Here is a 49463-nt window from a genome sequence, read left to right as displayed (position 1 = left end):
GCCGTCGCCGCCCGCCGGGACGCGCTCGCGCCGTCGCTCCGCCGCAAGGACGGCACCGGCGGCGCTCCGCCGCGGTGGCGGCCTCGCGCGCGGCGCTGAACGCCTCCTCCGCCGCGGCCTGTTCGCGGCGCGCGGCCTGGAACCGCTCCTCCAGCTCCGAGTCGTCCGCGTCCAGGCCGTCGACCTGCGCGCGCAGTTCCTCGTACTCGCCCTGCGCGGACTCCGCCCGGTCGCGGGCCTCGTCGCGGGCGGCGGCGAGGCGGCCGATCTCGGCCTCGGCGGAGGCGGCCTTGGAGCGGGCGGCGTTGACCTGGGCGTGCAGCCGGGCCAGGCCCTCACGGCGGTCGGCGATGGCGCGGGCGGCGGTCCTGAGCCGGGCCTCCTCCTCGGCGAGCCGGCGCTCCAGCTCGGCGCGGTGGTCGACGGTGTCGTCCAGGGCGCGCTGGGCCGCGTCCAGCGCCTCGGACAGCTCGGCCTCCTGCTCGCGGATGCGGGCGGCCTCGCGTTCCATGTCCTCCGGGTCCCGGCCGCGCCGCTCCTCGGCGGGCTGGGACGTGGCGTGCCGGTGCCGCTGCTCGGCGAGGCCGATCGTGCCGCGTACGCGTTCGGCGAGCTGGGACAGCGCGTACCAGGTGGCCTGCGCGTCGGTCAGCCGCGGCGACAGGGCGCGTACCTGCTCCTCCAGGCGGGCCTCGCGCTGGACGGCGGCGGCCAGTTCCGTCTCGACGGCGTCGCGGCGCTCCTTGAGCGCGGCCTCGTCGGCGACCTCGGCGCTCAGCGCCTCCCGCAGCGTGACCAGGTCGTCGGCGAGCAGCCGCAGCCGGGCGTCGCGCAGGTCGGCCTGGATGACGGCGGCACGGCGGGCGACCTGGGCCTGGCGGCCGAGCGGTTTGAGCTGGCGGCGCAGCTCACCGGTGAGGTCCGTCACACGGGCGAGATTGGCCTGCATCGCGTCCAGTTTCCGCAGCGCCTTCTCCTTGCGCTTGCGGTGCTTGAGCACACCCGCGGCCTCCTCGATGAAGGCGCGGCGGCCCATCGGGTCGGCGTGCAGTACGGAGTCGAGCTGGCCCTGGCCGACGATGACGTGCATCTCGCGGCCGATACCGGAGTCGGAGAGAAGTTCCTGGATGTCCAGCAGGCGGCAGGTGTCGCCGTTGAGCTGGTACTCGCTGCCGCCGTTGCGGAACATGATCCGCGTGATGGTGACCTCGGCGTACTCGATCGGCAGGACGCCGTCGCTGTTGTCGATGGTCAGGGACACCTCGGCGCGGCCCAGCGGGGGGCGGCCCGTGGTGCCGGCGAAGATGACGTCCTCCATCTTGCCGCCGCGCAGCGACTTGGCCCCCTGCTCGCCCATGACCCAGGACAGCGCGTCCACCACATTGGACTTGCCGGACCCGTTGGGGCCGACGACGCAGGTGATTCCGGGTTCGAAGCGCAGGGTCGTCGCCGAGGCGAACGACTTGAAACCGCGCAGCGTGAGGCTCTTGAGATGCACGCCGGTCGACTCTACTAGCCGTCCTCGGTTTCACCGAGGAAGGCGCAGGGCACATCATGCGTTAAGAAGCGACGTCCAGGCGGGGAGCGGGTGGGGAGCAGGGCGAGGGGACAGCGCGCGGAATGACGAAAGGGACGCCGAAGCGTCCCTCGCGGATTCTGCAGATTCTCAGGCGGTGTCCGGGGACACCTGTCCGGGCCGGGGACCGGTTCAGGCGAGCACGGGCTCCGCGCGAGATACGTCGATGCTGCTGAGCAGCGACTCTTCGTGCGATGCGACAGTCAGAGCGTCGTTCTCGGCCTGCATCCGGACAAGCTCGGATTCCAGATCCTGAACGCGCTGCTGGAGCCTTCGCATCTCGGCGAGAAGTCGCGGGTCGGGACCGCCGACGTAACCGAGAAGCGCCTTTGCCATGATGGATGGTCCTCCACGCTGAGTGACCGACCGAATGCGGTTTGGGTCGTGGGTGAGGGTTGCTCGCCCGCGCAGGGTGAGTGCCGTGACCGCCGCTGAACAATCCTGGAGCCACGATGCGCGGGGCTTCCAGAGTCTCACCAAATAACGGGACGGTCAACACGATCACAGCCCAGTCGTCGGGTCCGCCTCAGAAAACACGGCGCTGACGGCGCCGCGGGCTGCCCGCGTGGCATAGGGATCATGCTCGATGGGGGCAGCCTGACACGGCGATCGTCGTATGGCAACCAAATTGCTCAGCGGATCTCGAAACCTTCGTATCCGCCCCGCGGCCGGCCCCAGATCTCGGTCACTCCGTCGACCCGTCCGGGCGTGTCCCCGCGGCGCAGCCACTCCAGCAACCGCTCGCACTGTTCGCGCGTGCCCTCGGCCACGACCTGGACCCGGCCGTCGCCCAGATTGCCCGCGTAGCCGACGAGGCCGCCCAGTTCCAGGGCGGTGGCCCGGGTCCACCACCGGAAGCCGACGCCCTGGACGCGGCCGCGCACCCACGCGGTGAGCCGGACATCTTCGTTCATGTCCGCACGCTATCCCGCCAGTTGGATCAGCAGCACATCGGCGGGCGGCGTCATTCGCTACAGTCACCCGACAACGGGGTCACCCGTTCGGGTTAATCCGCCGAATCGGGCCGCCAGAACCGAGCCGACCAGAGGAGCGCGAAGGATGGGCCGTCACAGCCGTCATGCGCAACCGGCAGCGCCGGAGACGGGACCCCGCTCGCACCGCGGGCGCCGTAAGCACCACCCGGTCCGTACCGGACTGCTCGCCACGTCGGCCGCGATGGCCGTGGGCGCGGTCGCCGCGTCCTCCGGGATGCTCAGCGGCCTCACCGCCGGTCTCGACTACCGCCAGGGCGACGCGGGCCACACGCAGGCCGACGGCCCGGCGGACCCGTCGCGCGACGGCAGCGACATGCCCTCGCCGCTGGGCGACAGCACGGTGCCGACCCCCGGGCAGACCACCGGCTCCCCCGGTACCCCGTCCTCCGGTACGCCGTCGAAGCCGGGCACGATGCGGTCGAACACGGCGACGCCGTCCCGTACGGCCACCAGCCCGGCCGCCGCCCCCACGCCGACCCGTACGACGGCCGCGCCCACCACCCCGGTGCCGACCACCACCGCGGCCCGCACCCAGCCGCCCACGACCGCCGCCCCGGCCTCCGCCGACGCCGTCACGGCGGCCCGCGCGGCGATCCTCTCCCTGGTCAACACCCAGCGGGCGAGCGCGGGCTGCTCGCCGCTCACCGCCAGTTCCTCCCTCGACGGCCTCGCGCAGGCGTTCAGCGAGGACATGGCCGCCCGCGGCTTCTTCGACCACACCGACCCCGACGGCAAGACCCCGTGGGACCGCGCCAAGGCCCTGGGCATCACCAACCTCGGCGGCGAGAACATCGCCCGCGGCCAGGCCACCGCCCAGGCCGTCATGGACGCCTGGATGAACAGCCCCGGCCACCGCGCCAACATCCTCAACTGCGACTACAAAACCCTCGGCGTCGGCATCCACTACGGCAGCGGCGGCCCCTGGTGGACCCAGGACTTCGGCTTCTGAGGCCGCTGGAGCCGTCGCGGCCTGTGGAGCCGTGGGAGCCGTGGGAGCCGGAGCCGCCCTGGCCAGGGCGCTAACCGGGGGATCGCGCACCCCTGAGGTGAGCGCTGTGCGGGGGTACGCTGGGCGTATGGCAGACAGCGACCGGACGGCGGAGTGCGCCGGGGCCACCGTGAAGGACGACGGCGGGCTCGCCTTCGACGTCTTCGCGCGCTCCTGCCCGTCGCGCGGGACGCTGGAGCACGTCACCGGGCGGTGGGGCGGCCTGACGCTGGGCGCGCTCTACGAGGACACGCTGCGGTTCAACGCGCTGCGCCGCCGCGTGGACGGGGTCAGCGAGAAGATGCTGTCGCAGACGCTGCACGCGCTGGAGCGCGACGGCCTGGTCGTCAGGGACGCGCGGCCGACGAATCCGCCGCACGTCGAATACCGGCTCACCCCGCTCGGCCGGGACACCGCCGCGCGCCTGCTGTCACTGATCGCGCTGGTCGAGGGCCGGATGCCGGAGGTGCTGGCCGCGCGCGAGCGCTACGACGCGGAGCGCGGCACCGGCTGACAGCGCGGGCAGAAGTAGCTCGACCTGTTCATCCACGGCCGGCGCCTGATCGGTGTGCCGCAGCGGCGGCACGGCTCGTCCTCACGGCCGTACGCGTCCAGCGACCGGTCGAAGTAGCCCGATTCACCGTTCACATTGACGTACAGGCTGTCGAAGCTGGTGCCGCCCGCGGCGAGCGCGTCGCCCATCACCTCGCGGATGTGCGTGACCAGCTCCGCCGTACGCGGCCTGGTCATCGACGCCGTCGGCCGCTCGTAGTGCAGCCGCGTGCGCCACAGCGCCTCGTCGGCGTAGATGTTGCCGACCCCGCTGATCAGCGACTGGTCGAGCAGCGCCCGCTTGATCGTGGTGCGCTTGCGGCGCAGCGCCGTGTGGAAGGCGTCCTCGTCGAAGGCGTCGTCCAGCGGGTCGCGCGCGATGTGCGCCAGGACCGCCGGGAGGCCGTCCGCCGCGCCCGGCACCGCCTCGTGCACGGACAGCCCGCCGAAGGTGCGCTGGTCGACGAAGCGCAGTTCGGTGCCGAGGGTGTCCTGGAAACGGATACGGATCCGCAGGTGGGTCTCGGCCGCCGCGGTTTGCGGCTGCACCAGAAGCTGACCGCTCATCCCCAGGTGGGCCATGAGCGACAGGTCCTCGGTGACCGGCAGCCACAGATACTTGCCCCTGCGGTGCGCCTCGCCCATCGCCGCGCCCTTGAGCCGCGCCGCGAAGTCCTCGGGCCCGGCCACGTGCCGCCGTACGGCCCGCGGATGGAAAACGGTGGCCGTCTCGACGGTGCGGCCCGAGACCCAGCGCGAGAGTCCGCGCCGGACGACCTCCACCTCCGGCAGCTCCGGCATGACATCCCCTCATGGTCCACGCGGGTGCGTGTGCCCCTGCCACGGGCGCGGGGAACCGCGCGGCAGGCCCCCCACGGCCGGTGGTCGGGAGACGACCGGCCCGCCCCGCCGGGGCCGGTGGTGACCTGCGGCCGCGTCGCGGCCGATCGCGCGGTTCCCGCGCCCCTTCGGGGCTCAGCTCGCCGCTGAGGCGGCGGCTTCGCGGATGGAGCGCCAGGCGGACTCCGCCGCCTGCTGCTCGGCTTCCTTCTTGCTGCGGCCGGTGCCGGTGCCGTACTCGACGCCACTGACGCGGGCGGCAGCCGTGAAGGTCTTCTCGTGGTCGGGTCCTGATTCGGTGACCACGTACTCGGGAACGCCGAGCCCTTCGGCTGCGGTGAGTTCCTGGAGGCTGGTCTTCCAGTCCAGTCCCGCACCGAGGTTGGAGGACTGCTCGATGAGCGGGTCGAAGAGCCGGTGCACCAGCTCGGAGGCCGCTTCGAGCCCCTGGTCGAGATAGACCGCGCCGATGACGGCTTCCAGGGTGTCCGCGAGGATGGATGCCTTGTCCCGGCCGCCGGTGCCCTCTTCGCCCCGGCCCAGGCGGATGAACGCGCCGAGGTCGAGCCCGCGGCTCACGCCCGCCAGGGCACGCGAGTTGACCACCGCGGCCCGCAGCTTGGCCAGTTGGCCCTCGGGCAGGTCGGGGTGGGTGCGGTAGAGGGTGTCGGTGACCACCAGGCCGAGCACGGAGTCCCCGAGGAACTCCAGCCGCTCGTTGGTGGGCAGCCCGCCGTTCTCGTACGCGTACGAGCGGTGGGTCAGCGCACGCACCAGAAGGGCGGGCTCGAGGGTGTACCCGAGCCGCCCTTCCAGAAGCGTGGGGGACGAGGCTTTGTCCGCCGTGGCCGACTGTGGCGCTGAGGCGTCTGACATGGAGCCTGTCACCTGCCGATCAGACGTCGATGACCTGACGGCGGTTGTACGTGCCGCAGCTCGGGCACGCGATGTGCTGGAGCTTCGGCTCGTGGCAGCGCTCGCACGCCACCAGGCTCACGGGCGCAGCCTTCCACTGCGAACGGCGGTGGCGCGTGTTGCTGCGCGACATCTTCCGCTTCGGAACAGCCACGGCTACTTCTCCTGGTTCTCGTCGGCACCATGGTCGGTACCGAAACTCTGGTTGAGATCCTTCAAGGCCGCCCACCGGATGTCGGTGACCTCGTGGTGGTGGTCCGGGTCGTCCGCGAGGCGAACTCCGCATTCGGAGCACAGCCCTTCGCAGTCCTCCCGGCACACCGGCTGCAACGGCAGTGCGAGCACCACCGCGTCGCGCAGTACGGGTTCGAGGTCGAAGAGATCGTCCTCGAGTTCCAGCGCGTCCTCGTCCTCGGCGTCGTCACCGGCTTCGTCCTTGCGGGCGGTCCTGGTGTCGGCGTCGGGGTAGGAGAACATCTCCTGGAATTCCGCGTCCAGCTCACGCTCGACGGGCTCCAGACACCTTACGCACTCCCCCGTGACCGGCGCATGGGCGGTGCCGGTGACCAGCACACCCTCCATGACCGACTCCAGGCGGAGCTCCAGCTCGACCGTGGCGCCCTCCGGCACCCCGATGACATCGACGAGGCCGAGGTCCTTGGGGGCCGGCACCGAGCGGGAGACCTTCCTCATCGCACCAGGACGCCGGCCCAGCTCGTGTGTGTCGAACACGAGTGGGTTGCGGTGGTCGAGGCGGGTGTTCAGGGCTTCCTGCTTTCATCGGTACGGCCTGCCCCGCGGCCCTCGCGGGCGACCCTTGCGGGCGGGCAGGCCAAAGCGCCGGGAATTCACACGGCTGGAAGTGACAGGATACTGGACCACCCCGCCCGCACCCAAACGGAGCCTGTCCGGGGCCGCCGGCAGGCTCCCGCGGGCGTCCTCAGCGGCCCTGCTCCAGCTCTCTCAGCCGGTTGAGGTCGATCAGTCCGGTGTCGAAGAAGCTGGTCTCGTCCAGCGCCGCGGGCTGCTGCCCCTGCGGCTGCTGCTGCGGATAGCCCTGCTGCTGGTACGGGATCTGCTGGTCGTACTGCTGCTGCTCGTAGCCGTAGCCGGCCGCCGGGTCCTGCTGGTACGCGGGCTGCTGCTGGCCGTACGGGTCCTGGGCCTGGGTGCCGTAGTCGACGTAGGCGCCGGAGTCGGCGGCGGCCTGCTGGTACTCGGGCCGGTAGCCGCTGTCGCCCTGGTAGCCGCCCTGCTGGTACGCGGTGTCCTGCTGCGAATAGCCGTAGCCGGGAGCCGCCGCGGCGGCGGCCTGCTGCGGGGCCGGGTCGTAGCCGTACTGCGCCAGGTCGGCCTGCTCGGGGGCGGTGGGCGCGGCCAGGCCCGCCATGTAGTCGGCGTCGCTCTGCCGCTGCCCGCCGTGCTCGCCGTCGCCGTCCGCGGCGTCCTGCGCGGCCATCTGCGCGGCGAGGTCGTCGATCGGATTGTGGCCGGTGAGCTTCAGGCGCCCGCGGCCGACGGCCTCCAGGGTCTTGCTCAGGACGGCCTCGAAGGCGCCCAGCTTGGCGTCCACGTACTCGTCGGCGCGGCGGCGCAGGGTCTCCGGGTCGGCGCTGCGCTCGGGGGCGTCCGCGTCCTCCTCGGCCTGGTCGTAACCCTGGTCGTAGCCGTTGGGGTCGTGGCCGAGCAGCTTCTCCCGGCCGCGGTCGACCGAGCCGATGGTCTTGGTGAGGACCACTTCGAAGTTGGCGAGCTTGCTGTCGACGTAGTCGTCGGCCTCGGCGCGGATCTCGGCGGCCTCGCGGCGCGCCTCGGCGACGATCCGCTCCGCCTCGTCCTGCGACTGGCGGGCCACCTGGGTGTCGGAGACCAGCGATCCGCGTTCGGCGTGGGCCGATTCGATGATCCGCTGGGCTTCGGCTCGGGCCTCCCCGACCATCGTCTCCCGGTCGCCGAGCAGTGCCTGCGCCTGGGAGAGGGAGTCGGGAAGCGCGGCGGCGACCTCGTCGAGCATGGCGAGCAGCTCGGCACGGTTCACCACGCAGGAGGCCGACATCGGCATCGACCGGGCGTTAGCCACGGTGGCCGCGATCTCATCGAGCTTCTTCTGGACGTCCACGGGGGAGAGCCTAGCGCTGTCGGAGTTTGGGCTTGAGCGCGTCGAGGACGACGGACGGCACCAAGTGGGAGATGTCGCCGCCCCATTGGGCGACTTCCTTGACCAGACTCGAGGACAGGAAGCTGTAGGCGGGGTTGGTGGGGACGAAGAGGGTCTCGACACCGGTGAGGCCGATGTTCATCTGGGCCATCTGCAACTCGTAGTCGAAGTCGCTGACCGCGCGCAGGCCCTTCACGATGGCCGGGATCTCGCGCTGCTTGCAGAAGTCCACCAGCAGGCCGTGGAACGACTCGACCTTGACGTTGCCCAGGTCGCCCGTGACCTCCTCGATCAGCGCGATGCGCTCCTCGATGGTGAACAGGCCCTGCTTGGACTGGTTGATCATCACGGCGACGTACACGGTGTCGTACAGCCGTGAGGCGCGGGCGATGATGTCGAGGTGTCCGTTGGTGATGGGGTCGAAGGACCCCGGACAGACGGCGCGGCGCAAGAGTGGTTCCTCGCTCTCCGTACGGCGGGTGCTACGGCTCATGGTGCGGGTTCATGTCGACTCCGCGGGCTCATGACCCGGCGGTGACCCGGGCGGCGCGACCGTACCAAAGCGTCGCTTCGCCGTACCGCCGGGACCGCAGGCCCGTGAAACCCGGGGGCCAGCCGAATTCGCCGCCCCGGGTCCTGCGCTCCACGGTGACCAGCGCTTCCTCCGTCAGCCAGTCATTGGCCAGGAGTGTGAGCAGGATCTCCCGCAGTTCGCCGTCCTCGACGTCGTACGGCGGGTCGAGGAAGACCACGTCGTACGGCCGCGGCGCCGGTCCCGCGACGATCTTCTCCGCGCGTCCCGAGCGCACCTCGGCGCCGGGCAGTTTCAGCGCCGCCACGTTCTCCCTGATCACTCGCGCCGCCCTGGGCTCGGCCTCGGCCAGCAGGACGTGTTCGGCGCCGCGCGAGAGCGCTTCGAGGCCGACCGCGCCGGAGCCCGCGTAGAGGTCGAGCACCCTGGCCCCCTCCAGCGTGCCGCGCAGCGACTGAAGGGTGGAGAACAGCCCCTCCTTGGCGCGGTCGGACGTCGGCCTGGTGCCGTCGCCCGGCGGTACGGCGAGGCGCCGCCCCCCGGCGGCGCCGGCGATCACGCGGGTCATGGAACTCACTTCCGGTGCGGGGACCTGGTCCGACGCGCCCCACGATACGGGCCCCGGCCCGGCTACCCCTTTTCCAGATACTCCTCGCGGTCCGCGTCCAGCAGGCTGTCCAGGGCGCTGCGGAGATCGGGGTGCGCGGTGAGTTCGGGATCGGCGGTCACGACCGCGGTGGCCTCCTCGCGGGCGGCCTCGATGACGTCGCGGTCGTCCATGACGGTGAGCACCCGCAGCGAGGAGCGGCTGCCGGACTGGGCCTGGCCGAGGACGTCGCCCTCGCGGCGCTGCTGGAGGTCGATCTCGGAGAGTTCGAAGCCGTCCAGCGTCCCGGCCACCGCGTCCAGGCGCATCCGGGCCGGGGTCGCCTCGGGCGCCTCGGAGACCAGCAGGCACAGGCCGGGCGCGGAGCCGCGGCCGACCCGGCCGCGCAGCTGGTGGAGTTGCGAGACGCCGAAGCGGTCGGCGTCCATGATCACCATGGCGGTGGCGTTCGGCACGTTCACCCCGACCTCGATGACCGTGGTGGCGACCAGGACGTCCACCTCGCCCGCGGTGAAGCGGCGCATCACGTCGTCCTTGGCGTCCGACTGCATCCGGCCGTGCAGCACCTCGACGCGCAGCCCGCGCAGGGCCCCCTGGGCGATCTGCTCGGCGACGTCCAGCACCGCCAGCGGCGGCCTGCGCTCGTCGTCGTCGGGCCCCGGCTCCTTGTCCTTCTTGGCCGCCTTGGCCTTGCCGCTCCCCTTGCCCTCCTCCTCGTCGCCGATCCGCGGGCACACCACGTACGCCTGGTGGCCGCCCTCGACCTCCTCCCGTACCCGCTCCCAGGCCCGGCTGAGGAAGTGGGGCTTCTCGGCCGCCGGTACGACATGGGTGGCGATCGGCGAGCGCCCGGCGGGCAGTTGGTCCAGTACGGACGTCTCCAGGTCGCCGAAGACCGTCATGGCGACGGTCCGCGGGATCGGGGTGGCCGTCATCACCAGCAGGTGCGGCGGCTGGGCGGCCTTGGCGCGCAGCGCGTCCCGCTGCTCCACGCCGAAGCGGTGCTGTTCGTCGACCACGACCAGGCCCAGGTCGTGGAACTTCACCTTGTCCTCGATCAGCGCGTGCGTGCCGATCACGATCCCGGCCTCGCCCGTCACCAGGTCGAGCAGCGCCTGCCGCCGCGCGGGCGTCCCCATGGAACCGGTCAGCAGCACGACCTTCGTCCCGAGGTCCGAGCCGCCCAGCATGCCCGAGGACTCGGCCAGTTCGCCCATCATCTCGGTGACGGAGCGGTGGTGCTGCTGGGCCAGCACCTCGGTCGGCGCGAGCATCGCCGCCTGGCCGCCCGCGTCCACCACCCCGAGCATCGCCCGCAGCGCCACCATCGTCTTGCCCGAGCCGACCTCGCCCTGGAGCAGCCGGTGCATCGGGTGCTCGGCCGCCAGGTCCTCGAAGATCTCGCCCGACACCCTCCGCTGGCCGTCGGTCAGCGTGAACGGCAGCTTCGCGTCGAACGCCGTCAGCAGCCCGTCCCGGCCCGGCCGGCGCGGCACCGCGGGCAGCGCGGAGTCCGCCGCCCTGCGGCGGGCCAGCGCCACCTGGAGCACGAACGCCTCGTCCCACTTCAGCCGGTCCCTGGCCGCCGCGATGTCCGCCTTCGTCCGCGGCCGGTGGATCCGCTCCAGCGCCTCCGGCAGCGGCGCGAGCCCGCGCGCCTCGCGCAGCGCCGCGGGCAGCGGCTCCCCCACGCCCTCCCAGCCGATCGCCGTCAGCGAGTTGAGCGCGGTGTCCACCGCCTGCCCGATCCGCCACGAGGTGATCTGCTTGCACGCCGGATACAGCGGGATCAGCCGGTTCGCGAACGCGTCCAGCGCGTCCTTCTCCGCCCCCTCGTCCGCGTCCAGCAACTGGTAGTCCGGGTGGGCCAGTTGGCGCGTCCGGTTGAAGACCGAGACCTTCCCCGAGAACATCCCGCGCCGCCCCGGGATCAGCCGGTGGGCGTGCGCGTGCGCCGCCTTGCTGAAGAACACCAGGGTCAGCGAACCGCTGCCGTCGGTCACCACGACTTCGAGCCGCACCCCGGACCCGCGGCCGTACATCCGCTTGTCCGCCTTCGCGATCTGCGCCACCACCGTGACGTACTCGTCCACCGGCAGATCCGCCAGCCGCGTCAGCTCCCCGCGCTCGGCGTACCGGCGCGGATAGTGATGCAGCAGGTCACCGGCGGTGTGCAGCCCGAGGTGGTCGGCGAGCACCTTCGCGGTACGGTCACCGACGATTTTCCGCAGCGGATCGTCCATGGGGTTCGACATCGGGATCTATCTTGGCGCACCCCACCGACAAATCCCCCTCGGGCAGGTCCGCGCGGCGGTCCGCGGGAGGGACGGGTTACTCGACGCCCACCAGCAGGGGGCAGGTGCCCTGGCCGCCCTCGTAGGTCACGGTGTCCACCGCCAGGTGGGCCTCGCGGACGTGGGACTCGATGTGGGCGGTGAGGTCGGCGGGGGCGTCGGGTCCCGGGATGAGGGTGACGAGTTCGCCGCCGGCGGCGAGCATGCGGTCCAGGACGGCGGTGGCGGTACCGGCGAGCGTGGTGCCGATGACGGAGACGTCGCCGTCGATGAGGCCGAGGATGTCGCCGGCCTGGCAGATGCCGGCCGAGGTCCAGGAGCGGTGCTCGGCGACGGCGAGTTCGGCGTAGCGGGTGGCTCCGGCGGCGGAGGTCATGGCGACGACGTCCTCGTCGAAGCGCCGGGAGGGCTCGTGGACGGCGAGGGCGGCCAGGCCCTGGACGGCGGAGCGGGTGGGGATGAGGGCGACCCGGACGCCGTCTGCGCGGGCCTGTTCCGCGGCGGCGCCCGCCGCGTGCCGCAGGTCGCGGTCGTTGGGCAGCAGGACGACCTCAAGGGCGTGGGCGCGGCGGATGGCGGCGGCGATCTCGCCGCTGGCGGGCTGTTCGCCGGGGCGGACGGCGACGACGGTGGCCCCGGCGCGGGCGCACAGTTCCGACAGGCCGTCGCCGCGGACGACGGCGACGACGGCGCGGTGCGCGGGTTCGGTGCGCGGCCTGGTCTGGTCGGCGAAGTGGGTGACGCGGATGCGGTACGGGCGGCCGGCCTCGATGCCCGCCTCGATGGCGGCGCCGACGTCGTCCACGTGGACGTGCACGTGGAAGAGTCCGTCGCCGCCCACGACGACGAGGGAGTCGCCGAGCGCGTCGAGCCGGGCCCGCAGCAGGGTGACGGCGGAGTCGGCGGCCTCCAGCAGGAAGATCACCTCGAAGGCGGGGCCGTCGGGGACCGCGTCGTCGGGACACAGGTCCTCGTCCTCGACCGGGACGGTGTGCCCGGCGCGGAAGTCCGTTCCGGCCAGGGGCTGTTCCGGGGCATCGCCGGTCACGGCGTCGGCCAGCGCGCCGAGCACGGCGACCAGGCCGAGGCCGCCCGCGTCGACCACTCCCGCGCGGCGCAGCACGCCGAGCTGTCCCGGGGTGGCGGCCAGCGCGGCGCGCGCTCCGGCGTACGCGGCCCGTACGACCTCGTCGACGCCGCCCGTCGCGGCCTCCGCGGCGTCGGCCGCGCCGACGGCCACCGTGAGCATCGTGCCCTCGACCGGCCGGGCGACCGCGTCGTACGCCGATTCCGCGGCGATCCGCAGGGCCCGCCGCAGTTCGGCGGCCCCGATCCGTTCAGGGGCGTCGGCGGGCGAGGCGACCGCCTCGTTCATGCCGCGCAGGAGCTGGGCGAGGATCGTGCCGGAATTGCCGCGGGCGCCGATGAGGGCGCCGTGCGACATGGCGCGGAGCACGTCGGGGAGGGTCGGCCGGGTCGCGGGGGCGGCGGCCGTCGCGTGCGCGTCGAAGACCGCTTCCACGGCCTGCGCGGCGGACTCGAACGTCAGGTACAGATTGGTGCCGGTGTCCCCGTCCGCGACGGGATAGACGTTGATCGCGTCGATCTCCTCGCGGGCCCTGCCCAGTGCCTGGAGCGAGAGGCGGCACCAGGCGAGCACCGCGGAAGCGTCGAGCGAGGGCGGCAACAGGTCCTCCTGCGGAACACCGGGATATCGGGAACTGCCAGGTGAGCCTAGGCCCTTTCGGGGCGGTCGGGAGCGGGCCGGGCGGCGACGGGGCCGCCCGTGACCGCGCGGAAACGGCCTGGTGGTGACCCCGGTCACGGGGGCGGGCGTCCGGATCTGGGCACCCGCGGACCATGGTAGTTTCGTTGTACGGGAGCGGTCGTTGTATGCTGCTCCGGTTGCCTGGGGCTCTCTCAGGCTTTTCATCGTAAGTGCATCTGAAGTCTTTGGAGTGACCCGTGGCTGCCAACTGCGACGTCTGCGGCAAGGGGCCGGGCTTCGGCAACAGCATCTCCCACTCGCACCGCCGTACCCCGCGTCGTTGGAACCCCAACATCCAGCGCGTGCGTGCAGTGGTCGGGCGGACGCCGAAGCGCCTCAATGTCTGCACCTCGTGCATCAAGGCCGGTAAGGTCTCGCGCTGACGCGTCGTCGTACATCACGTCGTAGCAGCGCAGCCTTAGCGGCTACTCGAATGCCGGTCCACCTCAGGGTGGGCCGGTTTTCTTGCGTTGTACGGGTGCCCGTGCGGCTCGGGTGACGGCTCAGCGCGTGCGCCAGCCGTGGTCGACGGGGCCGGTCCCGGCGCCGAGCGGGAAGCCCGCCGCGATGGCGCCGGTCACGTACGTCTTCGCCCGTCCGACGGCGTCCGGCACGTCGCGGCCGAGGGCGAGGTGGCAGGCGATCGCGCTGGCCAGGGTGCAGCCGGTCCCGTGGGTGTGCCGGTTGTCGAGCCGCGGGGCGCGGTACCAGTGCTCGGCGGCGCCGTCGGTGAGCAGGTCGACGGCCTCGGCCGAGCGGCTGTCGGCGAGGTGGCCGCCCTTGACCAGGACCCAGCGCGGCCCGTGGGCGAGTACGGCGTCGGCGGCGGCCCGCATGCCGGCCTCGTCGTGCACGGTACGACCGGTGAGCTGGGTGACCTCGTCCAGGTTGGGGGTGGCGACGGTGGCGAGCGGCAGCAGCCGGGTGCGTACGGTCTCGACGGCTTCCTCGGCGAGCAGCGCGTCGCCGTGCTTGGAGATCCCGACCGGGTCGACGACGACGGGGACGCGGCCGTCCAGAGCGGCGAGGAGACCGGCGACGGTCTCGGTGAGGGCTGCCGAGGAGAGCATGCCGGTCTTGACCGCCGCCACCCCGATGTCGCCGACGACGGCGTGGAACTGGGCGCGTACGGCCGCCTCCGGCAGGTCCCAGACGCCGTGCACGCCCAGCGAATTCTGCGCGGTGACGGCGGTGAGCACGCTCATGCCGTGCACGCCGAGGGCGAGCATCGTCTTGAGGTCGGCCTGGACGCCCGCGCCGCCGCCGGAGTCGGATCCGGCGACGGTGAGCACCCGGGCGGGGGCCGCCCGCACAGGCGCGGGGCGCGGGAGGCCGGGGTCTGGGACGGCGGGGCGCGGAAGGCCGGGGTTCGGGACGGCGGGGTTCGGGAGGCCGGGGTTCGGGAGGGTCACTCCTCGTCCCCGAAGTGGTCCCAGCCGCCCGCCTTGTCCCAGGGCGCGCCGTCCACGGTGACCTGCGGGGTGCGGCCCGCGGGGGCGCTGACGGCGCCGATGACCCGCCAGCGGGCGGGCAGCTTCACATCGCGGGGGAAGGCGGCGACGATCGCGTGGTCCTCGCCGCCGGTGAGCACCCAGTGCAGCGGGTCGACGCCCACGGCCTGCCCGATGTCGGACATCTGGGCGGGTACGTCGATGTCGGCGGAGCGCAGGTCGATGTCGACGCCGCTGGCGGCGGCGATGTGGCCGAGGTCGGCGACCAGGCCGTCGCTGACGTCGGTCATGGCGGTGGCGCCGAGTTCGGCCGCCGCGGGGCCCGCGTGGTACGGCGGTTCCGGGCGGCGGTGGGCCTCCACGAAGGCGCGCGGGGAGCGGAAGCCGCGGGAGAGCACGGCGAGTCCGGCGGCGGACCAGCCGAGCCAGCCGGTGACGGCGATGATGTCGCCCGCGCGGGCACCCGATCGGGTGATGGCCTCGCGGCTGCGGAGGTCGCCGAGCGCGGTGACGGCCACCGTGATGGTGTCGCCGCGTACGACGTCGCCGCCGACCACGGCCGCTCCCGCGACCTGGCACTCGTCGCGGATGCCGTCCATGAGTTCGACGGCCCAGGTGGCGGGGAGTTCGGCGGGGACGACGAGGCCGAGCAGCACGGCGGTGGGGAAGGCGCCCATGGCGGCGATGTCGGCGAGGTTCTGCGCGGCGGCCTTGCGGCCCACGTCGTAGGCGGTGGACCAGTCGCGGCGGAAGTGGCGGCCCTCGATGAGGACGTCCGTGGTGGCGACCACCCGGCGGTCGGGCGCGGCGACCACGGCCGCGTCGTCACCCGGTCCGATTTTCACCGCGGGTGTGGTGGTGAGCCGGGAGGTCAACTCCCTGATGAGCCCGAACTCGCCCAACTCGCCCACAGTCCCCTTCATCCCAACGTCCCCTCGAGTCGCGGCCTGAGCCGGTTCTGCTGCGTGTTTCCCGTCAATACGGGCGTGAGACCCGTCAATACGGGGGTCAGGTACCGCGCGGGTCTCCCCGCTGTGCGCGACGACGCGATAACGTGGCGTCCCCCTTCCCACATGATCCTCGAAGCCGCCCTGGAGGTTCCGTGGTACAGGCGTACATCCTGATCCAGACCGAGGTCGGCAAAGCCTCGGCAGTAGCGGAGGTGATCTCCAAGATCGAAGGAGTCATTCAGGCCGAGGACGTCACCGGTCCTTATGACGTCATCGTCAGGGCCCAAGCAGACACGGTCGATGATCTCGGCCGCATGGTGGTCGCCAAAGTCCAGCAGGCGGACGGCATCACTCGAACGTTGACCTGCCCCGTCGTCCATATCTAGCCCCCACTATGCTCACCGGTGATGCTGTATCGCCGAGTTGTACTGACCGCCGTGTCCGCCGTCGCGTGCCTTTCTGCGGCGGCGGTCTACGCGTTCACGTCCGGTACGGACGAAGCGATCGCCGTACCGGTTCCTGACGCACGTGTCGCCGGATACTGTCACGCGCTGTACGGCGATCTGCCCGCGAAGGTCGACGGTCTCTCCCGGCATGATCTCAAGCCGGAATCGGAGCTGACAGCCGGGTGGGGCAATCCGCCGATCGTGTTGCGCTGCGGTGTCCCGCGGCCCGCCGCCGACGCGGACCCCTCCACTTACGGCGCCGAGGTGGACGGCGTCTCCTGGTCGGTGGAGCAGGGAGCCGACGGTGGGGTGCTGATGACGACGACGCTGCGCAAGGCGTATGTCGAGGTGGCTCTGCCGAAGCGTTTCGCCCATGACATCAGTCCGCTGACGGATCTCGCGGACGCGATCAAGCGCACGATCCCCGAGGGGGTCTGACCCCCCTCGGGGTTCGGCTGTCCGTCCGAAGGCCGCGCGCAGGCGCGGCCCCGGCGGGCTAGCGCAGGCCGGTCGAGCGGCGCAGCGCCGCCTGGATGAGCAGGTCGACCAGTTGCCGGTAGTCGACGCCCGTCTCCTGCCACATCCGCGGGTACATCGAGATCGGGGTGAAGCCCGGCATCGTGTTGATCTCGTTGATGACGAACTCCCCGCTGTCCAGCAGGAAGAAGTCGGCGCGGACCAGGCCCTCGCAGGACGCGGCCTCGAACGCCTCGACGGCGAGCCGCCGTACCTCGGCGGTCTGCTCCTCGGTGAGCGGCGCAGGAACGATTCCCTCGGCGGAGTCGATGTACTTCGCCTCGAAGTCGTAGAACGCGTGGCTGGTGACCGGCGGGATCTCGGCCGGTACGGAGGCGCGCGGGCCGTCCTCGAACTCCAGGACGCCGCATTCGATCTCGCGTCCGCGCAGCAGCGCCTCGACGATGACCTTGGGGTCGTGCCGCCTTGCCTCGGTGATGGCCGCGTCGAGCCCTTCCGGGCCTTCGACCTTGGTGATACCGAAGGACGATCCGGCGCGGGCGGGCTTCACGAACAGCGGCCAGCCGTGCTCGGCGGCGAAGTCGGTGACCTTGCGGCGTACGGCGTCGCTGTCGCGTTCCCATTCGCGGGGGCGGATGACGGTGTAGGGGCCGACGGCCAGGCCGAAGGAGGTGAAGACGCGCTTCATGTACTCCTTGTCCATGCCGACGGCGGAGGCGAGCACGCCCGCGCCGACGTACGGGACGCCGGAGAGTTCGAGCAGGCCCTGGAGGGTGCCGTCCTCGCCGTACGGGCCGTGCAGCATGGGGAAGACGACGTCGACCTCGCCGAGCGCCTTGGGGACGGCGCCCGCTTCGGTGTAGACGACCTCGCGGTTGGCCGGGTCGACCGGGAGCATGACGGCGCCCTCGTGGTCGGTGACCTGTTCGACGGTCGGCATCCGGCGGTCGGCGATGGCCATCCGCTCGGGGGCGTCCGCGGTCAGTGCCCAGCGGCCCTCGGTGGTGATGCCGATGGGCAGGACGTCGTACTTGTCGCGGTCGATGGCGCTGAGCACGCTGGCCGCGGTGACCACCGAGACGCCGTGCTCGGAGCTGCGTCCGCCGAAGACGACCGCGACCCGCGGCTTGCGCGGGTAGTTCTCGCTCGCGTGGCCTACCACGCGCCGGTCCGCGGACGGGTCCGCGGGCCGGTCCGGGCCGGATTCGCGCCGGTCAGGGCTCTGGGAGCTGTCGTGGGATGCAAGGTTGCTCATGTCGCGATGACCCTACCGTTCCGGCTTGGCGGAGCGTGACATCAACTCCTGTACGGCCACGACGGGCGGTTTCCCGTTGTGCACGATGTCGACCACGGTGTCCGTCAGCGGCATGTCGACGCCGTGCCTGCGGGCCAGATCGGCCACGGACTCGCAGGACTTGACGCCCTCGGCCGTCTGGCTGGTGACGGCGATGGTCTCGGCCAGGGTCATGCCGCGGCCGAGGTTCATGCCGAAGGTGTGGTTGCGCGACAGCGGTGAGGAGCAGGTGGCGACCAGGTCGCCCATGCCCGCGAGGCCGGCGAAGGTGTGCGCGTCGGCGCCCATCGCCATGCCGAGCCTGGTGGTCTCGGCCAGGCCGCGGGTGATCAGGGACGCCTTGGTGTTGTCGCCCAGGCCCATGCCGTCGGCGATGCCGACCGCGAGGCCGATGACGTTCTTGACGGCGCCGCCCAGTTCGACGCCGACGACGTCGGTGTTGGTGTACGGGCGGAAGTAGCCGGTGTGGCAGGCGGCCTGGAAGCGGCGGGCGACGGCTTCGTCGCGGCTGGCGACGACGGCGGCGGCGGGCTGCCTGGCGGCGATCTCCGGGGCGAGGTTGGGGCCCGACAGGACGGCGACGCGGTCGGGTCCTGCCTTGGCGACCTCCTCGATCACCTCGCTCATCAGCTTGGCGGTGCCCAGTTCGACGCCCTTCATCAGGCTGACCAGGACCGCGTCGGGGCGCAGCAGCGGTGCCCAGTCGGCGAGGTTGGCGCGCAGCGTCTGGGACGGGACGCACAGGATGACGAATTCGGCGTCGGCGGCGGCTTCCGCGGGGTCCGCGGTGGCGGTGACGGCGGCGGGCAGTTCGAGGTCGGGGAGGTATTCGGGGTTCCTGCGGTCGGCGTTGATCGCCGCGGTCAGCTCGGGGCGGCGGCCCCAGAGCGCCACCTCGCACCCGGCGTCGGCGAGGACCATCGAGAAGGCGGTGCCCCAGGAGCCGGTGCCGTAGACGGCGCAGCGGACCGTCATGCGCCCTCCCGTGCCTTGCGCGGGTCGTAGAGACCGGCGGGCGCGGGTTCCTGGCGTACCTCGGCGAGCAGCGCGGTGACCGCGAGCATGATGGTCTCGGTGACGGCGCGCAGCACGTCGGGGGTGGGGTCCTGGCCGTAGAACGCGGTCAGGTCGACGGGTTCGCCCGCGAGCACCCGCAGCGTCTTGCGCGGCAGCAGGCGTACGCGCTTGCTCTTGGCGTACGGCGGCACGGCCTCGTTGGCGCCCCACTGGGCGACGGGGATCACGGGCGCCTTGGTGAGCAGCGCGACGCGGGCGACGCCGGTCTTGGAGACCATCGGCCACATGTCGGGGTCACGGGTGAGGGTGCCTTCGGGGTAGAAGGCGACGCACTCGCCGGAGTTGATGGCGTCGACGGCGGCGCGGAAGGCGTTCGCGGCGTCGGTGGTCTCGCGGAAGACGGGGATCTGGCCGGTGCCGCGCAGCATCGTGCCGACGAAGAAGGGCTTGAAGAGCCCCGCCTTGGCCAGGAAGCGGGGGACGCGGCCGGTGTTGTACTGGAAATGCGCGTACGACAGCGGGTCCAGGTACGAGTTGTGGTTCACCGCCGTGATGAAACCGCCGTCGGCCGGAATGTGCTCCATTCCGTGCCAGTCCCGCTTGAACAGCACAATGAGCGGCGGTTTCGCGATGACGGCCGCCAGGCGGTACCAGAAACCGATTCTGCGGCGGGACACCAGGACTCCTCTTCGTTGCTGTGACGCTGCGCTCGTAGAGGCTCGCGCAGCACCACCCGTGCGGCAGCCGCACAAGTCTGCGGCTATGGACACGTTAACGCCAGGGCCCGGCGGCCCGTGGGGCGCCTGGGGAAGGCCGCACAATGGTGCGGTGGCGATAGATGTGACCTGGAAGTGGTCCCTTGTCGTGCCGCTGAAGCCGCTGGCCGTGGCCAAGAGCCGGTTGGCCACGGCGGCCGGTGCGGTACGGCCCGCGCTGGCCCTGGCGTTCGCGCTGGACACGGTCGCGGCGGCGCTGGCCTGCGCCGAGGTGGCCGACGTGACCGTGGTCACGGACGACGAGCGGGCCGGGGCGGAGCTGGCCGCCCTGGGTGCCTTCGTGGTGCCCGACGCCCCGGCGGCGGGGCTGAACGCCGCGCTGCGGTACGGGGCGGACCGGGTGCGGGCCCGCGATCCGTACGCGGCGGTCGCGGCGCTGAACGGCGATCTCCCGGCCTTGCGGCCCGCTGAGCTGGCGTGGGTGCTCCGGGAGGCCGCGGGCGGCCAGGAGCGGGCTTTTCTGGCCGACGCGGCCGGTGTGGGGACAACCTTGCTCGCCGCTCCGCGCGGTTCGGCCCTCTCCCCCGCCTTCGGCGGCGCCTCCCGCGCCCGCCACCTGGCCACCGGGGCCCGCGAGATCGCCCTGCGACGGGTGCCGTCGGTGCGGCAGGACGTGGACACCGGCGACGACCTGCGCGCGGCCCTGGCCCTGGGCGTCGGCGAGCGTACGGCGCTGGCCGCCGCCGGGCTGCTGATCGCGGACTGAACCACCGGCCGGGCCGGGCACCCGTGCCGTGACCGGCGGTCTCCCCGGGGCCGGGCACTAGGCTGCGGCCCATGCAGGCAACCGCGTTCACCTACGACCCCGAGACCCGCGGCGGCAGCGTGCTCCTCGACGACGGGACGCCGCTGCCCTTCGACGCCGCCGCCTTCGACGCGGGCGGCCTGCGCCTCCTGCGCCCCGGCCAGCGCGTCCGCATCCGCACCGACGGCTCCGCCGACACCCGCCGGGTGGTCTTCATCACCCTCCAGACCTTCCCGGACTCGACGGAACCGAAGGTGTAGCGAAGGGGCTCCCTGACGCAGGGCGGTTCGCCGGTAGCCGACGAGCCGAAGGCGGCGCCGGTGTCGAAAGCGACGATGAGCAGGGAGCGAGGAACGAGCGACCGTCGAAGAGGAGCGTCGACACCGGGTCTAAGCCGCCGGAGGAGAGAAGGCGGCGAAAAAAACGAGCGCGGGCCGGGCTCCCCTGGGGGAACCCGGCCCGTCGCGGTCCGTGGGACGGACTACTACCTGGTGGCGCTCCGCTTGGCGGCGGTCTTGCGGGCGGTCGCGCGCTTGGCCGGGGCCTTCTTCGCGGCGACCTTCTTGGCCGGGGCCTTCTTGGCCGCCGCCTTCTTGGCGGTGGTCTTCTTCGCCGTGGCCTTCTTGGCGGTGGTCTTCTTGGCCGCCGTGGTCTTGGCCGCGGCGGTCTTCTTGGCGGCGGAGGCCTTCTTCGCGACCGTCTTCTTGGCCGCGGTGACCTTCTTGGCCGCCGCCTTCTTGGTGGTGGTCCTCGTGGTGGTGGAAGCGCCGCCGCTGAGGCTGCCCTTGGGCGCCTTCTTCACCGCGACGTCGTTCTTCGGGAGCTTCTTGGTGCCGCTGACCAGGTCCTTGAAGCCCTGACCCGCGCGGAACCGCGGCACCGAGGTCTTCTTGACCCGGACCCGCTCCCCGGTCTGGGGATTGCGGGCGTAACGGGCCGGACGCTCCACCTTCTCGAACGAACCGAAACCGGTGACCGAGACCCGGTCGCCCGAGACCGTCGCACGGACGATCGCGTCGAGAACCGCGTCAACCGCGTCCGCGGCGGCCTGGCGGCCACCTACCTTGTCGGCAATCGCTTCTACGAGCTGCGCCTTGTTCACGTCTTCCCCTTCGGAAACTTGCCCGGCGAATGAGTGCGGGCTTTTTCGCACGCTAGGCGGATATATACCGCAAATCAAATACGAAACGGGCGAATCACCCTTGTGCCGCAACGAACTCGGTGCTCTACGGGATCAGCGATCCGGGATTCCGAGGTCGTCCAACTCAGCCGTTAACACGTCCAGGCGCCGTGCCGCGTCGGCGAGATCGTGCTTCGCCACAGCGGTCACCGCGAGCAGCCGGCGACTCAACTCCCGCCGTGTCCCATCAGGGACTTCGGGATTCGCGACGCGCAGATGCGCCTGCTTCAGACGCGCGGCGAGAACCCCGTAGAGCTGGAGTTGGCCGTCGCGTTCCATGCGTCGATTGTGCCATCTGCGGCGAGTTGTCGGGAGCGACAGGGCCAACCGGGTGTTCCGGGCCGTTTTCCGGACACTCCTGGACCGCCCGGACGGACCCTCCTGGGCCGCCCCCACGGGCACTTCGGGACCGGCCCAGACATCGCCCGGACACGCAGAAGCGCCCTCTGCGGACGGGCAGAGGGCGCTTCTTGGGGCCGAACAGGGCCGAACGGGTCGGTCAGACCTGCACGGTGCTCGGCTTGAAGGACGGGCGGCCGGCTTCGAACGCCGAGATGTCGGCCTCGTTGGCGAGGGTCAGACTGATGTCGTCCAGCCCTTCCAGCAGCCGCCAGCGGGCGTTGTCGTCCAGCTCGAACGCCTCGGTCAGCGACACACCGGGGCCCTCGGCGCGCACCTCGCGGGCCACCAGGTCGACGGTGATCTCGGCCTGCGGGTCGGCCTCGACCAGCTTCCAGAGCGATTCCACCGTCTCCTGCGGCAATACGACCGTGAGCAGGCCGTTCTTCAGCGAATTGCCGCGGAAGATGTCCGCGAAGCGGGACGAGATCACGGTCTTGAAGCCGTAGTTCTGCAGGGCCCAGACCGCGTGTTCGCGCGACGAACCGGTGCCGAAGTCGGGTCCGGCGACGAGCACGGTGGCGCCCTGCCGCTCGGGGGCGTTGAGGACGAAGTTCTCGTCCTTGCGCCAGGCTTCGAACAGGCCGTCCTCGAATCCGTTGCGCGTGACCTTCTTCAGCCAGTGCGCGGGGATGATCTGGTCGGTGTCCACATTGCCGCGGCGCAGCGGTACGGCCCGGCCGGTGTGCGTGGTGAAGGCTTCCATGGGGGCTCAGACCTCCGTCAGGACAGGGGCGTCGGACAGGTCGGCGGGCGAGGCGAGGTGGCCGAGCACCGCGGTGGCGGCGGCCACCTGCGGCGAGACCAGGTGCGTACGGCCGCCCTTGCCCTGCCGTCCCTCGAAGTTGCGGTTCGAGGTGGACGCGGAGCGCTCGCCGGGGGCGAGTTGGTCCGGGTTCATACCCAGGCACATCGAGCAACCCGCGTGCCGCCATTCGGCGCCGGCGGCGGTGAACACCTTGTCCAGGCCCTCCTCGACGGCCTGCAACGCGACCCGTACGGAGCCCGGCACGACCAGCATGCGGACGCCGTCGGCCACCTTGCGGCCCTCGACGACCGACGCGGCGGCCCGCAGGTCCTCGATCCGGCCGTTGGTGCAGGAGCCGACGAAGACGGTGTCCACGGCGACCTCGCGCAGCGGCTGGCCCGCGGACAGGCCCATGTACTCCAGCGCCTTCTCGGCGGAGAGCCGGTCGCCGGGGTCGGCGAAGGACGCCGGGTCCGGCACGGCCGCGCTCAGCGGCGCGCCCTGGCCGGGGTTGGTGCCCCAGGTGACGAACGGCGCCAGGGTGGCGGCGTCGATCCGCACCTCGTGGTCGAAGACCGCGTCGTCGTCGGTGCGCAGCGTCTTCCAGTACGCCACCGCCGCGTCCCAGTCCGCGCCCTTGGGGGCGTGCACGCGCCCTTCCAGGTAGTCGAACGTGGTCTGGTCGGGGGCGATCATGCCGGCCCGCGCGCCCGCCTCGATCGACATGTTGCAGACGGTCATCCGCGATTCCATCGACAGCTTCTCGATGGCGGAGCCGCGGTATTCGATGACATAACCCTGGCCGCCGCCGGTGCCGATCTGCGTGATCACGGCGAGGATCAGGTCCTTGGCGGTGACGCCGGGGGGCAGTTCGCCGTCCACGGTGATCGCCATCGTCTTGAACGGCGCGAGCGGCAGCGTCTGGGTGGCCAGCACGTGCTCGACCTGGGAGGTGCCGATGCCGAACGCCAGCGCGCCGAAGGCGCCGTGCGTGGAGGTGTGCGAGTCGCCGCAGACCACGGTGGTGCCCGGCTGGGTCAGCCCGAGCTGCGGGCCCACCACGTGGACGACGCCCTGCTCGACGTCGCCCAGCGGGTGCAGCCGTACGCCGAACTCCGCGCAGTTCTTGCGCAGCGTTTCGAGCTGGGTGCGGGAGACCGGGTCCGCGATGGGCTTGTCGATGTCGAGGGTGGGGGTGTTGTGGTCCTCGGTGGCGATGGTGAGGTCGGTACGCCGCACCGGTCGGCCGTTCATCCGCAGCCCGTCGAACGCCTGGGGGCTGGTCACCTCGTGGAGCAGGTGAAGATCGATGAAGAGCAGATCGGGCTCGCCCTCGACGCGGCGGACGACATGGTCGTCCCAGACTTTTTCCGCGAGTGTCCTACCCATCGCTGTCCCTCCGGCCCGCACCCTCGCGGGCCAACTCGTGTGTGGTGCACGTGTATGCCGGACGCCGTCGGTTCCCCTGGTGTCTCCGCGGGAGCACGGCGGTCCTGCCCTGTGCCCCCAGCCTGACGGCTTCCCCGGAAAATTGAGCTTGCGTTTCACAGTGTGAGACGCGAATATCGTTGCATGGACAATTCTAGCGGCGTCGGCGTTCTCGACAAGGCGGCTCTGGTGCTCAGCGCACTGGAGTCGGGACCGGCCACCCTGGCCGGCCTCGTCGGCGCCACGGGCCTGGCCCGCCCCACCGCGCACCGCCTGGCGGTCGCGCTCGAACACCACCGCATGGTGGCCCGCGACATGCAGGGCCGTTTCATCCTGGGACCGCGGCTGTCGGAGCTGGCCGCCGCCGCGGGCGAGGACCGGCTGCTGGCGACGGCGGGCCCGGTCCTGACCCACCTGCGGGACGTCACGGGAGAAAGTGCCCAGCTCTACCGCCGTCAGGGCGACATGCGCATCTGCGTGGCCGCGGCGGAGCGCCTTTCCGGCCTGCGGGACACCGTGCCGGTCGGCTCCACGCTCCCGATGAAGGCCGGGTCCGCCGCGCAGGTCCTGATGGCCTGGGAGGAGCCCGAGCGGCTGCACCGCGGCCTCCAGGGCGCGCGCTTCACCGCCACGGCGCTGTCGGGCGTACGCCGCCGCGGCTGGTCGCAGTCGATCGGCGAGCGGGAGCCCGGGGTCGCCTCGGTGTCCGCGCCCGTCCGCGGCCCCTCCAACCGCGTGGTCGCCGCCGTCTCCGTCTCGGGACCGATCGAGCGGCTGACCCGGCACCCGGGCCGGATGCACGCGCAGGCCGTCATCGACGCCGCGGCCCGGCTGAGCGAGGCGCTGCGCCGCAGCGGCTGAACCGTCCTCGGCAGGGGCCGCCGGTGCGCGAACGCCCCTGCCCGGTACGGCGGTTGGCCCGTGGGAGAGGACGACGGCCGGGAACGGCGGCCGGAAACGAAAAAGGCCCCCACCTGAGTGAGGACCTCGGCCGTACCGTTACTTCTCTGCTTGCGTACCCCCGACCGGATTCGAACCGGCGCTACCGCCTTGAGAGGGCGGCGTGCTAGGCCGCTACACAACGGGGGCCCTAGCGATCCTGCATCATGACCAACGGGTGCGACCCAGGTGATCACGCGGGAAGGATCTGTACCCCCGACCGGATTCGAACCGGCGCTACCGCCTTGAGAGGGCGGCGTGCTAGGCCGCTACACAACGGGGGCTCGCACTGCAATGCACTGAACTATGCGCTGGGGTACCAGGACTCGAACCTAGAACAACTGAACCAGAATCAGCCGTGTTGCCAATTACACCATACCCCATCAAAACGCAACCCCTTGCGGGATTGTGCTTGGATCACGCCCCCCTGCCGGACCTTTCGGCCCTCTCGGGCGGCGCAGGAAGAACATTACCCGATGCGGGACACCGCTCCAAAACGAGTATCGCCGCGCAGCAGGTCAGCAAGCTCGGCGAGACCGGTGATGCGGGTGAGGTCGGGACGGGAGCCGAGGTCGTGGCGGTCCAGCCAGATGCCGACCAGGCCCGCGTCGGCCGCGCCGCGGGCGTCGATGTCCGGCTCGTTGCCCACGTACGCGACCTCGTGCGGCTCCAGGGACAGCGCCTCGCAGGCCGCGTGGAAGGCCGCGGCGGCGGGCTTGGCGACCCCCAGCTCCGCGGCGCACAGCAGTACCTCGAAGCGGTCCCGTACGCCCAGCGCGCGCAGCTTGCGGTCCTGTACGACGAAGGCGGAGTTGGACAGCACGGCGTGCCGGTAGTGGGGAGTGAGGCCGTCCAGGGCGGGTACGGCGTCGGGGAAGAGGGACCAGGCGGCCTCGTAGTGCGTGCGGTGGCGGTCGAACCACTCCTCGGCCTCCGCGTCCGTCAGCGGCAGCCCCAGGAAGTCGCGCACGCGGTCCCTGCGCTGCGCCTCGAAGTCGCACTCCCCCGCCGAGAACCGCGCCCAGTGGAGCTCGGTCAGCTCGGCCCAGCGCAGCACGGCGGCCTCCACGCTCCCGCACCCGTCCGGCAGTCCCTCGACGGCCAGATGGGCCCGCAGGCCGACGCGGTCGGCGCTCGCGTAGTCGAAGATCGTGTCGTCGATGTCCCAGAGAACCGCTCGTATCGGCATAACGCCCAGGGTACGAAGCGGGTCAGCTCCGCGCGACGACCTTGTTGGTCAGGGTGCCGATGCCCTCGACCGTCACGGAGACCTCGTCACCCGGCCGGATCGGGCCGACGCCCGCGGGGGTGCCGGTGAGCAGCACGTCACCGGGGAGCAGCGTCATCGCCTCGGTGATGTTGACGATCAGGTCCTCGATCGAGTTGATCATCTGCGCGGTGCGGCCCGCCTGGCGCAGCTCGCCGTTGACCGTCGCGGTGATGGCGAGGTCGGAGGGGTCGAGGTCGGTCTCGATCCAGGGGCCGAGCGGGCAGGAGGAGTCGAAGCCCTTGGCGCGCGCCCACTGCTTCTCGGTCCGCTGGGTGTCGCGGGCCGTCACGTCGTTGGCGCAGGTGTAGCCGAGGATGACGTCGCGGACCCGCTCGCGCGGCACCTCGCGGCACAACCGGCTGATGACGACGGCCAGTTCGGCCTCGTGGTGCACCTCCTGCGAGAAGGAGGGGTACACGATCGGGTCGCCGTGGCCGATCACGGAGGTGGAGGGCTTGAAGAAGGCCCAGGGCGCCGTCGGCACCTCGTGGCCCAACTCCTTCGCGTGGTCCGCGTAGTTGCGGCCGATGGCGACGACCTTGTTCGGCAGCACGGGCGGCAGCAGCCGCACCTTGTCGAGCGGGACCCGCGTACCGGACAGCTCGAAGTCCGCGAAGGGGATGCCCTTCATGATGTTGATGACGAGGCCGTCGTGGCCGGCTGTTCCGCCGTCGCCTTCGCCGCCGTCGGTGCCTTCGGCCGCTTCGACAGCCCCAAAGGCGACATTGCCGTCGATCGAGAACCTCGCGATACGCATGGGCCCAGCTTAGTGGCCGGGCCCATACGCGCCGATCAGGCGGTGGGCAGCTCGTGCAGGACGGTGCGGCGCGGGTTCGCGGTGACCTGCGGCAGGGGCTCGGCGACGGCCTGCTCGGCGGTCGTGGCGGCTTCGGTGTCCGACGCGGCGGGGACCCCGAGTTCAGCGGCGTCCTTGAGGTGCGCGAGGGTGGTGCGGCGCGGGTTCGCGATCGGACGGAACAGCATGGTGGTCTTCATCGGCCGTGTGGACCTCGGTGACTCGGGGCGCCCGCAGGGCGCGGGTTGACAGAAAACCGCGATGTGTAAAGCACCAGGCTAGTGCGGCCCTTTCCCGGAACAACGTGGCCCAGACATGCACCAGGCTGTGATTTTGCTCACTAAGTGAGTCGCAAAGCAGGCATTGCGCGCATCCGACCGGCAGACTCAAACCGGTCAAGTCCCACACAGTCGTACGATTCAGCTGTCATCGACCCGGCTGGGACAGCGAGTGACTCGTGCGAACAGGGGGGTGCTAGGTCCGGAATCCCCCGCTTTCACCACATCAAATGTCAACACTCAGTGCTTGGCCCGACGCGACGAGTAACGGATTCCAACAGGTCGGCTACGGCCCTTGTTGGGAGATCCAGCACTGTGCTGGAATTCCCCGGACCGCCGCATCACATCGAGCCGGCGCGCAGGGGGCGCGTTCGAGCACCGAGCGGTGGTGAAGGGCATCAATCGGCCTCCTCGCAACCCGGGGCGGCCTGAGCCCCCATGACTCGACACCGTCCTGTCCGCTTCATCGCGGGGGACGCCTGGTCCAGAGGTTGCGACGCTAGTGCAGGGACGTTTCAAGAGGGACAGCGGCGCTGCGGGCGACCCGGAGCAGCAGCCCGGCGGGACCGGCAACGGCCCGACACCGCAGCAGGCGGGTGACTCGGCGAGCACTGCGCCGGGCACGACGGCTGCCACCGGACGACCGAGCACGCCCAGCGGCATCGAGGCGGGCAAGATCACCGGTCTCGCGGGCAAGCCGGGGCCCCGAATAGCCATGCGCAACTGGCGCATCAGCACCAGACTCGTCTCCCTGCTCGCCCTCCCGGTGGTCACGGCCACCGTCCTGGGCGGCATGCGCATCAACAGCTCGCTGGACAACATCAACCAGCTCGAGCACATGAAGACGCTGACCGACATCACCGAGCACGCGACGCAGCTCGCCGCCGCGCTCCAGGAGGAACGGGACAGCTCGGCCGGACCGCTGTCGTCCGGCGACAAGACCAACGACGCGGTGGAGGCCTCCCGGCAGGCCACCGACCGCGAGTACAAGCAGTATCTGAACGCCAGCGACAACGTCTCCGAGCGCGACCCGGTCTTCTCCGGCGTCCGCGCCACCCTGCTGGCGATCGGCACGCAGCTCGCCAACCTGGCGGAGATCCGCGACGAGGCGTACACCTCGACCTCCACCATCTCGCAGACGGTCTCGCAGTACGACGACCTGGTGCAGTCCCTGCTCTCGCTGTCCCAGGACATGGCGCAGGCGACCAACAACCCCGAGATGATCCAGAGCACCCGCGCGCTGGCTGCCTTCTCCTCCGCCAAGGAGTACGAGTCGATCCAGCGCGCGGTGATCAGCGCCGCGCTGGCCACCGGCGGCAAGCTGAACGCCAACGACTACCAGTCGGTGAAGTACGGCGCCGCGAACGAGGACACCGCGCTCACCCGGTTCCAGAAGATCTACGGGCCCAAGAGCGCGGCGCTGCTGACCCCGATCGAGGGCGGCAACCTCACGATCAGCGCGCACGACACCACGCGCCAGCGCATCGCCGCCTCGCAGAACGCGATCACCAAGATCGACAGCTCGTACCTCGACTGGGACGACGCGGCCAAGACCAAGATCCAGGCGATGAGCCAGATCGAGCGGTCGCTGCTCAACGAGATGCAGCAGAAGGCCCTCAAGCTGCAGAGCGAGGCCAAGCAGTCCGCGCTGATCTCCGGCGCGATCATCCTGCTGGTCCTCGGCGTCGCCGTGGTCGGCGCCTTCATCGTGGCCCGCTCGATGATCCGGTCGCTGCGCAGGCTCCAGCAGACCGCCAACGACGTGGCCCAGAAGCGGCTGCCCGAGCTGGTCAAGCAGCTCTCCGAGACCGACCCGCAGGACGTCGACACCTCGGTCGAGTCGATCGGCATCAACAGCCGCGACGAGATCGGCCAGGTGGCGCGGGCCTTCGACGAGGTCCACAGCGAGGCCGTACGACTCGCCGCCGAGCAGGCCCTCCTGCGAGGGAACGTCAACGCGATGTTCACCAACCTCTCGCGCCGCAGCCAGGGCCTCATCCAGCGTCAGCTCTCGCTCATCTCCGAACTGGAGTCCCGCGAGGCCGACCCGGACCAGCTCTCCTCGCTCTTCAAGCTCGACCACCTCGCGACCCGCATGCGCCGCAACGGTGAGAATCTGCTGGTCCTCGCCGGTGAGGAGCCGGGCCGCCGGTGGACCCGCCCGGTCCCGCTGGTCGACGTGCTGCGCGCCGCCGCGTCCGAGGTGGAGCAGTACGAGCGGATCGAACTGACGTCGGTACCGTCGGCCGAGGTCACCGGCCGTATCGTCAACGACCTCGTCCACCTGCTCGCCGAGCTGCTGGAGAACGCGACGTCGTTCTCCTCGCCGCAGACCAAGGTGAAGGTCACCGGTCACTCGCTGCCGGACGGCCGGGTGCTGATCGAGATCCACGACACCGGTATCGGTCTGTCGCCCGAGGACCTCGCGGACATCAACGAGCGGCTGGCGAACCCGCCGACGGTGGACGTCTCCGTCTCCCGCCGCATGGGTCTGTTCGTGGTCGGCCGCCTGTCCCTGCGGCACGGCATCCGGATCCAGCTCCGCCCGTCCGACTCCGGCGGTACGACCGCGCTGGTCATGCTGCCCGTGGACGTCACGCAGGGCGGCCGTAACCCCAAGAACATCGGCCAGATGGGCGGCGGGCGCCCCGCGGGCGCTCCCCCGGCCGCCGCGGGCTCCGGCATCGCCGGCGCGTTCGGCAACTCGCCCAACTCCGCGCCGGTCAACCGGCCGCCGCAGCGCACCCCGGTCGCGGGCGGCCAGCAGCGTCCGGCGCTGAGCCCCGGAGCGGGCCGTCCCGGCGGTCCCCCGCAGCAGGGCGGCACGCCGCGCTGGGCGCAGGACCAGAACGGCGGCCAGCAGGGCTTCCCCGACGACCGCGGTCTCCAGGACACCCCGCGCGGCCACGAGGACGTCGAGGCGGCCTCCGCCTTCGACGCTCCCGGACAGGGCCCGCGCGGCGACTTCCAGCAGCCCGGTGGCGCCTTCGGCCGTCCCCCCGGCGGCGGTCAGGACTTCGGCCAGGGCGGTCAGGGCGGTCAGGGCGGTCAGCAGGGCGGCCAGAACTTCGGCGGCCGGCAGGGCGGTCAGCAAGGCGGTCAGCAAGGCGGCCAACAGAGCGGTCAGCAGCAGCCGGGCCAGTTCCCGCCGCCGCAGCCGCAGAGCACCGGCCCCTCCGGCTTCCGTTCCGACGTGTTCGGCGGTCGCTCGGGCCCCGCGCCGCGGCAGAACGGCCCCGCTGACACCGCGCAGTTCCCGCCGGTCCGCGACGACGACTTCGCACCGACCGGCCAGAGCAACCAGAACCAGGGCGGCCAGGGTCACGGCAACCAGGGCAACCAGGGCGGCGGTCGCGGCACCAGCGACACCGGGCAGTTCCCGGTGCAGGGCGGCCCCAACCCGGGCCTGCCGCAGCGCGGCGCCCGCAGCCCCGAAGAGACGTACAGCACGGGTCAGTTCGCGATGCCCGGCCAGCCGCAGGGCGGCCAGGGCCAGGGCGGTCCCGGCGACACGGCGCAGTTCCCGGCCGTGCAGGCCGACGGCACCGGCGAGTTCCGGATGCCCGGCCAGCAGCCGCAGGCCCGTCCGGGCCAGGGCGGTCAGCAGGGACAGGGCGGTCAGCCCGGTCAGCAGCAGGGCTTCCCCGGCAACAACCAGTACCAGGGCCCGCCCCCCAGCGGCCCGCGCCCCGACGCCTTCCCCGGCCAGGGTCTGCCGCAGCGCGGCGGCCCCCAGCAGGGCAACGGCGGCCAGGGCTACGACCAGAACCAGCAGCAGTACCAGGACCCGTACGGGACCGGGCAGTTCCCCGTGCAGCCGCAGCAGCCGCAGCAGGGCAACACCGGTCAGTACCCGGTCCAGCAGCCGATGCAGAGCCCGCAGCAGCCCCAGGCGCCGCAGCCTCAGCAGCAGCCCCAGCAGCCCCAGCAGCCCGCCGAGCCGATGGCGCTGCCCCCGGCCCCGACCCGCGGGGACGAGCCGACGCCGATCTTCTCGTCGATCGAGTCGGACTGGTTCCGCACCGGTCAGGCCGAGCGGATGCAGCAGATCCACGTGGAGCAGAGCGCGCGCGGCCAGGAGGCCCCGCCGGTCCGCCCGGTGGGCCGTACGGCTCCGCCCGCGGCCCCGCAGCGGTTCCGCCCGCAGCGCCCCGGCACGACGGCGCCCGGTGTCGCCAATGGCAACGGCAATGGAAACGGCAACGGCGGGAACGGCAACGGGAACGGCGTCCAGCGCCCCGGCGGCGGTCAGCAGCAGCCCGTACAGGCGCCGCCCGCCTCCGTGCCCGCTTCGGCGCAGTACCAGGGCCAGGCGCCCGCCGCTCCGGTGGCGCAGCCGCTGCCCAGGGAGACCCCGAACTGGCGGACCTCGCCCAACGACGCGCTGCGTCAGCGGGCCGAGCAGATCCGCGAACCTTCGGCCGGCGGGGTCACTCCGTCGGGGCTGCCGCGCCGGGTGCCGAGGGCCAACCTCGTCGCCGGTGGCGCGGCGCCGCAGCAAGCGCCGCAGGGCGGCCCGCAGATCTCGCGGGCGCCCGACGACGTACGCGGACGTCTGACCAACCTCCGCCGTGGTATCCAGCAGGGCCGCGAGGCCGGGGGCAACACCGACGGCCGTGGTTTCGGTACGAATCAGGAGCGTTAGTTGAGTGCGATGAGCCAGGCGGCACAGAACCTGAACTGGTTGATCACCAACTTCGTGGACAACACCCCCGGGGTGTCCCACACGGTGGTGGTCTCCGCCGACGGCCTGCTGCTCGCGATGTCCGACGGATTCCCCCGCGACCGCGCCGACCAGCTCGCCGCCGTCGCCTCCGGGCTGACCTCCCTCACGGCCGGGGCGTCCCGGATCTTCGAGGGCGGCGCGGTCAACCAGACCGTGGTGGAGATGGAGCGCGGCTTCCTCTTCATCATGTCGGTCTCCGAGGGTTCCTCCATCGCCGTGCTGGCGCACCCCGAGTGCGACATCGGCCTGGTCGGCTACGAAATGGCCCTGCTCGTCGACCGAGCGGGCACCGTCCTCACCCCGGATCTCCGTGCAGAGCTCCAGGGCAGCCTCATGCACTGAACCATCCGTCTCCCCCCATGTTTTTCCGTACTTCCCGCACCGCGACAGCACTGCCCGGACACGGAGGACCCTCATGACCCCGCCACCCGCTTCGCCGGGCCCGTACGGCGCGTCCCACCACGCGCCGTACGGGGTGGAAGGCGATCAGCCGCTGGTTCGGCCGTACGCCATGACAGGTGGCCGCACTCGGCCCCGCTACCAGCTCGCCATCGAGGCGCTGGTCAGCACGACCGCCGACCCGGGGCAGTACGCGGGGCTGCTGCCGGAACACCAGCGGATCTGCCATCTCACGCGCGAGATCAAGTCGGTCGCGGAGATCTCCGCTCTGCTCGCCATCCCGCTCGGTGTGGCCAGGATTCTTGTGGCCGACCTCGCCGAGGCCGGCATGGTCGCCATCCATCAGCCGGGCAGCGGCGAGGCGGGCGGCCAGCCTGATGTGACACTGCTTGAGAGGGTGCTCAGTGGACTTCGGAAGCTCTAGGCCGCAGCCGCAGCCGGCGTACGGCGCGCAGCAATCGGTGCGGTCCACCACGTCTGCGAAGATCGTGGTGGCGGGTGGCTTCGGTGTCGGCAAGACCACGTTCGTGGGTGCCGTGTCGGAGATCAACCCGCTGCGCACCGAGGCCGTGATGACCTCGGCCTCGGCCGGGATCGACGACCTGAGCCACGTCCAGGACAAGACCACCACCACGGTGGCCATGGACTTCGGCCGTATCACCCTGGACGACGACCTGATCCTGTACCTGTTCGGGACGCCCGGCCAGGACCGTTTCTGGTTCATGTGGGACGACCTGGTGCGCGGTGCGATCGGCGCCGTGGTGCTGGTGGACACCCGCAGGCTCGCGGACTGTTTCCCGGCCGTCGACTACTTCGAGAACAGCGGCCTGCCGTTCGTCATCGCCCTCAACGGCTTCGACGGACACCAGCCGTACCGTCCGGAGGAGGTGCGCGAGGCCCTCCAGATCGGGCCCGAGGCACCGATCATCACGACCGACGCCCGCCATCGCGGCGAGGCGAAGAGCGCGCTGATCACGCTGGTCGAGCACGCGCTGCTTGCCCGGCTGAAGTAGCGGGCAGGCTCGGAAGAAGGCTCAACAGACAGGCGCCAGCGGCGAGTTGCTGGTGAAAACAAGCCACGGGGACCGGCTGTGTCAGGAGACACGGCCGGTCCCCGTCTTCATAACATTTCGAGAGAGTTTCGGCGGGCGTCGAACACGGCTCGCGCTCAGCCGGTGTCGCAGCGCGTACATCTGTCATATGGTTTGACGGGGGATTTTACTTATGCCCGTTTTATCTTCGCCGTTACTGTGCCGCGTCCCATATGCCGGACGTTTGGCTGGGGCCTACATGACGTGCTGGAATTCGCAGAACCCGAGAGTAGTAACGGCCTTCGTTCGTGCCGTCGCCGAGAGGTTGTTGGTCCAGTGAGGAACACGAGGCGAGCAGAAGCGGGCCCTGCTCAGGGTCCGCGGGGGAACTTCACGCCGCCCCAACGTCCCGGGGGCGCACCCGCCATCTCGGCTCCCGAGCCGCCGGACGACCCGGGCACCCGGCTGAGCATGCGCAACTGGCGGGTCGCGACCCGCCTCAACGTCATCCTGCTGATCCCGGTCCTGGTCGCCCTCGTCTTCGGCGGCTTCCGGGTCAAGAGCTCGGTCGACACCTGGAGCCAGGCCGACGACGCCGTACGTACCGCGAATCTGGTACGCGCCGCCACGACCTACAGTCACGCACTGATCAACGAACGTGATGTCACCGCGGTTCCGCTGCTGGCGGGAAAACGTGACGATCCGGCGGTCTCCACCGCCCGCGCCGCCACCGACGAGGCGGCCCGCGAATTCGACGCCGCCGCGGCCAAGATGCCGAACGAGGCCGGGCTCAAGCGCCGGATGGCCAACTTCAGGACCGTCGAGCCGCAGCTCGCCACGCTCCGCAAGGTCGCGTACACCCGTCAGCTCTCCGGGGTGCAGACCGAGGAGTTCTACGTCAAGATCCAGCACCCGCTGTTGGAACTGGACAATGAGCTGGGTTACGGCACCAGCAATGTCACCGCCTACGGCCGCACCCTCTACGCGGTGTCACTGGCCAAGGCCGCCGAGTCCCTGACCAGGTCGATCGGCACACACATCCTGGTGCAGAAGCCGGTCTCCGACAAGGAGCTGGCCCTCCAGAAGACCGCGCTGGGCTCGTACCAGTACCTCCAGGGCATCTCGGTCGCGGAGTACAACGGCAGCGGTACGGCCGCGGACGTGCAGCGGCTGAAGGACGCGCAGGCCGCCGCGGAGAAGAAGGGCACCGACCTGATCGGCGAGGCGCAGCGCAAGGCGGAGGCCGCGCACACGGCGTTCGTCGTACCGCCGGACCTGCCGAAGATGGTCACCGAGATCGCCACGCCGGGGAAGACCGTCGCGCAGCTGCGCGCCGAGGGCATCACGCCCGAGTCGTACTTCGCCGCCTCCACGCTCTCCTTCGACGCTTACCACACGGTCGAGAACTCGCTGGCCGACCAGGCCGCCGCCGACGCCTCGACGATCGCGTCGAACGCCAAGCGGGACGCGATCGTGAACTCCGCGATCGTGATCGTGGCGCTGATCCTGGCCTTCATCGTGGCGGGCATGATGGCCCGCTCGATGAGCCGGGCGATGCGGCGGCTGCGCGGCGCGGCCTTCGAGATCGCCGAGACGCGGCTGCCGTCGATGGTCGACCAGCTCTCGCGGACCGACCCGGGCCGGGTGGACACCACCGTGGCGCCGATCCCGATCAACAGCCAGGACGAGATCGGCGAGGTCGCGCGCGCCTTCGACCAGGTGCACCGCGAGGCCGTGCGGCTCGCCGCGGAGCAGGCGCTGCTGCGGGGCAACGTCAACGCGATCTTCACCAACCTCTCGCAGCGCAACCAGGGCCTCATCCAGCGCCAGCTCACCCTGATCACCGAGCTGGAGAACAACGAGGCCGACCCCGACCAGCTCGAGCACCTCTTCCAGATGGACCACCTCGCCACCCGCATGCGCCGCAACGGCGAGAATCTGCTGGTCCTCGCGGGTGAGGAGCCGGGCCGGCAGTGGAATCAGCCGATTCCGCTGGTCGACGTGCTCCGCGCCGCCGCGTCCGAGGTGGAGGCGTACGACCGTATAGAGCTGGTCGGCATCCCGGAGACGGACATCCACGGCAGCGCCGTGACCGACCTGGTGCACCTGCTGGCCGAGCTGCTGGAGAACGCGACGACGTTCTCCTCGCCGCAGACCAAGGTGCGGGTGACCGCGACCCGGCTGCCGGACGGCCGGGTGATGGTGGAGATCCACGACAAGGGCATCGGCCTGACCGCCGAGGACTTCGCCGACATCAACCACAAGCTGGCCGACCCGCCGACGGTCGATGTCGAGATCGCCAAGCGGATGGGCCTGTTCGTGGTCGGGCGGCTGTCCGACCGGCACGGCATCCGGGTGCAGCTCAGGCCGTCGGGCGAGCAGGCGGGTACGACCTCGCTGGTGATGCTGCCCGAGCCGATCACCCACGGCGGTGGCGGCGAGGCCCTGCTGCCGGAGGACGACGAGCGCGACTTCACCGTCTCGCGGATCGTGCCCGAGCAGTCGGTGCAGGACGTCGGCCACATGCCGACCGCGGCCGAGCTGGGCTTCGACGACTCGCGTTACGAGACCGCCGACGGTACGGCGGCGCCGACGCTCGACCCGGTGGGCCGGTCGCTGGTCCGCGAGGAGCGCCGCGCCCAGCTCGAAGCGGCCACGTCGGACCGCCAGGGCGACGAGCCCGGCTTCCCGGAGCAGAACGGTTTCCCCGGACAGGGCGGCTACCCGGAGCAGGCGGAGCAGAACGGCTACCCGGAGCAGGGCCGGCAGGCGCAGCCCGCGTACGACCCGAGCTTCGACCCCGGCTATCAGCAGCAGACCTACGAGCAGGGCTTCCAGTCCGGTTACGAGCAGCAGGGCTACCAGCGGAACGGTTTCCCCGAGAGCGCGCGGGCCTTCGACGACGGCGCGGTGCCGGGGTACGGCCAGGGCGCTCAGCAGGGCTATGACCAGGGCGTCCCGCAGGGCTTCGACCAGGGCTTCGACCAGGGCTTCGTTCAGCCCTACGACCCCGCGTACGGCCAGAGCTTCCAGCCGGAGTTCACCGGTTACCAGGCCCCGTCGCAGGAGTGGCCGGTTCCGGAGCCCCCGCAGGAGCCCGAGCCGCGGGCGGACGTAACGGAATCCGCTCCGCCGCTCCCCCAGCGGCCGTCCGAGAGCGTAGGCTCCCCTTCGCTGACGGACGCGGGTTTGCCGCGCCGTGACCGCCAGCGGCCGGAACCACCTCAGGAACAGCCTGCCCAGGAGGCTCCAGAGCCCCGGCAGCACCGGGAACCGGAGCCGACGACCGAATGGCGGTCGACGAATGACGAGAACTGGCACCGGGCCGAGCAGGTCCGCGAGCCCAAGGCGGGCGGGGTCACCCCCTCGGGCCTGCCCCGACGGGTGCCCAAGGCCAATCTGGTCCCGGGTACCGCGGCGCAGACCCCGCAGGGCGGCCCACAGGTCTCCCGCGCCCCCGAGGACGTACGCGGCAGGTTGAGTAACCTGCGGCGTGGCGTCCAGAAGGGACGCACTGCTGGAACTGATACGAACGGACAGGCCACCGAGCACCCATTCGGCGGCCCCCAGAACCAGGAGCGCTAGTTGAGTCCGATGAGCCAGGCGGCACAGAACCTGAACTGGTTGATCACCAACTTCGTGGACAACACCCCCGGGGTGTCCCACACGGTGGTGGTCTCCGCCGACGGCCTGCTGCTCGCGATGTCCGACGGATTCCCCCGCGACCGCGCCGACCAGCTCGCCGCCGTCGCCTCCGGGCTGACGTCGCTCACCGCCGGAGCCTCCCGCATCTTCGAGGGCGGCTCCGTCAACCAGACCGTGGTGGAGATGGAGCGCGGCTTCCTCTTCATCATGTCCGTCTCCGACGGATCCTCGCTGGCCGTACTGGCGCACCCCGAGTGCGACATCGGCCTGGTCGGCTACGAAATGGCCCTGCTCGTCGACCGAGCGGGCACCGTCCTCACCCCGGACCTGCGGGCCGAGCTTCAGGGCAGCCTGCTCAACTAGCTCGAACAGCGTCAACAAAGCGAAGGGCAGCGGTCGTCCGAGTACCAGCCGGGTACTCGGACGGGGGATCGCAGCCGTATCAGGAGGAGGACTCGTGAGCACGTCCCCCGGTGGAGACCCGTACGGCAGCCAGCATCAGCCGCCCCTCAACCCCTACAACTTCCCCTCGGCGCCCTCTGCGGAGCCCGAGCCGCAGTACCGGCAACCGCGTATCCAGCCCTACGCGCCGCCGCAGGGCCCCCGCCACGGCGGCGGCAGCGGCGGTCACGGGGGCGGCGGCAGTTACGGGAACGGCGGTGGGAGCGGCGGCGCGAGCAAGCGGCCCCCCGCCCCTTCCGGGCTCGTCCGCCCTTACGCGATGACCGGCGGCCGTACCAGGCCGCGTTACCAGCTCGCCATAGAGGCGCTGGTCAGTACCACCGCCGACCCCGAGCGACTGCGTGGGCAGTTGCCGGAACACCAGCGGATCTGCCTGCTCTGCCGGGAGATCAAGTCGATCGCGGAGATCTCCGCTCTGCTGACGATTCCGCTCGGTGTGGTCCGGATTCTCGTGGCCGACCTGGCTGAGGCCGGACTGGTCCAGATCCACCAGCCCGGCGGCGACGAGTCCTCGGGCGGACAGCCAGCCGTGACATTGCTTGAAAGGGTGCTCAGTGGACTTCGGAAGCTCTAGCGGGGGCTCCAGCGGGGGCGATACGGTCCGCCGGTCGACCACGTCTGCGAAGATCGTGGTGGCCGGCGGGTTCGGCGTGGGCAAGACCACGTTCGTCGGGGCCGTGTCGGAGATCAATCCGTTGCGCACCGAAGCAGTGATGACGTCCGCGTCGGCCGGGATCGACGATCTGACGCACGCGCCGGACAAGACCACGACGACCGTGGCGATGGACTTCGGCCGCATCACGCTCGACGAGGATCTGATCCTCTATCTGTTCGGGACGCCGGGGCAGGACCGTTTCTGGTTCATGTGGGACGACCTCGTGCGCGGCGCGATCGGTGCGATCGTGCTGGTCGACACGCGGCGCCTGGCGGACTGCTTCCCGGCCGTCGACTACTTCGAGAACAGCGGCCTGCCGTTCGTCATCGCCCTCAACGGCTTCGACGGACACCAGCCGTACGGTCCCGAGGAGGTCCGCGAGGCCCTCCAGATCGGGCCCGAGGCCCCCATCATCACGACGGACGCGCGCAACCGCGGCGACGCCAAGAGCGCGCTCATCACGCTGGTCGAGCACGCCCTGATGGCGCGGCTGCGGTAGGCGCCGGGTCCCCTCTCCCGTAACGGCTTCGGGCCCCACCGCTTGCGCGGTGGGGCCCGAAGCCGTCGTGGGTCGCGCCGGGCGGCCCGTGGAAGGTGCGGCTCAGCCCTGCCAGGAGTGCGGGGCGCGGAAGCCGGGGGTGCGCTCCAGGCGGCGCCAGCCGGCCGTGGAGCGGCGCTTGGGGGTGTCGGCGGCCTCGGGGGCGTCACCGGCGGCGGCACGCGCCAGCAGGATGGCGGTGAGCGCGGCCAGCTCCTCAGGAGCGGCGTGCCCCTTCTCGACGCGCACGAGGGAATCGGCGGGAGTGCTCAAGGTGGTCTCCATGACTACTGGGGCGGGTTGCCGTGCTTGCGCGACGGCAGGTCCGCGTGCTTGGTGCGGAGCATCGCCAGCGAGCTGATCAGCACCGCGCGGGTGTCCGCGGGGTCGATCACGTCGTCGACGAGGCCGCGCTCGGCCGCGTAGTACGGGTGCATCAGCTCGGACTTGTACTCCTTGACCATGCGCGTCCGCATCGCCTCGGGGTCGTCGGCCTCCGCGATCTGGCGGCGGAAGATGACGTTGGCGGCGCCTTCCGCTCCCATCACCGCGATCTCGTTGGTGGGCCAGGCGTAGGTCAGGTCGGCGCCGATGGACTGTGAGTCCATGACGATGTACGCGCCGCCGTACGCCTTGCGCAGGATGATCGAGATGCGCGGCACGGTGGCGTTGCAGTACGCGTACAGCAGCTTCGCGCCGTGCCGGATGATGCCGCCGTGCTCCTGGGAGACGCCGGGCAGGAAGCCCGGCACGTCCAGCAGCGTGACCAGCGGGATGTTGAAGGCGTCGCACATCTGGACGAAGCGGGCGGCCTTCTCGGACGCCTCGATGTCCAGCACACCGGCCAGCGACATCGGCTGGTTGGCGATGATGCCGACCACCTGGCCGTCGAGCCGGGACAGCGCGCAGATGATGTTGGTCGCCCAGCGCTCGTGGATCTCCAGGAACTCGCCCTCGTCGACGATCTCCTCGATGACCTTGCGCATGTCGTAGCCGCGGCTGCCGTCGGCCGGCACCAGGTCGAGCAGGACGTCGCCGCGCCGGTCGGCCGGGTCGTGGCTCTCGACGGCGGGCGGGTTCTCGCGGTTGTTCTGCGGGAGCAGCGAGAGCAGGTAGCGCACCTCTTCGAGGCAGGTCTGCTCGTCGTCGTACGCGAAGTGCGAGACGCCGGAGACCTCGGAGTGGACGTCGGCGCCGCCGAGTCCGTTCTGCGTGATCTTCTCGCCGGTCACGGCCTGGACGACGTCGGGACCGGTGATGAACATCTGCGAGGTCTCGCGGACCATGAACACGAAGTCCGTGAGCGCCGGGCTGTACGCCGCGCCGCCCGCGCACGGGCCGAGCATCACCGAGATCTGCGGGATCACGCCCGACGCCTTGGTGTTGCGCTGGAAGATGCCGCCGTATCCGGCGAGCGCCGAGACGCCCTCCTGGATGCGGGCTCCGGCACCGTCGTTGAGGGAGATCAGGGGCGCGCCGGCCGAGATGGCCATGTCCATGATCTTGTGGATCTTGGTGGCGTGCGCTTCGCCGAGCGCGCCGCCGAAGATCCGGAAGTCGTGGGCGTAGACGAAGACCGTACGGCCGTGGACGGTGCCCCAGCCGGTGATGACGCCGTCGGTGTAGGGCCGCTTGGCTTCGAGACCGAAGCCGACCGCACGGTGCCGCCGCAGCGGTTCCACCTCGCGGAAGCTGTCCTCGTCGAGCAGCAGATCGATCCGCTCGCGGGCGGTGAGCTTGCCCTTGGCCTTCTGGGCCTCGGTCGCCCGCTCGCTCGGCCCGCGACGGACCTGCTCGCGGATGGCGAGCAGATCGGCTACGCGACCGCGGGCGTCGTTCACGTCCGCAGGCACCTCTTGCGATGTGGTCATGCCTCGACAGTACGAGCGGGAACCGAATAACGGGCCATCTACTTCGTACAGTGTCCGTCCGCACTTCATGGTGGATCCCAACAGAAGCGCATGCGGGCGGGGCCCCGCCGCCGGTCGGCCGGGCCCCGCTTCTTGTCGCTTTTTGCCCGTCCTTGACGGGCATTCGGGTCAGCGTCCGGCGACGGCCTCGGCCAGGGCGAGGACCCTGCGGGCCTCTTCCACGTGCAGATTCTCGATCATCCTGCCGTCCACGGTGACCACGCCTCGCCCCTGTGACGTGGCCTCTTCGAAGGCTTCGACGATCCGGCGGGACCTGTCGATCTCCTCCTGCGCGGGGGCGAAGATCCGGTTGCACGGTTCGAGCTGCGTGGGGTGGATCAGCGTTTTGCCGTCGAAGCCGAGCTGCCTGGCTTGTCGGGTCTCGGCTTCGAAGCCGGGCAGATCACGTACGTCGTTGTAGACACCGTCCAAGACGGCCTTGCCGCTGGCGCGGGCCGCGAGCAGGGCGAGCGACAGACCGGTGAGCAGCGGGGCCCTGCCCGGTACGTGCTCGGCGCGCAGTTCCTTGGCGAGGTCGTTGGTGCCCATGACGAGGACGGTGAGCCGCGGGGAGGCCGCCGCGATGGCCGCGGCGGCGAAGACGGCCCGCGGGGTCTCGATCATCGCCCAGATCGCGGTGCGGTCCGGGGCCCCGGCCCTCACCAGGGCCTCCTCGACCTCCCGTACGGTCTCCGGGGAGTCGACCTTCGGTACGACGACGGCGTCCGGGGCCGCTTCCGCCGCGGCCTTCACGTCGTCGGCGTGCCAGGGGGTGCCGGGCGCGTTGACCCGGACGGTCACCTCGCGGTAGCCGTACTCGCCGCTCGCCGCGGCCTCGGCGACGCGCTTGCGGGCGTCGGCCTTGGCGTCGGGGGCGACGGAGTCCTCCAGGTCGAGGATGAGGGCGTCGGTGGGGAGGGTCTTGGCCTTCTCCAGGGCGCGGTCGTTGGCGCCGGGCATGTAGAGGACGGAGCGGCGGGGGGTGATCCGGTCGTTCATCGGGTGTCCTCCTTCTCGGCCTGCTCGGCCTTCTCCACTTGCTCGGCCTTCTCCGCCTTCTCCGCCTTCTCCGCCTTCTCCGCCTTCTCCGCCTTCTCCGCCTTCTCCGCCTTCTCCGCCGCCGCGTAGGCGTCGGCCAGCTCCGGGTCGCGGGCGGCGAGGGCGTCCGCCAGTTCCGACACCACCAGGCACTGCTTGTACGTGGCGTCGTCCTGCATCTTGCCGTCGATCATCACCGCGCCCGTACCGTCGCCCATGGCGTCGATCACCCGGCGCGCCCAGGCCACGTCCTCGGGGGCGGGCGAGAAGACCCGCTTGGCGACCGCGATCTGCACCGGGTGCAGCGACCACGCGCCGACGCACCCGAGCAGGAAGGCGTTGCGGAACTGGTCCTCGCAGGCCGTCACGTCCTGGATGTCCCCGAAGGGCCCGTAGTACGGCAGAATCCCGTGCGCGGCGCAGGCATCGACCATTCGGGCGATCGTGTAGTGCCACAGGTCCTGCTGGTACGTCGCCCGGGGCGCGCCGTCGCCCTTCGGGTCCTCCCGCACCAGGTAGCCGGGGTGTCCCCCGCCGACCCTGGTGGTCTTCATCCGGCGGCTCGCGGCGAGGTCGGCCGGCCCGAGCGACAGCCCCTGCATCCGGGGGCTCGCGCCCGCGATCTCCTCCACATTGGCCACGCCGGTCGCCGTCTCCAGGATCGCGTGCACCAGGATCGGCCGTTCGACGTGTGCCTTGGCCTCGAGCTGCGCCAGCAGCCGGTCCACGTAGTGGATGTCCGCCGCGCCCTCCACCTTCGGCACCATGATGACGTCGAGGCGGTCGCCGATCTCCGTCACCAGCGTCAGCAGGTCGTCCAGCGCCCACGGCGAGTCCAGGCTGTTGATCCGCGTCCACAACTGCGTGTCGCCGAAGTCGTTCGCCTTCGCGACCGCCACCAGGCCCTCGCGCGCCGCCACCTTGCGGTCCGCCTGTACGGCGTCCTCCAGATTCCCCAGCAGCACGTCGACCTGCGGCGCCAGCGTCGGCACCTTCGCCGCCATCTTCTCGTTGCCGGGATCAAAGAAGTGGATCATCCGCGAGGGCCGGAACGGCACCTCCCGCACGGGGGCCGGTGCCCCCACGGCCAACGGCCGAAAGAAGTCCTTCGCCGAGCGCATGCCATCTCCCGTTTCATCGATCGAGGGTGGGGAGCCTACGTCTGTGCCCGCACGTATGAGCCCGCCCGCGCCCATCCGTACGCCGCTCACCTTATGACCGCGCCCCTCTCCGGGTTACCCGACAGTACGTGTGCCGTTCGTCACCGGCCCGTTTTCGATATCGGGCGAGATATACTCGACACCTAAGTTGATATCACCGGAGGTGCATCATATGAGCCGGACCGTGATCGACCTGGACGACGAACTGCTCGCCGATGTGGCCCAGGCCCTTGGCACGGGCACGAAGAGAGAGACCGTCAACACAGCCCTGCGTGAGGTTTTGGAGAACCGGAGACGAGCGCTCGCCCTCACGCGTTTGCGTGCCCAAGCCGCCAACGGGGCCTTTGACTTGGAGATCTTCGAGGACAAGACGAACTACCGCCGGTGAGCGCGGCGCAGTTTCTGATCGACACCAGCGCCCTCGCACGGATCATGCGCGCCGACGCGGAGCAGTTCGGCTGGGACCAAGCGGCAGCGGCCGGTCTGATCGCCACCTGCCCGATCACCGAGTTGGAGTTCTTCTACAGCGCACGGTCGGCCGCCGACCGTGCGCAAGCCAGCGCGGACATGCGCATGCTGTTCGGCTGGGTGCCCGTGGACGACCGCGCGTACGACCGCGCCTGGCAAGTGCAGGGCCTCCTCACGGAACGCGGAGAGCACCGCAGCGCCGGCGCCGTGGACTTGGTGGTCGCCGCCACAGCGGAACTGCAGGGCCTCACCCTCCTGCACCGCGACCGCGACTTCGAGTGCGTCGCGGCCGTTACCGGCCAGGCACTCCAGTGGTACGGGCCTCCGGCCGGGAAGTAGTCGCCCCCAGGGCAAGCCGGGCTCTGGGGGCCTCCTACGGGTCCACGGAGTCGGAGACGGTGGCCGAGTCGCCTCGGACGACGTAGATGGCGCTGCCCGGCGGGGACTCGTCCGAGCGGGAACGGAGGTCGGCGAGGTCGAAGCCGGGGGGCCAGCGGGTGCCGGTCTCGGTCCAGCGGACGGCGGTGAGGTCGGCACCGCGCAGGTCGACCGAGGTGAGGTCGGTGACGGTGAAGTCGTCCAGGAGCAGGGCGAGACCTCGGTCGTCGCGGGTGGGCAGGCGGTCGGCGAACTGGCGCCATACTCGGTCGATCCGCACGGCGCCGAGGACGTGGGTGGCATGCTCCGCGAGGGACTGGTCGAGGCCGGGGGCGTCGGCGATCTCGTACGCCAGGTCCGCGAGTCGGGCGAGGTCGTCGTCGCCGTACAGTGGGCCGCGCTCGCTGGTGTAGGCGAGCGACCGTCCGAGTTCCCGGGCCTGCTGGAGCAGCCACGCGACGCTGGGGTCGGCGCCCAGACGGTCGTGCGGAACCCCGTCCGGGTCCAGCACGCGGGTCTGGGCCAGTTTGAGGACGAGGGCAAGCTTCTTGTGCCCCACCACAGCAAGTTCGCAGCCGAATTCGAGCACACCCACGAGCAGATCGACGCAGTCGAGGGTGCGTCCCCGGTGGTCGCCCGCCTCGTCCGCGAGGCGTTGCGCCAGGGCAAGGGCCCGCGTGCCCGCAGCGATCTGCGGCTGGCTCCGCACTTCCATGCGCCCGACGGCCGGGGTCAGCTGGGAACCCGAACCGAGCACGCCGTCGGAGAGGAGGCCGACGTTCGCCATCGCCTCCACGAGGTTCGGACTCCTGGGCGGGGCGTACTTCGTGGTCGGGGCGGGTGGCGGCGGCGCGCCGGGAATCCGGTCCGGGTCCGGCGCGGGGAGTACGGACGCGAGGCCCGCGTCGACGTCGAGGGGCACGTCCTGCGTGAGAGCCGCGTGGCGGGACTGGAGCAGCACCTCGGACAGACCCGCCTCGATGTCGAGGACGCCGTCGAGGTCCCCGGCGAGCGAGCGGGCGTGCTCGGCGAGCAGCCACTCGTCGTGGTGGTGTTCAGCCGTCACCGGTCGTCCTCCTCGGCGAGGAGACGCACGGCGGCGCGCCGCGCCTTCTTCAGACTGGCGCGTACGGCCTCGGGAGTCATCGACAGTTGCTCGGCGATCTCGGCGGGCGCGTACCCGTCCAACGTCCAGGCCAGGATCTGCCGTTGGCGCGGCGGAAGACTCCGGAGCAGGGCGAGCGTCACATGCCGCTCCTCCCAGTCGGCGTACGCGTCCGGACGCGGCAGCAGCGAGGTGGGTTCCGGCACCTCGTCCACCGGGTCCTCGCGGACCGCCGCCGTCTTGCGGGCGAGCGCGCGGGCGGCGACGGTGCGGACGTACGCGCGCGGAGTGCGGACCGTGGTCCAGTAGCGGTGGACCTGGATCATCGCCTCCTGCGCCATGTCGGCCGCGACGGCCAGCGCGGCCCCGTGGTGCAGCAGAAAGACGACGAGGCCGCGTATCTCGGCGCGGTAGAAGTCCGAGAACTCCTCGTCCACGGTGCCGCGTACGCGCTCGGGGGCGCCGGTCTCCCCCGGTAAGCGCTGTGCCGACGCGGTGGTCGGCGGTTCATGGTCGGTCACGTGCTCTCATCGTCCCTTCGGCCCGCCGCGCGGCTGATCGTCAGGTGGAGCCGGTGGCCGCCACCGCGTGCGTCGTCCAGTTCCAGCCGGTCCCCCGCCCCGAGGCCGTTGACGGCCTCGGCGAGATACGCGGCGCGCGCGTGCTCGTAACGCGCCCGCCAGCGCAGCCGCAGCCAATACCCCAGCAGCGCGCACCCCTTGGCCGTGAGAACCGAGAGAACGGTGACGGCAAGCGTGGCCCGGTCCATGGTGTCCCTCCCCGAGGGGCCGTGGATTTCGGCCCGCTACAGAAGAAGAGGCGCGGGACCGTACCCCGCGTGAACCCGTACAACCGGACTGTACGAGCCGGACGAGGGTGGCGCGGGTTTGGGACGGAAATAGAGATCGCATGCCCTACGGAAAGCGACCACGAAAAAACTCAGCGTGGCGCGTCATCGGCGCCACGGTCGGCCAGTTCAGGCGTGCGAGCGGTATGTCGCAGCAGCGGCTCGCCGACGAGGTGAACCTCAGCCTGGACCAGATCGCATCGATCGAGCAGGGCCGCAGACCGCTCGGCCTGCGGCTGGCCCGCCAGCTCGACCAGTTGCTCCGCACGAGCCAGACGCTGGAGGTGGCCGTCGCCGAAGTCCCGCAGGCGGAGCGGTATCCGCTGTTCGCGCAGGACTACATGGAGGAGGAGCCGCTGGCGCTGAGCCTGATGTCGTACGAGAACCAGGTCGTGCCGGGCCTGCTCCAAACCGAGGGTTACGCGCGAGCCGTGTTCGGCAACCTGTACCCGCCGCTGAGCCCCGACGAGCTTGAGGAGAAGGTCGCCGACCGAGTGACCCGGCAGAGCATCTTCGATCGCTTGCCCTGGCCGCCGATGATGACATTCGTCCTGGAGGAGTCCATCCTGCGGCGGCCGATCGGCGGCCGCAGGGAGTTGCACCGCCAGATCGCACACCTGCGGGAGCTGGCCCAACTCCCCTTTCTGAACATCCAGATCATGCCAACCGACCGTGAGCATCACGCGGGGCTCGCAGGTCCGATGGTGCTGCTGGAAACGCCCGCTCACGAGCACTTGGCATACCTGGAAGGTCAACACGTGAGCGTCCTGGTCGATGATCCAGATGATGTCGCTCTGCTCCAACAGAAATATGGGATGCTGCGTTCACAGGCCCTCACGCCCGAGGAGAGCATGAGCCTGATGGACGATCTGCTAGGAGACCGATGAACCGCGCAGCACGGCCAAGCCCCTCCCCCGACCTCGTCTGGGTCAAGTCCAGCTTCAGCAGTGATGCGGGCGGGAACTGCGTCGAATTCGCCTACGACTGGCGCAAGTCCTCGTACAGCGGCAGCGAGGGCGGTAACTGCGTCGAGGTCGCGTGCGACTGGCACAAGTCCTCACACAGCACCGGCGAAGGCGGCAACTGCGTCGAGGTCGCCGCGCATCCGCAGGCGATTCACATCCGCGACTCGAAGGACCCCGAGGGCCCGGCGCTCACCGTCACGCCCGCCGCGTGGTCGGCGTTCGTGACGTTCGCCGCCGCGCAGCAGCCCGCGCTCTGACGTATCGGGCGACACGTCCGACGGATCGCCCGCACGGCGTGAGTGCGGGCGCCGCCGTTGCGGTCCTAGACTCGGCTCATGGGTAGGACCGACCGCGCCAGCCGGGTGATCGCGGCACCACCGGCGACCATCTACGGCGCCCTCATCGACCGCGACTCCCTCGAAGCCTGGCTGCCGCCTGAGGGTATGCGCGGCCGGATCGAGCACTGGGACCCCCGCCCCGGCGGCGGCTTCCGTATGGTGCTCACGTATCTCGACGCGGCCGACAGCCCGGGCAAGTCCTCGGACGCGACGGACGTCGTCACGGTCGCCTTCACGCAATTGGTCCCGCACCGCCGCGTCGTCCAGCAGGCCGTCTTCGAGGCGGACGACCCTCTGTACGCGGGCACCATGACGATGACCTGGTCTCTCACGCCCACCGACGACGCCGGCGACGCCACCGAGGTCGCCGTCACCGCCACCGACGTACCGCCCGGTATCGACCAGGCCGACCACGAAACCGGCATCGCCTCCTCGCTCGCCAACCTCGCCACGTACGTCGAACCGATCGGCTGACCGGCCCCGGCCGGGCGAGTGGTACGCAATCGTTGCAGGTAGAGGGTTGTCTCCTGCCGGTAGGCCCTGTGTACTCGGCGGCATGAGTGACAGACAGCCACCTCCATACGACGGCGACAACGGCGGACAGTCCGGCCCCTGGGAGCACAACCCGCAGGGGCAGCAACAGCCCAACCCCTATGGCCAGCCCGGCCCTTACGGGCAGGGACCCATACCGTCCTACCCCGGCGGCGGCCAGCCTGACGTCGCGAACTACGGTCAACAGCCGACCGGAATGCCCCCGTTGGCCAACTGGGGGGCGCGGGCGGGTTCGTATCTCATCGACGCGCTCATCCTCGGTGTCCCGTACGCGATCCTGCGCTTCGGCATCGGCGGCACGGCCGGGGCCCTGCTGGGCGCGGTCGTCGCCCTGGCCGGTTCGATCTACTTCTCCTACATGGAGGGTACGACCGGGCAGACGCCGGGCAAGAAGGTCGTGGGCACCCGCACGCTGCGCGAGGCGGACGGCCAGGTCCTCGGCTTCGGTCTGGCCTTCGGCCGGCGCCTGCTGCACATCCTGGACGCTCTGCCCTGCTACCTCGGCTTCCTGTGGCCCGCCTGGGACGCCAAGAAGCAGACCTTCGCGGACAAGATCGTCCACTCCGTCGTCATCAAGCCCTGACCCGCACCCTGTTGTCCGTGTGCCCCGGCCCTGCCGCCGGGGCGCCCGGACACGGATAGGCCCGCCTCCATGGACTGGGACCGCGAACGTCCCTGGCGCGACAACATATGGGTCCGCCTCGCGCCCGCCGTGCTCTACGTCGCCGTGTGCCTGTTCTGGCTGCCCGCCCCCACCGTCCCGCTCGTCGGCGGCATGGCCGGCGGCTTGGTGTTTGCGTGGCGAGACCTGAGAAGCCGGCGGCACATCGCCTCAGAGACCGGGCTCACCCCCCGGCAGGTCGCCGTGGCCGCCCGCCTCATGCGCAAGGAGGTCATCCCCTCCGACCCCGCGGCCCGCCACGCCATGACCCTCCTCCTGCACCGCCAACGCCGGGCAGCCCGTACCACCCGCCGCCTGGCGCTCGCCCTCGCCACCCTCTTCGGCGCCCTGGGCGCCGCCGTGCTCCTGTGGGGCCCCACCGCCAAGGACCTCGCCGCCATCTACCTGGCCCTCGCCGCCCTCCTTCTCCTCACCACCCTCCCCTCCACCCGCCGCACCACCCACCGCCTGGCCCGCACCGAAGCCCACCTCACCCCGCCCCCTCCCCTGCTGGAGCAGTGATCCGCAGGCCGCGACCACCTGTTCCGGTCATCGGGAACCCCGCCGCAGTTCCCACACGTCACTCATGACCGAGGTGAAACAATGCCCCGGAGCTGACGGGGACCACGGGGGTGCTGGGGCATGGCAGGGCGTCCGACGGATTGGGATGTGCTGGATCTGGACCGGGATCCGGTGCCGGGTGATCCGTTCGAGGTGAAGGAACTCGCGCGGAAGCTGGGGGATTTCGCCGATGATGTCGCCTCGGCGCTGCGGTCGGTGCGGGGTCTGAGCGGTGACACCGTGGTGCAGGAGTGGGCGGGGCTGTCGGGTGACGCGTACCGGCGGCAGTTCGGGGATCTGCCGGGTGAGCTGGACAAGCTGGAGCGGTCCTATCGTCTGGCGTCGGGTGCCCTGGATGATTACTGGCCGAAGCTGGAGACCGCGCAGGGTGACGCGGACCGGGCGCTGGCGCAGGGGCGCACCGCCCGCCAGGAACTGGACACTGCGCAAAGCCAGTTGACGAACGCTGATGCGTGGGTGAAGCGGGCGCAGGACAAGTCGACGTCGTATCAGGAGGACCCGAAGCCGGACGTGCCGCCGCCGTCGGCGGAGGAGGTGCGGGCGGCGGCCCGTAATGCCACGGACGCTAACAGCGCCCACACCAC

55 protein-coding genes and 3 tRNA genes are annotated in these 49463 nt (G+C 71.0%); 24 read left to right on the top strand and 34 right to left on the bottom strand.

Going from position 1 to position 49463, the window contains the following annotated elements; translation table 11 throughout:
- The 3 genes from ABZX65_RS34705 to ABZX65_RS34695 form a co-directional block, all read right to left on the bottom strand.
- A partial coding sequence (locus ABZX65_RS34705) for an AAA family ATPase (RefSeq protein WP_355349481.1) occupies nucleotides 1-1498 on the bottom strand: 1498 nt, incomplete at its 3' end.
- A 210-nt stretch (nucleotides 1499-1708) separates the two neighbouring features.
- A complete protein-coding gene (locus tag ABZX65_RS34700; protein ID WP_188281861.1) occupies nucleotides 1709-1912 on the bottom strand; it encodes a hypothetical protein in 204 nt (67 codons plus the stop codon).
- A 296-nt stretch (nucleotides 1913-2208) separates the two neighbouring features.
- On the bottom strand, nucleotides 2209-2490 hold the full coding sequence (locus ABZX65_RS34695) for an acylphosphatase (RefSeq protein WP_355349478.1): 282 nt from the start codon (nucleotides 2488-2490) through the stop codon (nucleotides 2209-2211).
- 145 nt (nucleotides 2491-2635) lie between these two features.
- Between ABZX65_RS34695 and ABZX65_RS34690 the strand changes: the two genes are divergently transcribed.
- A complete protein-coding gene (locus ABZX65_RS34690) occupies nucleotides 2636-3520 on the top strand; it encodes a CAP domain-containing protein (RefSeq protein WP_355349475.1) in 885 nt (294 codons plus the stop codon).
- A 127-nt stretch (nucleotides 3521-3647) separates the two neighbouring features.
- Nucleotides 3648-4073 carry a helix-turn-helix domain-containing protein gene (locus tag ABZX65_RS34685; RefSeq protein WP_355349471.1) on the top strand — a complete coding sequence of 142 codons (426 nt, stop codon included), beginning with the start codon at nucleotides 3648-3650 and terminating at the stop codon, nucleotides 4071-4073.
- On the opposite strand, the gene mutM is transcribed toward ABZX65_RS34685, so the two are convergent.
- From mutM to ABZX65_RS34640, 9 genes are all read right to left on the bottom strand, one after another.
- Entirely contained in the window at nucleotides 4046-4912 is an 867-nt protein-coding gene (gene mutM / locus ABZX65_RS34680) for a bifunctional DNA-formamidopyrimidine glycosylase/DNA-(apurinic or apyrimidinic site) lyase (protein WP_355349468.1), read from the bottom strand. The genes ABZX65_RS34685 and mutM overlap by 28 nt on opposite strands.
- 174 nt (nucleotides 4913-5086) lie before the next feature.
- Entirely contained in the window at nucleotides 5087-5827 is a 741-nt protein-coding gene (gene rnc / locus ABZX65_RS34675) for a ribonuclease III (protein ID WP_188281856.1), read from the bottom strand.
- A 19-nt stretch (nucleotides 5828-5846) separates the two neighbouring features.
- Nucleotides 5847-6020 carry a 50S ribosomal protein L32 gene (gene rpmF, locus ABZX65_RS34670; protein ID WP_188281855.1) on the bottom strand — a complete coding sequence of 58 codons (174 nt, stop codon included), beginning with the start codon at nucleotides 6018-6020 and terminating at the stop codon, nucleotides 5847-5849.
- Nucleotides 6021-6022: 2 nt separating this feature from the next.
- Nucleotides 6023-6631 (bottom strand): YceD family protein, encoded by a 609-nt coding sequence (locus ABZX65_RS34665; RefSeq protein WP_355349491.1) that lies wholly within the window; start codon nucleotides 6629-6631, stop codon nucleotides 6023-6025.
- A 175-nt stretch (nucleotides 6632-6806) separates the two neighbouring features.
- Nucleotides 6807-7985 (bottom strand): ATP synthase F0 subunit B, encoded by a 1179-nt coding sequence (locus ABZX65_RS34660; protein WP_355349464.1) that lies wholly within the window; start codon nucleotides 7983-7985, stop codon nucleotides 6807-6809.
- Nucleotides 7986-7995: 10 nt separating this feature from the next.
- A complete protein-coding gene (coaD, locus tag ABZX65_RS34655) occupies nucleotides 7996-8475 on the bottom strand; it encodes a pantetheine-phosphate adenylyltransferase (RefSeq protein ID WP_355349488.1) in 480 nt (159 codons plus the stop codon).
- Between the two features lie 70 nt (nucleotides 8476-8545).
- Entirely contained in the window at nucleotides 8546-9124 is a 579-nt protein-coding gene (gene rsmD, locus ABZX65_RS34650; RefSeq protein WP_355349461.1) for a 16S rRNA (guanine(966)-N(2))-methyltransferase RsmD, read from the bottom strand.
- Nucleotides 9125-9186: 62 nt separating this feature from the next.
- On the bottom strand, nucleotides 9187-11418 hold the full coding sequence (gene recG / locus ABZX65_RS34645) for an ATP-dependent DNA helicase RecG (RefSeq protein ID WP_355349458.1): 2232 nt from the start codon (nucleotides 11416-11418) through the stop codon (nucleotides 9187-9189).
- A gap of 76 nt (nucleotides 11419-11494) precedes the next feature.
- Complete coding sequence (locus tag ABZX65_RS34640; protein ID WP_355349455.1) at nucleotides 11495-13144, bottom strand: DAK2 domain-containing protein; 1650 nt, start codon at nucleotides 13142-13144, stop codon at nucleotides 11495-11497.
- A gap of 278 nt (nucleotides 13145-13422) precedes the next feature.
- Here ABZX65_RS34640 and rpmB point away from each other — a divergent pair, with 278 nt between their 5' ends.
- Nucleotides 13423-13608 carry a 50S ribosomal protein L28 gene (gene rpmB, locus ABZX65_RS34635; RefSeq protein ID WP_028426177.1) on the top strand — a complete coding sequence of 62 codons (186 nt, stop codon included), beginning with the start codon at nucleotides 13423-13425 and terminating at the stop codon, nucleotides 13606-13608.
- A gap of 120 nt (nucleotides 13609-13728) precedes the next feature.
- Here the strand turns inward: rpmB and thiD are convergent, their stop codons facing one another.
- Together thiD and ABZX65_RS34625 are read right to left on the bottom strand one after the other, a co-directional pair.
- Entirely contained in the window at nucleotides 13729-14517 is a 789-nt protein-coding gene (gene thiD, locus ABZX65_RS34630; RefSeq protein WP_355349485.1) for a bifunctional hydroxymethylpyrimidine kinase/phosphomethylpyrimidine kinase, read from the bottom strand.
- 116 nt (nucleotides 14518-14633) lie between these two features.
- Entirely contained in the window at nucleotides 14634-15599 is a 966-nt protein-coding gene (locus ABZX65_RS34625; RefSeq protein WP_355349451.1) for a thiamine-phosphate kinase, read from the bottom strand.
- A 179-nt stretch (nucleotides 15600-15778) separates the two neighbouring features.
- On the opposite strand from ABZX65_RS34625, the gene ABZX65_RS34620 reads away from it, so the two are divergent.
- Nucleotides 15779-16012: an Lrp/AsnC ligand binding domain-containing protein gene (locus tag ABZX65_RS34620; protein ID WP_188284985.1), complete on the top strand. Its 234-nt coding sequence runs from the start codon at nucleotides 15779-15781 to the stop codon at nucleotides 16010-16012.
- 51 nt (nucleotides 16013-16063) lie between these two features.
- Nucleotides 16064-16510 (top strand): DUF3515 domain-containing protein, encoded by a 447-nt coding sequence (locus ABZX65_RS34615; protein WP_355349448.1) that lies wholly within the window; start codon nucleotides 16064-16066, stop codon nucleotides 16508-16510.
- A 58-nt stretch (nucleotides 16511-16568) separates the two neighbouring features.
- Here ABZX65_RS34615 and ABZX65_RS34610 read toward each other — a convergent pair whose 3' ends face one another.
- From ABZX65_RS34610 to ABZX65_RS34600, 3 genes are read right to left on the bottom strand one after another with little or no spacing between them, the layout of a single operon-like run.
- The gene (locus tag ABZX65_RS34610; RefSeq protein ID WP_355349445.1) at nucleotides 16569-17804 is read right to left on the bottom strand and encodes a D-alanine--D-alanine ligase family protein; all 1236 of its coding nucleotides are present in this window, start codon (nucleotides 17802-17804) and stop codon (nucleotides 16569-16571) included.
- A 12-nt stretch (nucleotides 17805-17816) separates the two neighbouring features.
- Nucleotides 17817-18818 carry an NAD(P)H-dependent glycerol-3-phosphate dehydrogenase gene (locus ABZX65_RS34605; RefSeq protein WP_355349442.1) on the bottom strand — a complete coding sequence of 334 codons (1002 nt, stop codon included), beginning with the start codon at nucleotides 18816-18818 and terminating at the stop codon, nucleotides 17817-17819.
- Nucleotides 18815-19537 (bottom strand): lysophospholipid acyltransferase family protein, encoded by a 723-nt coding sequence (locus ABZX65_RS34600; protein ID WP_355349439.1) that lies wholly within the window; start codon nucleotides 19535-19537, stop codon nucleotides 18815-18817. Before ABZX65_RS34600 ends, ABZX65_RS34605 begins: the two co-directional genes overlap by 4 nt.
- 151 nt (nucleotides 19538-19688) lie before the next feature.
- On the opposite strand from ABZX65_RS34600, the gene cofC reads away from it, so the two are divergent.
- Both cofC and ABZX65_RS34590 read left to right on the top strand, forming a co-directional pair.
- Nucleotides 19689-20342, top strand: coding sequence for a 2-phospho-L-lactate guanylyltransferase (gene cofC / locus ABZX65_RS34595; protein ID WP_355349436.1), 654 nt, complete (start codon nucleotides 19689-19691; stop codon nucleotides 20340-20342).
- A gap of 71 nt (nucleotides 20343-20413) precedes the next feature.
- Nucleotides 20414-20641 carry a hypothetical protein gene (locus ABZX65_RS34590; RefSeq protein ID WP_355349433.1) on the top strand — a complete coding sequence of 76 codons (228 nt, stop codon included), beginning with the start codon at nucleotides 20414-20416 and terminating at the stop codon, nucleotides 20639-20641.
- Nucleotides 20642-20865: 224 nt separating this feature from the next.
- Here ABZX65_RS34590 and ABZX65_RS34585 read toward each other — a convergent pair whose 3' ends face one another.
- The 4 genes from ABZX65_RS34585 to leuC all read right to left on the bottom strand — a co-directional run bounded on the left by ABZX65_RS34585 (nucleotide 20866) and on the right by leuC (nucleotide 24097).
- Nucleotides 20866-21483 carry an HU family DNA-binding protein gene (locus ABZX65_RS34585; protein ID WP_355349430.1) on the bottom strand — a complete coding sequence of 206 codons (618 nt, stop codon included), beginning with the start codon at nucleotides 21481-21483 and terminating at the stop codon, nucleotides 20866-20868.
- Between the two features lie 132 nt (nucleotides 21484-21615).
- Nucleotides 21616-21840, bottom strand: coding sequence for a hypothetical protein (locus ABZX65_RS34580; RefSeq protein ID WP_188284977.1), 225 nt, complete (start codon nucleotides 21838-21840; stop codon nucleotides 21616-21618).
- A gap of 220 nt (nucleotides 21841-22060) precedes the next feature.
- Nucleotides 22061-22666: a 3-isopropylmalate dehydratase small subunit gene (gene leuD, locus ABZX65_RS34575; protein ID WP_355349427.1), complete on the bottom strand. Its 606-nt coding sequence runs from the start codon at nucleotides 22664-22666 to the stop codon at nucleotides 22061-22063.
- 6 nt (nucleotides 22667-22672) lie between these two features.
- Complete coding sequence (gene leuC / locus ABZX65_RS34570; protein WP_355349424.1) at nucleotides 22673-24097, bottom strand: 3-isopropylmalate dehydratase large subunit; 1425 nt, start codon at nucleotides 24095-24097, stop codon at nucleotides 22673-22675.
- Between the two features lie 183 nt (nucleotides 24098-24280).
- Here leuC and ndgR point away from each other — a divergent pair, with 183 nt between their 5' ends.
- The gene (ndgR, locus tag ABZX65_RS34565; protein ID WP_188284974.1) at nucleotides 24281-24997 is read left to right on the top strand and encodes an IclR family transcriptional regulator NdgR; all 717 of its coding nucleotides are present in this window, start codon (nucleotides 24281-24283) and stop codon (nucleotides 24995-24997) included.
- 155 nt (nucleotides 24998-25152) lie between these two features.
- Here the strand turns inward: ndgR and ABZX65_RS34560 are convergent.
- From ABZX65_RS34560 to ABZX65_RS34535, 6 genes are all read right to left on the bottom strand, one after another.
- Nucleotides 25153-25225: transfer RNA gene (locus tag ABZX65_RS34560), tRNA-Glu, on the bottom strand.
- Between the two features lie 61 nt (nucleotides 25226-25286).
- Nucleotides 25287-25359, bottom strand: a tRNA-Glu gene (locus tag ABZX65_RS34555).
- Between the two features lie 27 nt (nucleotides 25360-25386).
- Nucleotides 25387-25458, bottom strand: a tRNA-Gln gene (locus ABZX65_RS34550).
- Between the two features lie 86 nt (nucleotides 25459-25544).
- Nucleotides 25545-26264 (bottom strand): HAD family hydrolase, encoded by a 720-nt coding sequence (locus ABZX65_RS34545; protein ID WP_355349421.1) that lies wholly within the window; start codon nucleotides 26262-26264, stop codon nucleotides 25545-25547.
- A gap of 22 nt (nucleotides 26265-26286) precedes the next feature.
- Nucleotides 26287-27102 carry a fumarylacetoacetate hydrolase family protein gene (locus ABZX65_RS34540; protein WP_355349418.1) on the bottom strand — a complete coding sequence of 272 codons (816 nt, stop codon included), beginning with the start codon at nucleotides 27100-27102 and terminating at the stop codon, nucleotides 26287-26289.
- Between the two features lie 35 nt (nucleotides 27103-27137).
- The gene (locus tag ABZX65_RS34535) at nucleotides 27138-27341 is read right to left on the bottom strand and encodes a hypothetical protein (protein ID WP_188284971.1); all 204 of its coding nucleotides are present in this window, start codon (nucleotides 27339-27341) and stop codon (nucleotides 27138-27140) included.
- A 580-nt stretch (nucleotides 27342-27921) separates the two neighbouring features.
- Here ABZX65_RS34535 and ABZX65_RS34530 point away from each other — a divergent pair.
- From ABZX65_RS34530 to ABZX65_RS34495, 8 genes are all read left to right on the top strand, one after another.
- Nucleotides 27922-32064 carry a nitrate- and nitrite sensing domain-containing protein gene (locus ABZX65_RS34530; RefSeq protein ID WP_355349415.1) on the top strand — a complete coding sequence of 1381 codons (4143 nt, stop codon included), beginning with the start codon at nucleotides 27922-27924 and terminating at the stop codon, nucleotides 32062-32064.
- 9 nt (nucleotides 32065-32073) lie between these two features.
- Complete coding sequence (locus ABZX65_RS34525; RefSeq protein ID WP_317452960.1) at nucleotides 32074-32487, top strand: roadblock/LC7 domain-containing protein; 414 nt, start codon at nucleotides 32074-32076, stop codon at nucleotides 32485-32487.
- A gap of 73 nt (nucleotides 32488-32560) precedes the next feature.
- Nucleotides 32561-32968 (top strand): DUF742 domain-containing protein, encoded by a 408-nt coding sequence (locus ABZX65_RS34520; protein ID WP_093717892.1) that lies wholly within the window; start codon nucleotides 32561-32563, stop codon nucleotides 32966-32968.
- Nucleotides 32969-33005: 37 nt separating this feature from the next.
- Nucleotides 33006-33557 (top strand): ATP/GTP-binding protein, encoded by a 552-nt coding sequence (locus tag ABZX65_RS34515; protein ID WP_093717894.1) that lies wholly within the window; start codon nucleotides 33006-33008, stop codon nucleotides 33555-33557.
- Nucleotides 33558-34046: 489 nt separating this feature from the next.
- Nucleotides 34047-37160: a nitrate- and nitrite sensing domain-containing protein gene (locus ABZX65_RS34510; RefSeq protein WP_355349410.1), complete on the top strand. Its 3114-nt coding sequence runs from the start codon at nucleotides 34047-34049 to the stop codon at nucleotides 37158-37160.
- A 9-nt stretch (nucleotides 37161-37169) separates the two neighbouring features.
- Nucleotides 37170-37583: a roadblock/LC7 domain-containing protein gene (locus tag ABZX65_RS34505; protein ID WP_033173109.1), complete on the top strand. Its 414-nt coding sequence runs from the start codon at nucleotides 37170-37172 to the stop codon at nucleotides 37581-37583.
- Between the two features lie 94 nt (nucleotides 37584-37677).
- The gene (locus ABZX65_RS34500; protein ID WP_355349406.1) at nucleotides 37678-38256 is read left to right on the top strand and encodes a DUF742 domain-containing protein; all 579 of its coding nucleotides are present in this window, start codon (nucleotides 37678-37680) and stop codon (nucleotides 38254-38256) included.
- Complete coding sequence (locus tag ABZX65_RS34495) at nucleotides 38237-38836, top strand: ATP/GTP-binding protein (RefSeq protein ID WP_355349403.1); 600 nt, start codon at nucleotides 38237-38239, stop codon at nucleotides 38834-38836. Before ABZX65_RS34500 ends, ABZX65_RS34495 begins: the two co-directional genes overlap by 20 nt.
- A 102-nt stretch (nucleotides 38837-38938) precedes the next feature.
- Here ABZX65_RS34495 and ABZX65_RS34490 read toward each other — a convergent pair whose 3' ends face one another.
- The 4 genes from ABZX65_RS34490 to ABZX65_RS34475 form a co-directional block, all read right to left on the bottom strand.
- Nucleotides 38939-39160: an acyl-CoA carboxylase epsilon subunit gene (locus ABZX65_RS34490; protein ID WP_355349400.1), complete on the bottom strand. Its 222-nt coding sequence runs from the start codon at nucleotides 39158-39160 to the stop codon at nucleotides 38939-38941.
- A 2-nt stretch (nucleotides 39161-39162) separates the two neighbouring features.
- Nucleotides 39163-40746 carry an acyl-CoA carboxylase subunit beta gene (locus ABZX65_RS34485; RefSeq protein WP_355349397.1) on the bottom strand — a complete coding sequence of 528 codons (1584 nt, stop codon included), beginning with the start codon at nucleotides 40744-40746 and terminating at the stop codon, nucleotides 39163-39165.
- A 168-nt stretch (nucleotides 40747-40914) separates the two neighbouring features.
- A complete protein-coding gene (locus ABZX65_RS34480; protein ID WP_355349394.1) occupies nucleotides 40915-41784 on the bottom strand; it encodes a CoA ester lyase in 870 nt (289 codons plus the stop codon).
- Nucleotides 41781-42944, bottom strand: coding sequence for a CoA ester lyase (locus ABZX65_RS34475; protein ID WP_355349391.1), 1164 nt, complete (start codon nucleotides 42942-42944; stop codon nucleotides 41781-41783). Before ABZX65_RS34475 ends, ABZX65_RS34480 begins: the two co-directional genes overlap by 4 nt.
- Before the next feature lie 211 nt (nucleotides 42945-43155).
- On the opposite strand from ABZX65_RS34475, the gene ABZX65_RS34470 reads away from it, so the two are divergent.
- Together ABZX65_RS34470 and ABZX65_RS34465 are read left to right on the top strand one after the other, a co-directional pair.
- A complete protein-coding gene (locus ABZX65_RS34470; protein WP_355349388.1) occupies nucleotides 43156-43371 on the top strand; it encodes a type II toxin-antitoxin system VapB family antitoxin in 216 nt (71 codons plus the stop codon).
- Nucleotides 43368-43790, top strand: a complete 423-nt coding sequence (locus ABZX65_RS34465) for a PIN domain nuclease (RefSeq protein WP_355349385.1) — start codon at nucleotides 43368-43370, stop codon at nucleotides 43788-43790. Before ABZX65_RS34470 ends, ABZX65_RS34465 begins: the two co-directional genes overlap by 4 nt.
- A gap of 34 nt (nucleotides 43791-43824) precedes the next feature.
- Here ABZX65_RS34465 and ABZX65_RS34460 read toward each other — a convergent pair whose 3' ends face one another.
- Genes ABZX65_RS34460 through ABZX65_RS34450 form a run of 3 tightly spaced genes read right to left on the bottom strand, consistent with a single transcriptional unit; the run spans nucleotide 43825 to nucleotide 45703 of the window.
- Entirely contained in the window at nucleotides 43825-44895 is a 1071-nt protein-coding gene (locus tag ABZX65_RS34460; protein ID WP_355349382.1) for a hypothetical protein, read from the bottom strand.
- On the bottom strand, nucleotides 44892-45455 hold the full coding sequence (locus ABZX65_RS34455; RefSeq protein WP_355349379.1) for a sigma-70 family RNA polymerase sigma factor: 564 nt from the start codon (nucleotides 45453-45455) through the stop codon (nucleotides 44892-44894). Before ABZX65_RS34455 ends, ABZX65_RS34460 begins: the two co-directional genes overlap by 4 nt.
- Nucleotides 45452-45703, bottom strand: a complete 252-nt coding sequence (locus ABZX65_RS34450; protein WP_355349376.1) for a hypothetical protein — start codon at nucleotides 45701-45703, stop codon at nucleotides 45452-45454. Before ABZX65_RS34450 ends, ABZX65_RS34455 begins: the two co-directional genes overlap by 4 nt.
- A gap of 140 nt (nucleotides 45704-45843) precedes the next feature.
- On the opposite strand from ABZX65_RS34450, the gene ABZX65_RS34445 reads away from it, so the two are divergent.
- The 6 genes from ABZX65_RS34445 to ABZX65_RS34420 all read left to right on the top strand — a co-directional run.
- Nucleotides 45844-46668: a helix-turn-helix transcriptional regulator gene (locus ABZX65_RS34445; RefSeq protein ID WP_188284956.1), complete on the top strand. Its 825-nt coding sequence runs from the start codon at nucleotides 45844-45846 to the stop codon at nucleotides 46666-46668.
- Entirely contained in the window at nucleotides 46665-47003 is a 339-nt protein-coding gene (locus ABZX65_RS34440) for a DUF397 domain-containing protein (protein WP_355349373.1), read from the top strand. The genes ABZX65_RS34445 and ABZX65_RS34440 overlap by 4 nt, the downstream gene beginning before the upstream one ends.
- A gap of 78 nt (nucleotides 47004-47081) precedes the next feature.
- Entirely contained in the window at nucleotides 47082-47558 is a 477-nt protein-coding gene (locus ABZX65_RS34435) for an SRPBCC family protein (RefSeq protein WP_355349370.1), read from the top strand.
- Between the two features lie 82 nt (nucleotides 47559-47640).
- Entirely contained in the window at nucleotides 47641-48219 is a 579-nt protein-coding gene (locus tag ABZX65_RS34430) for an RDD family protein (RefSeq protein WP_355349367.1), read from the top strand.
- A gap of 69 nt (nucleotides 48220-48288) precedes the next feature.
- Nucleotides 48289-48819 (top strand): hypothetical protein, encoded by a 531-nt coding sequence (locus tag ABZX65_RS34425; protein WP_355349364.1) that lies wholly within the window; start codon nucleotides 48289-48291, stop codon nucleotides 48817-48819.
- Between the two features lie 147 nt (nucleotides 48820-48966).
- Nucleotides 48967-49463, top strand: a 497-nt coding sequence (locus ABZX65_RS34420) for a putative T7SS-secreted protein (RefSeq protein WP_355349361.1), incomplete at its 3' end; no start/stop codon positions are given.

The organism is Streptomyces sp. NPDC003300, from assembly GCF_040610915.1.
Taxonomy (GTDB): Bacteria; Actinomycetota; Actinomycetes; order Streptomycetales; family Streptomycetaceae; genus Actinacidiphila.
The sequence above is the reverse complement of the archived record's forward strand: the minus strand, read 5'-3'. Positions and strand labels throughout refer to the sequence as shown.

What these genes read in the sequence shown, in the direction of transcription:
- ABZX65_RS34700 (WP_188281861.1), bottom strand. Translation starts at nt 1,912, where the DNA reads ATGGCAAAGGCGCTTCTCGGTTACGTCGGCGGTCCCGACCCGCGACTT.
- ABZX65_RS34695 (WP_355349478.1), bottom strand. Translation starts at nt 2,490, where the DNA reads ATGAACGAAGATGTCCGGCTCACCGCGTGGGTGCGCGGCCGCGTCCAG.
- ABZX65_RS34690 (WP_355349475.1), top strand. Translation starts at nt 2,636, where the DNA reads ATGGGCCGTCACAGCCGTCATGCGCAACCGGCAGCGCCGGAGACGGGA.
- ABZX65_RS34685 (WP_355349471.1), top strand. Translation starts at nt 3,648, where the DNA reads ATGGCAGACAGCGACCGGACGGCGGAGTGCGCCGGGGCCACCGTGAAG.
- mutM (WP_355349468.1), bottom strand. Translation starts at nt 4,912, where the DNA reads ATGCCGGAGCTGCCGGAGGTGGAGGTCGTCCGGCGCGGACTCTCGCGC.
- rnc (WP_188281856.1), bottom strand. Translation starts at nt 5,827, where the DNA reads ATGTCAGACGCCTCAGCGCCACAGTCGGCCACGGCGGACAAAGCCTCG.
- rsmD (WP_355349461.1), bottom strand. Translation starts at nt 9,124, where the DNA reads ATGACCCGCGTGATCGCCGGCGCCGCCGGGGGGCGGCGCCTCGCCGTA.
- recG (WP_355349458.1), bottom strand. Translation starts at nt 11,418, where the DNA reads ATGTCGAACCCCATGGACGATCCGCTGCGGAAAATCGTCGGTGACCGT.
- ABZX65_RS34625 (WP_355349451.1), bottom strand. Translation starts at nt 15,599, where the DNA reads ATGAAGGGGACTGTGGGCGAGTTGGGCGAGTTCGGGCTCATCAGGGAG.
- ABZX65_RS34610 (WP_355349445.1), bottom strand. Translation starts at nt 17,804, where the DNA reads ATGAGCAACCTTGCATCCCACGACAGCTCCCAGAGCCCTGACCGGCGC.
- ABZX65_RS34605 (WP_355349442.1), bottom strand. Translation starts at nt 18,818, where the DNA reads ATGACGGTCCGCTGCGCCGTCTACGGCACCGGCTCCTGGGGCACCGCC.
- ABZX65_RS34590 (WP_355349433.1), top strand. Translation starts at nt 20,414, where the DNA reads ATGCAGGCAACCGCGTTCACCTACGACCCCGAGACCCGCGGCGGCAGC.
- ABZX65_RS34580 (WP_188284977.1), bottom strand. Translation starts at nt 21,840, where the DNA reads ATGGAACGCGACGGCCAACTCCAGCTCTACGGGGTTCTCGCCGCGCGT.
- leuD (WP_355349427.1), bottom strand. Translation starts at nt 22,666, where the DNA reads ATGGAAGCCTTCACCACGCACACCGGCCGGGCCGTACCGCTGCGCCGC.
- leuC (WP_355349424.1), bottom strand. Translation starts at nt 24,097, where the DNA reads ATGGGTAGGACACTCGCGGAAAAAGTCTGGGACGACCATGTCGTCCGC.
- ndgR (WP_188284974.1), top strand. Translation starts at nt 24,281, where the DNA reads ATGGACAATTCTAGCGGCGTCGGCGTTCTCGACAAGGCGGCTCTGGTG.
- ABZX65_RS34545 (WP_355349421.1), bottom strand. Translation starts at nt 26,264, where the DNA reads ATGCCGATACGAGCGGTTCTCTGGGACATCGACGACACGATCTTCGAC.
- ABZX65_RS34540 (WP_355349418.1), bottom strand. Translation starts at nt 27,102, where the DNA reads ATGCGTATCGCGAGGTTCTCGATCGACGGCAATGTCGCCTTTGGGGCT.
- ABZX65_RS34535 (WP_188284971.1), bottom strand. Translation starts at nt 27,341, where the DNA reads ATGAAGACCACCATGCTGTTCCGTCCGATCGCGAACCCGCGCCGCACC.
- ABZX65_RS34525 (WP_317452960.1), top strand. Translation starts at nt 32,074, where the DNA reads ATGAGCCAGGCGGCACAGAACCTGAACTGGTTGATCACCAACTTCGTG.
- ABZX65_RS34520 (WP_093717892.1), top strand. Translation starts at nt 32,561, where the DNA reads ATGACCCCGCCACCCGCTTCGCCGGGCCCGTACGGCGCGTCCCACCAC.
- ABZX65_RS34510 (WP_355349410.1), top strand. Translation starts at nt 34,047, where the DNA reads ATGCGCAACTGGCGGGTCGCGACCCGCCTCAACGTCATCCTGCTGATC.
- ABZX65_RS34505 (WP_033173109.1), top strand. Translation starts at nt 37,170, where the DNA reads ATGAGCCAGGCGGCACAGAACCTGAACTGGTTGATCACCAACTTCGTG.
- ABZX65_RS34490 (WP_355349400.1), bottom strand. Translation starts at nt 39,160, where the DNA reads ATGGAGACCACCTTGAGCACTCCCGCCGATTCCCTCGTGCGCGTCGAG.
- ABZX65_RS34485 (WP_355349397.1), bottom strand. Translation starts at nt 40,746, where the DNA reads ATGACCACATCGCAAGAGGTGCCTGCGGACGTGAACGACGCCCGCGGT.
- ABZX65_RS34480 (WP_355349394.1), bottom strand. Translation starts at nt 41,784, where the DNA reads ATGAACGACCGGATCACCCCCCGCCGCTCCGTCCTCTACATGCCCGGC.
- ABZX65_RS34475 (WP_355349391.1), bottom strand. Translation starts at nt 42,944, where the DNA reads ATGCGCTCGGCGAAGGACTTCTTTCGGCCGTTGGCCGTGGGGGCACCG.
- ABZX65_RS34470 (WP_355349388.1), top strand. Translation starts at nt 43,156, where the DNA reads ATGAGCCGGACCGTGATCGACCTGGACGACGAACTGCTCGCCGATGTG.
- ABZX65_RS34450 (WP_355349376.1), bottom strand. Translation starts at nt 45,703, where the DNA reads ATGGACCGGGCCACGCTTGCCGTCACCGTTCTCTCGGTTCTCACGGCC.
- ABZX65_RS34445 (WP_188284956.1), top strand. Translation starts at nt 45,844, where the DNA reads ATGCCCTACGGAAAGCGACCACGAAAAAACTCAGCGTGGCGCGTCATC.
- ABZX65_RS34440 (WP_355349373.1), top strand. Translation starts at nt 46,665, where the DNA reads ATGAACCGCGCAGCACGGCCAAGCCCCTCCCCCGACCTCGTCTGGGTC.
- ABZX65_RS34435 (WP_355349370.1), top strand. Translation starts at nt 47,082, where the DNA reads ATGGGTAGGACCGACCGCGCCAGCCGGGTGATCGCGGCACCACCGGCG.
- ABZX65_RS34430 (WP_355349367.1), top strand. Translation starts at nt 47,641, where the DNA reads ATGAGTGACAGACAGCCACCTCCATACGACGGCGACAACGGCGGACAG.
- ABZX65_RS34425 (WP_355349364.1), top strand. Translation starts at nt 48,289, where the DNA reads ATGGACTGGGACCGCGAACGTCCCTGGCGCGACAACATATGGGTCCGC.